Annotated in this window: 48 protein-coding genes; 27 read left to right on the plus strand and 21 right to left on the minus strand. The window is 66.1% G+C overall.

All coding sequences use genetic code 11. The annotated features are described in order from the left end of the window. Positions 1-39 precede the first annotated feature (39 nt). From QMB55_RS13545 to lysS, 3 genes are all read left to right on the plus strand, one after another. Positions 40-936, plus strand: coding sequence for a recombination-associated protein RdgC (locus QMB55_RS13545; RefSeq protein ID WP_497589249.1), 897 nt, complete (start codon positions 40-42; stop codon positions 934-936). A 56-nt stretch (positions 937-992) separates the two neighbouring features. After that, positions 993-2,097 (plus strand): peptide chain release factor 2 gene (gene prfB / locus QMB55_RS13550; RefSeq protein WP_497589250.1). Its coding sequence is split into 2 segments (ribosomal slippage): positions 993-1,073 and positions 1,075-2,097, totalling 1,104 coding nucleotides; the frame shifts between segments, so codons are not numbered across the junction. Between the two features lie 46 nt (positions 2,098-2,143). After that, positions 2,144-3,655, plus strand: coding sequence for a lysine--tRNA ligase (gene lysS, locus QMB55_RS13555; protein ID WP_497589251.1), 1,512 nt, complete (start codon positions 2,144-2,146; stop codon positions 3,653-3,655). 106 nt (positions 3,656-3,761) lie between these two features. On the opposite strand, the gene QMB55_RS13560 is transcribed toward lysS, so the two are convergent. Continuing rightward, positions 3,762-5,018: a YjbE family putative metal transport protein gene (locus tag QMB55_RS13560; RefSeq protein WP_497589252.1), complete on the minus strand. Its 1,257-nt coding sequence runs from the start codon at positions 5,016-5,018 to the stop codon at positions 3,762-3,764. A gap of 481 nt (positions 5,019-5,499) precedes the next feature. Here QMB55_RS13560 and QMB55_RS13565 point away from each other — a divergent pair, with 481 nt between their 5' ends. The 5 genes from QMB55_RS13565 to QMB55_RS13585 all read left to right on the plus strand — a co-directional run bounded on the left by QMB55_RS13565 (position 5,500) and on the right by QMB55_RS13585 (position 12,221). Next, positions 5,500-6,477 (plus strand): LysR family transcriptional regulator, encoded by a 978-nt coding sequence (locus QMB55_RS13565; RefSeq protein WP_497589253.1) that lies wholly within the window; start codon positions 5,500-5,502, stop codon positions 6,475-6,477. A gap of 152 nt (positions 6,478-6,629) precedes the next feature. Then, a complete protein-coding gene (locus tag QMB55_RS13570; protein WP_497589254.1) occupies positions 6,630-7,901 on the plus strand; it encodes an O-acetylhomoserine aminocarboxypropyltransferase/cysteine synthase family protein in 1,272 nt (423 codons plus the stop codon). 79 nt (positions 7,902-7,980) lie between these two features. After that, a complete protein-coding gene (locus QMB55_RS13575; RefSeq protein ID WP_497589255.1) occupies positions 7,981-8,844 on the plus strand; it encodes a GGDEF domain-containing protein in 864 nt (287 codons plus the stop codon). Between the two features lie 211 nt (positions 8,845-9,055). After that, positions 9,056-10,048, plus strand: coding sequence for an EAL and HDOD domain-containing protein (locus QMB55_RS13580; protein WP_497589256.1), 993 nt, complete (start codon positions 9,056-9,058; stop codon positions 10,046-10,048). Next, entirely contained in the window at positions 10,041-12,221 is a 2,181-nt protein-coding gene (locus QMB55_RS13585) for a putative bifunctional diguanylate cyclase/phosphodiesterase (protein WP_497589257.1), read from the plus strand. The genes QMB55_RS13580 and QMB55_RS13585 overlap by 8 nt, the downstream gene beginning before the upstream one ends. A gap of 25 nt (positions 12,222-12,246) precedes the next feature. Here QMB55_RS13585 and selD read toward each other — a convergent pair whose 3' ends face one another. The 9 genes from selD to QMB55_RS13630 all read right to left on the minus strand — a co-directional run bounded on the left by selD (position 12,247) and on the right by QMB55_RS13630 (position 23,899). Next, on the minus strand, positions 12,247-13,377 hold the full coding sequence (selD, locus tag QMB55_RS13590; protein WP_497589258.1) for a selenide, water dikinase SelD: 1,131 nt from the start codon (positions 13,375-13,377) through the stop codon (positions 12,247-12,249). Between the two features lie 173 nt (positions 13,378-13,550). Further along, positions 13,551-16,415, minus strand: coding sequence for a sensor domain-containing protein (locus tag QMB55_RS13595; RefSeq protein ID WP_497589259.1), 2,865 nt, complete (start codon positions 16,413-16,415; stop codon positions 13,551-13,553). 61 nt (positions 16,416-16,476) lie between these two features. Further along, positions 16,477-18,936 (minus strand): heavy metal translocating P-type ATPase, encoded by a 2,460-nt coding sequence (locus QMB55_RS13600; protein ID WP_497589260.1) that lies wholly within the window; start codon positions 18,934-18,936, stop codon positions 16,477-16,479. A gap of 85 nt (positions 18,937-19,021) precedes the next feature. Beyond that, positions 19,022-19,702 (minus strand): sulfite exporter TauE/SafE family protein, encoded by a 681-nt coding sequence (locus QMB55_RS13605; RefSeq protein ID WP_497589261.1) that lies wholly within the window; start codon positions 19,700-19,702, stop codon positions 19,022-19,024. Between the two features lie 4 nt (positions 19,703-19,706). After that, positions 19,707-21,134 carry an oxygen-independent coproporphyrinogen III oxidase gene (gene hemN / locus QMB55_RS13610; RefSeq protein ID WP_497589262.1) on the minus strand — a complete coding sequence of 476 codons (1,428 nt, stop codon included), beginning with the start codon at positions 21,132-21,134 and terminating at the stop codon, positions 19,707-19,709. 97 nt (positions 21,135-21,231) lie between these two features. After that, a complete protein-coding gene (locus tag QMB55_RS13615; RefSeq protein WP_497589263.1) occupies positions 21,232-21,642 on the minus strand; it encodes a SirB2 family protein in 411 nt (136 codons plus the stop codon). Next, on the minus strand, positions 21,639-22,973 hold the full coding sequence (locus QMB55_RS13620; protein ID WP_497589264.1) for a hypothetical protein: 1,335 nt from the start codon (positions 22,971-22,973) through the stop codon (positions 21,639-21,641). The genes QMB55_RS13615 and QMB55_RS13620 overlap by 4 nt, the downstream gene beginning before the upstream one ends. Before the next feature lie 103 nt (positions 22,974-23,076). Further along, positions 23,077-23,427, minus strand: coding sequence for a DUF2249 domain-containing protein (locus tag QMB55_RS13625; RefSeq protein WP_497589265.1), 351 nt, complete (start codon positions 23,425-23,427; stop codon positions 23,077-23,079). Positions 23,428-23,449: 22 nt separating this feature from the next. Continuing rightward, entirely contained in the window at positions 23,450-23,899 is a 450-nt protein-coding gene (locus QMB55_RS13630; RefSeq protein ID WP_497589266.1) for a hemerythrin domain-containing protein, read from the minus strand. A 171-nt stretch (positions 23,900-24,070) separates the two neighbouring features. On the opposite strand from QMB55_RS13630, the gene QMB55_RS13635 reads away from it, so the two are divergent. Next, on the plus strand, positions 24,071-24,514 hold the full coding sequence (locus QMB55_RS13635; RefSeq protein WP_497589267.1) for a universal stress protein: 444 nt from the start codon (positions 24,071-24,073) through the stop codon (positions 24,512-24,514). Between the two features lie 77 nt (positions 24,515-24,591). On the opposite strand, the gene QMB55_RS13640 is transcribed toward QMB55_RS13635, so the two are convergent. After that, on the minus strand, positions 24,592-25,593 hold the full coding sequence (locus QMB55_RS13640; protein WP_497589268.1) for an ATP-dependent Clp protease ATP-binding subunit ClpX: 1,002 nt from the start codon (positions 25,591-25,593) through the stop codon (positions 24,592-24,594). A gap of 241 nt (positions 25,594-25,834) precedes the next feature. Between QMB55_RS13640 and QMB55_RS13645 the strand changes: the two genes are divergently transcribed. From QMB55_RS13645 to QMB55_RS13665, 5 genes are all read left to right on the plus strand, one after another. Beyond that, positions 25,835-26,275: an NfeD family protein gene (locus QMB55_RS13645; protein ID WP_497589269.1), complete on the plus strand. Its 441-nt coding sequence runs from the start codon at positions 25,835-25,837 to the stop codon at positions 26,273-26,275. Positions 26,276-26,280: 5 nt separating this feature from the next. Continuing rightward, a complete protein-coding gene (locus tag QMB55_RS13650; protein WP_497589316.1) occupies positions 26,281-27,141 on the plus strand; it encodes an SPFH domain-containing protein in 861 nt (286 codons plus the stop codon). 51 nt (positions 27,142-27,192) lie between these two features. Beyond that, positions 27,193-28,086 (plus strand): DMT family transporter, encoded by an 894-nt coding sequence (locus tag QMB55_RS13655; protein ID WP_497589270.1) that lies wholly within the window; start codon positions 27,193-27,195, stop codon positions 28,084-28,086. Positions 28,087-28,133: 47 nt separating this feature from the next. Beyond that, positions 28,134-29,288 carry an iron-containing alcohol dehydrogenase gene (locus QMB55_RS13660; protein ID WP_497589271.1) on the plus strand — a complete coding sequence of 385 codons (1,155 nt, stop codon included), beginning with the start codon at positions 28,134-28,136 and terminating at the stop codon, positions 29,286-29,288. A 172-nt stretch (positions 29,289-29,460) separates the two neighbouring features. After that, positions 29,461-32,214 (plus strand): MGH1-like glycoside hydrolase domain-containing protein, encoded by a 2,754-nt coding sequence (locus QMB55_RS13665; protein WP_497589272.1) that lies wholly within the window; start codon positions 29,461-29,463, stop codon positions 32,212-32,214. 82 nt (positions 32,215-32,296) lie between these two features. On the opposite strand, the gene QMB55_RS13670 is transcribed toward QMB55_RS13665, so the two are convergent. Beyond that, positions 32,297-32,716: a hypothetical protein gene (locus QMB55_RS13670; RefSeq protein WP_497589273.1), complete on the minus strand. Its 420-nt coding sequence runs from the start codon at positions 32,714-32,716 to the stop codon at positions 32,297-32,299. 75 nt (positions 32,717-32,791) lie between these two features. Here QMB55_RS13670 and QMB55_RS13675 point away from each other — a divergent pair, with 75 nt between their 5' ends. Next, positions 32,792-33,931, plus strand: a complete 1,140-nt coding sequence (locus QMB55_RS13675) for an ABC transporter substrate-binding protein (RefSeq protein WP_497589274.1) — start codon at positions 32,792-32,794, stop codon at positions 33,929-33,931. After that, positions 33,928-35,163: a sensor domain-containing diguanylate cyclase gene (locus QMB55_RS13680; protein WP_497589275.1), complete on the plus strand. Its 1,236-nt coding sequence runs from the start codon at positions 33,928-33,930 to the stop codon at positions 35,161-35,163. Before QMB55_RS13675 ends, QMB55_RS13680 begins: the two co-directional genes overlap by 4 nt. Before the next feature lie 44 nt (positions 35,164-35,207). Here the strand turns inward: QMB55_RS13680 and QMB55_RS13685 are convergent, their stop codons facing one another. Together QMB55_RS13685 and QMB55_RS13690 are read right to left on the minus strand one after the other, a co-directional pair. Next, positions 35,208-38,123 (minus strand): HD domain-containing phosphohydrolase, encoded by a 2,916-nt coding sequence (locus tag QMB55_RS13685; RefSeq protein WP_497589276.1) that lies wholly within the window; start codon positions 38,121-38,123, stop codon positions 35,208-35,210. A 219-nt stretch (positions 38,124-38,342) separates the two neighbouring features. Then, on the minus strand, positions 38,343-41,249 hold the full coding sequence (locus tag QMB55_RS13690; RefSeq protein ID WP_497589277.1) for an HD domain-containing phosphohydrolase: 2,907 nt from the start codon (positions 41,247-41,249) through the stop codon (positions 38,343-38,345). Between the two features lie 167 nt (positions 41,250-41,416). Between QMB55_RS13690 and QMB55_RS13695 the strand changes: the two genes are divergently transcribed. Then, positions 41,417-42,325, plus strand: coding sequence for a hypothetical protein (locus tag QMB55_RS13695; protein ID WP_497589278.1), 909 nt, complete (start codon positions 41,417-41,419; stop codon positions 42,323-42,325). A 27-nt stretch (positions 42,326-42,352) separates the two neighbouring features. Here the strand turns inward: QMB55_RS13695 and QMB55_RS13700 are convergent, their stop codons facing one another. Beyond that, complete coding sequence (locus QMB55_RS13700) at positions 42,353-43,201, minus strand: MBL fold metallo-hydrolase (RefSeq protein WP_497589279.1); 849 nt, start codon at positions 43,199-43,201, stop codon at positions 42,353-42,355. Between the two features lie 298 nt (positions 43,202-43,499). Between QMB55_RS13700 and QMB55_RS13705 the strand changes: the two genes are divergently transcribed. From QMB55_RS13705 to QMB55_RS13725, 5 genes are all read left to right on the plus strand, one after another. After that, a complete protein-coding gene (locus QMB55_RS13705) occupies positions 43,500-43,868 on the plus strand; it encodes a hypothetical protein (protein ID WP_497589280.1) in 369 nt (122 codons plus the stop codon). Positions 43,869-44,394: 526 nt separating this feature from the next. Further along, on the plus strand, positions 44,395-44,859 hold the full coding sequence (locus QMB55_RS13710) for a hypothetical protein (RefSeq protein ID WP_497589281.1): 465 nt from the start codon (positions 44,395-44,397) through the stop codon (positions 44,857-44,859). Between the two features lie 151 nt (positions 44,860-45,010). Then, positions 45,011-45,568, plus strand: coding sequence for a methyltransferase family protein (locus tag QMB55_RS13715; protein WP_497589282.1), 558 nt, complete (start codon positions 45,011-45,013; stop codon positions 45,566-45,568). A 186-nt stretch (positions 45,569-45,754) separates the two neighbouring features. After that, positions 45,755-47,497 (plus strand): 30S ribosomal protein S12 methylthiotransferase accessory factor YcaO, encoded by a 1,743-nt coding sequence (ycaO, locus tag QMB55_RS13720; protein ID WP_497589283.1) that lies wholly within the window; start codon positions 45,755-45,757, stop codon positions 47,495-47,497. Further along, positions 47,494-47,775, plus strand: coding sequence for a hypothetical protein (locus QMB55_RS13725; RefSeq protein ID WP_497589284.1), 282 nt, complete (start codon positions 47,494-47,496; stop codon positions 47,773-47,775). Before ycaO ends, QMB55_RS13725 begins: the two co-directional genes overlap by 4 nt. Here the strand turns inward: QMB55_RS13725 and QMB55_RS13730 are convergent. Next, positions 47,772-48,230, minus strand: coding sequence for a GNAT family N-acetyltransferase (locus QMB55_RS13730; protein ID WP_497589285.1), 459 nt, complete (start codon positions 48,228-48,230; stop codon positions 47,772-47,774). The two genes, QMB55_RS13725 and QMB55_RS13730, sit on opposite strands and share 4 nt — an antisense overlap. Before the next feature lie 162 nt (positions 48,231-48,392). On the opposite strand from QMB55_RS13730, the gene QMB55_RS13735 reads away from it, so the two are divergent. Then, complete coding sequence (locus tag QMB55_RS13735; RefSeq protein WP_497589286.1) at positions 48,393-50,048, plus strand: phosphoethanolamine transferase; 1,656 nt, start codon at positions 48,393-48,395, stop codon at positions 50,046-50,048. A 25-nt stretch (positions 50,049-50,073) separates the two neighbouring features. On the opposite strand, the gene QMB55_RS13740 is transcribed toward QMB55_RS13735, so the two are convergent. Beyond that, positions 50,074-50,685: a LysE family translocator gene (locus tag QMB55_RS13740; protein ID WP_497589287.1), complete on the minus strand. Its 612-nt coding sequence runs from the start codon at positions 50,683-50,685 to the stop codon at positions 50,074-50,076. A gap of 184 nt (positions 50,686-50,869) precedes the next feature. On the opposite strand from QMB55_RS13740, the gene QMB55_RS13745 reads away from it, so the two are divergent. Both QMB55_RS13745 and QMB55_RS13750 read left to right on the plus strand, forming a co-directional pair. Then, on the plus strand, positions 50,870-51,589 hold the full coding sequence (locus tag QMB55_RS13745) for a pseudouridine synthase (protein ID WP_497589288.1): 720 nt from the start codon (positions 50,870-50,872) through the stop codon (positions 51,587-51,589). Between the two features lie 142 nt (positions 51,590-51,731). Next, the gene (locus QMB55_RS13750) at positions 51,732-52,094 is read left to right on the plus strand and encodes a hypothetical protein (protein WP_497589289.1); all 363 of its coding nucleotides are present in this window, start codon (positions 51,732-51,734) and stop codon (positions 52,092-52,094) included. A gap of 4 nt (positions 52,095-52,098) precedes the next feature. Here the strand turns inward: QMB55_RS13750 and QMB55_RS13755 are convergent, their stop codons facing one another. Next, complete coding sequence (locus QMB55_RS13755) at positions 52,099-53,058, minus strand: GGDEF domain-containing protein (RefSeq protein WP_497589290.1); 960 nt, start codon at positions 53,056-53,058, stop codon at positions 52,099-52,101. Between the two features lie 160 nt (positions 53,059-53,218). Between QMB55_RS13755 and QMB55_RS13760 the strand changes: the two genes are divergently transcribed. After that, complete coding sequence (locus tag QMB55_RS13760) at positions 53,219-53,689, plus strand: GNAT family N-acetyltransferase (protein WP_497589291.1); 471 nt, start codon at positions 53,219-53,221, stop codon at positions 53,687-53,689. Between the two features lie 18 nt (positions 53,690-53,707). Here QMB55_RS13760 and QMB55_RS13765 read toward each other — a convergent pair whose 3' ends face one another. Next, positions 53,708-54,517, minus strand: a complete 810-nt coding sequence (locus QMB55_RS13765) for a class I SAM-dependent methyltransferase (protein ID WP_497589292.1) — start codon at positions 54,515-54,517, stop codon at positions 53,708-53,710. A 350-nt stretch (positions 54,518-54,867) separates the two neighbouring features. On the opposite strand from QMB55_RS13765, the gene QMB55_RS13770 reads away from it, so the two are divergent. Beyond that, a complete protein-coding gene (locus QMB55_RS13770; protein ID WP_497589293.1) occupies positions 54,868-55,080 on the plus strand; it encodes a hypothetical protein in 213 nt (70 codons plus the stop codon). Positions 55,081-55,111: 31 nt separating this feature from the next. Here the strand turns inward: QMB55_RS13770 and QMB55_RS13775 are convergent, their stop codons facing one another. Next, the gene (locus QMB55_RS13775) at positions 55,112-56,782 is read right to left on the minus strand and encodes a heparinase II/III domain-containing protein (RefSeq protein ID WP_497589317.1); all 1,671 of its coding nucleotides are present in this window, start codon (positions 56,780-56,782) and stop codon (positions 55,112-55,114) included. Positions 56,783-56,933: 151 nt separating this feature from the next. Further along, a complete protein-coding gene (locus QMB55_RS13780) occupies positions 56,934-57,605 on the minus strand; it encodes a hypothetical protein (RefSeq protein ID WP_497589294.1) in 672 nt (223 codons plus the stop codon). Positions 57,606-57,671 lie beyond the last annotated feature (66 nt).

The following is a 57,671-nucleotide window of genomic DNA, read 5'->3' on the forward strand; positions in this document are numbered from 1 at the left end:
GCGCCCGATATAATTTCGCCTTTTTTCGGAAGAACGCGCATGTGGTTCAAGAATCTGCAACTGTACCGTCTGGCCAAGGACAAACCACTCGCTGACAGCGCCGCTTTTGAATCGGCCTTGACCGGATTCGTTCTCTCGCCATGCAGCGCCTGTGACCCGCAAAGCCTGGGCTGGGTCGCACCGACCGAAACTGGCGCCCTGCTGCACAGCGTCAATCGGCAATGGCTGCTGGCCCTTGGCGTCGAAAAACGCCTGCTTCCCGCTTCGGTCGTCAAACAGTTCGCCAACGACCGCGCCAAGCAAATCGAGGAAGCCGAAGGCCGGCGCGTCGGACGCAAGGAAATGCGCGACCTGCGCGAGGCCCTGCAGGTTGAACTGATGCCGCGCGCCTTCGTGCAGCGCCGCAGCACCTTCGCCTGGATCGACCCGGTTAACGGCTGGCTGGCCGTCGATGCCGCCGCGCCCGCCAAGGCCGACGAGCTTCTTGAGCATCTGCACAAAAGCATCGATGGCTTCGGCGCCCGTCTGCCGGCGACGCAGGTCTCCGCGCTCTCGGCGATGACCGCCTGGGTCGCGGCCGGAGAGGCACCGCATGGATTTACCATCGATCAGGATCTCGAGCTGCGCTCACCTGACAATGCCGTGGTGCGTTACGCCAAGCACACCCTGGAAGGCGACGAGGTTCGTCAGCATATCGCCCAAGGTAAGGTGGTCACGCGCCTGGCGCTGACCTGGCGCGACAAGATTTCCTTCGTGCTCAATGACAAGCTGCAAATCAAGCGCCTCGTTTTCCTCGACATCCTCAAGGAACAATCGGATGGACAATCGGAGAACGAGGCCGAACGCTTCGACCTCGACTTCACGCTGATGACCGGTGAACTCGCCGAATTGGTGGCCGACCTCATGCTCGCTCTCGGTGGCGAAGCGGCGGCTTAAGACTCGCCCCGGAAGCATATATAATTGATTGTTTGACTCTTCAGGCCGGAAAACACATGGAAGCAGAACAGCTCAACGCCATCGCCAACCGCCTTGCCGACCTCGCCCAGCGCGGGGCCGAGCTTCGGAGGTATCTTTGACTACGATCAGAAATCTGATCAGCTGAAAGCCGTCTCGCGCGAACTCGAAGACCCGTCCGTCTGGGACAACGCCGAACGCGCGCAAGAACTCGCCAAGGAAAAGAAATCCCTGGAGAACGTCGTTCTGACGCTCGACCGCGTCGCTGACGGGCTCAAGGATGCCGACGAGCTGTTCGCCATGGCACGCGAAGAGAACGACGACGATACGCTGCATGCCGTGAATGCCGACCTCGACGGCATCGAGAAGGAAGTCTCGGGGCTCGAATTCCGCCGCATGTTCAATAATCCGGCCGACCCGCTCAACTGCTTCATCGACATCCAGGCCGGCGCCGGCGGCACCGAAGCCCAGGACTGGGCGTCGATGCTGCTGCGCATGTATGTCAAATACGGCGAGCGCAAGGGCTACGGCGTCGAAGTGCTGGAAGAGTCGGAAGGCGACGTCGCCGGCATCAAGACCGCGACGATCAAGCTCACCGGCGAATATTGCTTCGGCATGCTGCGCTCCGAAACCGGCATCCACCGTCTGGTGCGCAAGTCGCCCTTCGACTCCAACGCCCGCCGCCACACCAGCTTCTGCTCGATCTTCGTCTATCCCGAAATCGACGATTCCTTCGAGATCGAGGTCAACCCTGCCGACCTGCGCGTCGACACCTACCGCGCCTCGGGTGCCGGTGGTCAGCACATCAACAAGACCGACTCGGCGGTGCGCCTCACGCACATCCCGTCGGGCATCGTCGTGCAGTGCCAGAACGATCGCTCGCAGCACCGTAACCGAGCCGAGGCCATGGCCATGCTCAAATCGCGGCTGTACGAAGCCGAGATGCGCAAACGTCAGGCCGAACAACAGAAACTCGAGGACGCCAAGACCGACATCGGCTGGGGCCACCAGATTCGTTCCTACGTACTCGACCAGTCGCGCATCAAGGATTTGCGCACCAACGTCGAAATCGGCAACACGCAGAGCGTGCTCGACGGCGATCTCGACCAGTTCATCGAAGCGAGCCTGAAACAGGGCGTCTGACCCCAAAACCAAACGATCGCCTGTCACCTTACCGAACGAGACACCCATGTCCGAAAACACTACCCCCACCCCGGCCGTCGAACAGGACGAAAACCACATCATCGCCGAGCGTCGCGCCAAGCTCGCCGAATGGCGCGCCAGCGGGACCGCTTACCCGAACGACTTCTCGCGCGAAAACTACGCCGCCAAGATCACCGAGGCCTACGCCGAAAAAACCGGCGAGGAACTCGAAGCTGCGCCGGTTGAGGTCAAGGTCGCCGGCCGCGTTATGCTCAAGCGCGTGATGGGCAAAGCGTCCTTCATCACCATCTCCGACATGTCGGGCCGTATCCAGGTTTACGTCGCCAAGGACAAGGTCGGTGAGGACGTCTATACCGCCTTCAAGCGCTGGGACATCGGCGACATCGTCGGTGTCGTCGGCCCGATCTTCCGCACCAAGACGGGCGAACTGACCGTTCAGGCCAATGAGATCCGACTGCTCTCCAAGTCGCTGCGCCCGCTGCCGGAAAAATTCCACGGCCTGACCGACCAGGAACAGAAATACCGGATGCGCCACCTCGACCTGATCATGAACGAGCAGTCGCGCTTCACTTTCATGGCGCGCAGCCGGATGATCCAGTCGATCCGCAACTACATGTGCAGCCACGGCTTCCTGGAAGTCGAAACGCCGATGATGCACCCGATCCCCGGTGGCGCTTCGGCGCGTCCGTTCAAGACGCATCACAACGCGCTCGACATGGAGCTCTACCTGCGCATCGCGCCCGAGCTCTACCTCAAGAAGCTGGTCGTCGGCGGCTTCGAGAAGGTCTTCGAGATGAACCGCAACTTCCGCAACGAGGGGATGAGCCCGCGCCACAACCCCGAGTTCACGATGATGGAGTTCTACGAGGCCTACTCGGAATACCACAAGCTGATGGACTTCACCGAAGGCTTGCTGCGCCAGGCGGCGCGCGAAGCGCTGGGCACCGAGGTCTTCGAGTACCAGGGCCGCGCGCTCGACCTCTCCAAACCCTTCGACCGTCTGACGATGGTCGAAGCGATCATCAAGTACCACCCGAAGTACACCCGCGAGCAACTGAACGACGCCGACTGGCTGCGCCAGAAGCTCAAGTCGATGCACGTCGAACTCAAGCCCGGCATGGGCCTCGGCACCTTGCAGCTCCTGATGTTCGAGGAAACCGCCGAAGCCGATCTGTGGGACCCGACCTTCATCGTCGACTATCCGGCAGAAATCAGCCCGCTCGCCCGCAGCAGCAACCACGACCCGGAAATCACCGAGCGCTTTGAACTGTTCATCGTCGGCCGTGAGATCGCCAACGGCTTCTCCGAGCTCAACGACCCGGAAGTCCAGGCCGAACGCTTCATGGCCCAGGCCAAGGCCAAGGATGCTGGTGACGAAGAGGCGATGTACTACGATGCCGACTTCATCCGCGCTCTCGAATATGGCCTGCCGCCGACCGGCGGTTGCGGCATCGGCATCGACCGCTTGGTCATGTTGCTCACCGATTCGGCCAACATCCGCGACGTCATTCTCTTCCCGCAGATGCGTCCGGAGTAAGTTTGCAGCCTGCGGCGCCAAGATAACGAAGCGCCAAAGAAAAACCGCGCCGTCCAGACGGCGCGGTTTTTTTCATCCGTAGTGTCGGCGAGAGGACAGGCTGGCGCTAGACAAACAGGTCGTAGACGATCGTCGCCACAACGGCCAGCAGGGCGAGCGCACCGGCCGACAAGCCCAGTTGCTCGAGACGGGGCAAGGTACGGCCGACGACGACCTCGACCGGAACTGACGTCTGTTCAAGCACTTCGTTGGTCACCGAAGACTCGAGCATGCGGGTCAGTGAATTCTTCCGCGCCGTCCCCATTACGATCAGGTCGCACTTGAGTCGTTTCGCCGTCGCAACGATCACCTCGGCGCTCGGCCCGTGCTCGACATGCTCGACAAAGGCAATGCCGTGCTGCGTCAGCAAGGAACGGCTTGCGCGCAAGGCTTTCCTGGCCTGCTCCCGATGCCAGCTTTCAAGCGCCTGCGGACTGACGAAACGCGTCATGTACTGCGACATGATCGGCCTGACAGTCAGCAGATGAAGATCGAGCGGCCCTTCGTTCGGATAGTCGCGCACGATTCGGCGCACGGCCTGGAGCGAACTGGGCGAACCGTCGACCGGCACCAGCACGGCTTGCCGCTCCTTATCTGCCACCCCGCCCTTCGTCCGGCACAGGCTCGAGAACTCGGCGAGACGGGCGCTGATTCTCGCCTCAAGATGCAGATGATTCTTCCAGAAGCCGGCCAGCAGGACGCCAACGACGATCACCCCATAGATCAGCGGCACGATCAGCGCGTGGCGGTGGACCGCTGCCGAAATCAGGGGCTCGCTGACGATCATTTTGGCTGCGGTCCAGGCCAGCACTGCCGCACCAAAATAAATGATGGCGGGGTAACGCTCGACGTAACGCAGGATCAGCCCGCTCCCCCAGATGACGATCGGAACGCTGATCAACAGTCCGATCACCACCAACAAAGCGCTTCCGTGCGCCGCACCGGCGACTGCGAGGACATTGTCGAGCCCCATGATGGCGTCGGCGACGACGATGGTCCGCATCGCCCCCCAGAAACTGCTCGCGGCATCGACCTGAGCATGACCGTGCCCGGGCTCCTCGGGCAGCAAAAGTTTATAGGCAATCCAAATGAGCAAGGCTCCGCCCACGCCAAGCAGTCCGGGCACTTTAAGCAGCCAGACGACGATCAGGGTCATCGCGATACGCACCGCGATTGCCCCGGCCATCCCCCAGAGAATCGCCCGCCGTTGCAGATGCTTGGGCACGTTGCGTGCGGCCAAGGCAATCACAATGGCGTTATCCCCGGCAAGCATCAGGTCGATCACGATGATCGCAAACAGAGCAGACAGGAAATCTGTACTCAAAAAATCCATATGCAATCCACCAATAGTACAAATCCCATTCGAGTATGAACAATCATCCCGACAAACGAAAATTGAATCTCGGCATGATTTTTATCGTTGCACCCAGCGTAAACGACAAATCCTCGACCAATCCATTATGTTTTCGAATGGAACTTTTCCTGATATGATTGACGTGTTCGTTTAAATGATCGCCACCAAAAGTGTGCAATCCTCTTCAGCGGACGCTTTGCCGGTTACGACCGGCAGCCCTCCAAAGGGGAGTAGCCTCGACAGAGCAGTCTGTTGCAACGCGGTCGTCATGACGAGCATCGCTCCGGACGCGTTGGCACACAAATGTGCTGGCAAGACCTTTGCCCCAGTATTCGGCCTAACGTTTAAGGCCTGCTACCCGGGGATGCGCGCCGTACGCGGCGCGTAACGGAAGCCAGATCCGCCAGGATTTTCCGGGCGGAGCAGACGGACTCTTTTGGAGAAACTTGGTATGCCTTTGAACCGCGTCCAGCGCTACCTCAAGCACGGCTCACTCCCGCAACTCGCCGTCTTTGAGGCCTGCGCCCGCCTCGGAAGTTTCACCCGCGCCGCCGAAGAACTGCACATGGCGCAACCGACCGTTTCGACTCAAATTCGCAAGCTCAGCGAAACCATCGGCCTCCCGCTTTTCGAACAGATCGGCAAACGCATTCACCGCACAGAAGCCGGCCACCTTCTCTACGAAGCCTGCCTGACGATTTTCCGCACGGTCGAGGACATGGAAAACAGCCTCGAGGATCTGCGCGGACTGAACACCGGTCGCCTGCGCCTGTGCGTCGGAACCACTGGCAAGTATTTCGCGCCTCACCTGCTCGCGGCCTTCGTGCAGCGCCACAAGGGCATCGAAGTCTCGCTCGAAGTCTGCAACCGGCGCGGCATGCTTGACCGCCTGGCGGCCAATCTCGACGACCTCTACATCTTTGCCCACCCGCCCACGGATCAAAACCTCGTCCGTCAGCCCATCCTGCCCAACCCCATGGTGTTCTTCGCCCACGCCGACCATCCGCTGGCCAAGGAAAAGAACATCCCGTTCGCCCGCATCGCCGAAGAGCCCTTCCTGATGCGCGAACAGGGTTCGGGATCGCGCATGGTGATTAACGACCTCTTCGCCCGCGCCGGCCTCGCTCCCAAGATTCGCATGGAGTTGTCCGCCAATGAATCGATCAAGGAAGCGATCATGGCCGGACTGGGCGTCGCCTTGCTGTCACGCCGCACGCTCGGACACGAGGCCGACGAGTCCGAACTGAGCATCCTTGACGTCCAGGGCTTCCCGCTTGAACTCAGCTGGCACATCGTCTACCCGGTGGGTAAGCAGATTTCCGCCGTCGCGCGAACCTTCATGGATTTCGTGCGCGCTGAAGCCAATACCCTGATCGACCTGCAGAACCAGCGCCAGACGGGCTCGATCGCGGAGCGTCTGGCCGCCTGACCGCGCAACCGCACAATCCGCGTCCGCAACGCCCCGCTCGCGCGGGGCGTTTTCTTTTTTAATTGGCATATGACCGAGGGTTCTTGCGGGTTGCCGGCCAGGTGTTACCATCGCATTTTTGTTGGCACGCACCCCGCCCCGGGAGACTCCGCATGAAACTCGAAACCCTCGCCCTGCACGCCGGCTACAGCCCGGAAGCAACCACCAAGGCCGTCGCCGTACCGATTTACCAGACGACCTCGTACTCCTTCGACAACACCCAGCACGGCGCCGACCTCTTCGACCTCAAGGTCGCGGGCAACATCTACACCCGGATCATGAACCCGACCCAAGATGTGCTCGAGAAGCGCATCGCGGCGATCGAGGGCGGCGTCGGCGCGCTGGCGCTGGCCTCCGGCATGGCCGCAATCACCAACGCCATCCTCACCATCGCCGAGGCCGGCGACAACATCGTCTCGGCCTCGACGCTCTACGGCGGCACCTACAACCTGTTTGCCCACACCCTGCCGCAATACGGCATCAACGTGCGCTTTGCCGATTACCGCGACCCGGCCAGTTTCGCCGCCCTGATCGACGAGAAGACCAAGGCCGTCTTCTGCGAATCGGTCGGCAACCCGCTCGGCAACGTCACCGACTTCGAAAAGCTGGCCGAGATCGCACACCAGCACGGGGTACCGCTGATCGTCGACAACACCGTCCCCTCGCCCTACCTCTGTCGCCCCTTCGAACACGGTGCCGACATCGTCGTGCATGCCCTGACCAAGTACATCGGCGGCCACGGCAACTCGATCGGCGGCATCATCGTCGACAGCGGAAAATTCCCTTGGGCTGAGCACAAGACCCGCTTCAAGCGCCTCAATGAACCCGACGTGTCCTACCACGGCGTCGTCTACACCGAGGCTCTCGGCTCGGCGGCGTACATCGGCCGGGCGCGTGTCGTGCCGCTGCGCAACATGGGCGCGGCAATCTCGCCGTTCAACGTCTTTCTCTTCCTGCAAGGGCTGGAAACGCTGGCCCTGCGCATGGATCGCATCTGCGAGAACACTCTGGCCATCGCCCGCCACCTGCAGGCGCACGCCAAGGTTTCCTGGGTCAATTACGCTGGTCTGCCCGAGCACCCCGATCACGCCCTGGTGCAGAAATACATGGGTGGCAAGGCCTCGGGCATCCTCACCTTCGGCGTCAAGGGCGGACTCGAAGCCGGCGGCCGCTTCCAGGACGCGCTCCAGTTGTTCACCCGCCTGGTCAACATCGGCGACGCGAAGTCGCTCGCCTGCCACCCCGCCTCGACCACGCACCGCCAACTCTCCCCGGCGGAACTGGCCAAAGCTGGCGTCTCCGAAGACATGATCCGTCTGTCGATCGGTATCGAACACATCGACGACCTCATCGCCGATCTCGACCAGGCGCTTTCCGCCGTATAGAAAGAAGGAGGACCGGCGCATCTCGGCAGGTGCCGGTCCTTGATTCAGCTTCCGCAACACCCGTTCTCGAGAGGCTGGCATGCACGGTACAAAATCCAACGGCAACGGCGATTTCAAGGCTGACCGTTTCGACTTCGACGCTTACGGCGCCTTGCTCGATCGCATCGGCATCGCTCTTTTCGTCTTCTCCCCGGATGTCCCGCAACCGGAATGCAATCGCCGCGCAGCCAAACTCTGCACCCACGGCTCGTTTTCGCGACCGCAGGACAATCAGGCCGTCGATTACACCGACGTTCGCACCTGGGAAACCGCGGCCGACGAGACGCAGCCCCTGCAACTCTGTTTCTCCGATGAAAATGCGCGTCGCCGGCTCATGCTTTGCCACGTCGTCCGTTTCGCAGGGCAACTGATCGTCGCCCTGCGCGAAAGCGACGAAGGCGACCTCGACCCCCTGCTGGCGGTCGATCCGCTCACCTGTGCCTGCCCGCACCTGCATTTCGCCACCCGCCTCGAAAACGAAATCCAGCGCCACCGCCGCTACGGCACGACCTTCTCCGTCGCCGCCATCGAAATCGACGACTTCGAACGCCTCGCCCTGCGCACTGGCGTCAGCGGCGGCATTCCGCTCCTCGCCCGAGTCGGCCGCCTCCTCGTCGCCACCCTGCGCGAAATCGACATCGTCACTCATCATCGAGAGGGCGAATTTCACGTCGTTCTGCCCAACGTCGGCCTCGGCGAGGCGCACGCCGGACTCGAGCGCCTGCGCGCGATCGTCGAAAGCCAGTCGTTCAGCGATCTCGACCAGCACATGACGCTTTGCGGCGGCATCGTCGAATACGCCGGAGAAACGGCGGCCGCCCTGTTCGAACGCTGCCGCCTGCAGCTTGCGCAAGCCCGGACGACGTCGTTGCGCGGTTTTAGCGTCGACCGCGAACTGCTCTGAGCCGACGCGCCACCCGATCTTCGCGCAGACTCAAGACAGCATCGATTTCATGCCAAAGGCAAGGCTTGCCTTACCCCCGGATTGAGCCGGGTTGGCAAGATTCGCCGCCCTCTCCTATATTGCATAGAGTCTCGCCGCCGACAGGCGGCCGGCAGCCCCGTCGCAAAATCAACACAACCGTTCGACGTCAATCGCCGCACGAGGATACGCGATGCCCCTCCATGCACCGCTCTTTATCGAACTCCTGGCGGATCGCCAACTCAATCCGGCCGCGCTGCTGCTGCGCCCGTCGCCAGGAATGCCAAACGCGCTTCTCGAAGAAGCCCCGCTCACATCGGCGCTCGCCGAAATGGCGCACCGCTGGCCGTGCTTCCTGCCCGTGGAAGACGCACCTGCCCCCGAACAGCAGGCGACCTTGCTCGCCGCCGGTTGCCGCGAACCGCCCGGTGCCAGGCAACTCGTCTTCGCCGACGCGCCATGCCCGCCCCCGCTGCGCGAGAACACCGAATGGATCGGCGGACGCTGGTTCCTCGCTCCGCAGCCCGTGTCAAAGGGGCAACACCCGCCGTCGCGCGCACTGGCTCTGCGCCTCTTGCACCTGGTCACCAGCGACGCCGACACCTGCGACATCGAAGCCGTCTTCCGGCAGGACCCGGTTCTGGCCTACCACCTGCTTCGGCTCGTCAATTCACTCGGTGTTGGCGTCGGGCGACCCATCTCCAGCTTCGCCCAGGCCATCCTCATCCTCGGCCGCCAGCAACTCAAGCGCTGGATCAACCTCATGCTGTTCGCGGCCAACCGGGACGACCCACGCGCGCCGATGCTGCTCGCCTTCGCCTCGGTCCGCGCGCGAACGGTCGAACTGCTTGCCCAGGCCAGCGGACTCGAACGCTCGGTGCAGGAGCAGGCCTTCATGGTCGGCCTGTTTTCCCTGCTTGGCACCCTCTTCGGCGAACCGCTCGAGACGCTGCTGGCACGCCTGAGCCTGCCGCCGGCCACGGTCGGCGCCGTCCTGCGCCGCGAGCGCGCCCTGGGCGGAATGCTCAACGCCGTCGAGTTCGGCGAACAACACAAGGCCGAGGCCTTGCGCCAGCAGCTGGATGCCCTCGGGCTCGACCTCATGACCTACACTCAGGCGCAACTCGAAGCGCACGCCTGGATGGCGTGCGTGGTTCATGACGCGCAGGAAAAACGGCATGGATGAGTTCACCCGCCAGCACTGCCTCACGCTCTGCAAGCGTGCGCAGGAAGCGCAAGGCGAGGAACAGTTGCGCCTGCTCCTCGAATTGCGCCAGCAACTGAACATCGCCCACGCCCTCGCGACGACGCCGGAGCCGGACTCTGACGCGACCGACGACCACGGTCCGGACGGCTTACAAGCGCCGGTCATCGGAATGGACAGCGCAGGCTACGTCACGGCCTGGAACCGCGGCGCCCAGCGCCTGTTCGGCTACAGTCCCGAAGAAGCGATCGGCCAGCACATCCTTTTCCTTTATGCCGACGAAGACGGCGATGCCGGGATCCATGAACTTTTCCTCGACCACGGCAGCCCGTTGATCGAGGTCAAGCGGCGCAAGAAATCGGGGGAAGTGTTCCGCGCCAAGCTGGCCCTTACCCACCAGTACAACGACCAGGGCGAGTCTATCGGCCTGTACGCCCGATTTTCGCAGGTTGCCGACAATCTCTCGCCCGAAGAACGGCGTCGCCTGCATTCGAGCATCATCGACGACAGCGACGAAGGCATCCTGATTATCGACCGGCATGAACAGATCGTCTCGGTCAACGCCGCCTTCTCGCGCATCACCGGTTTCACGTCCGGCGAAGTCGTCGGCCAGTCTTGCGCGCTGCTGCTCTCGGGCATGCACGGCAACAACCTGCACGAACTGCTCCACCAAGCCATCCATGCAGGCTGTGCCTGGCACGGCGAGATTGTCGGCAAGCGCAAGAACGGCGAACTGTTTCCCCAATCGGTCTCGATCGGCACGGTGCGCGACAACGCCAATGCCGTCAGCCACGCCTTCGTCATTTTCTCCGACATCAGCGTGCTGCGCGCCACCGAAGAACGCATGAAGCACCTGGTCAACTACGACAGCCTGACCGGCCTGCCCAACCGTTCGCTGTTCGGGCAACTGTTCGCCCAAGCGCTGTCGAGCGCACGACGCGAACAGGAATACGGCGCCCTGCTGGTCATCGACCTCAACCGCTTCGCCTCGGTCAACGACACCCTCGGACACGAGGTGGGCGACGAGTTGCTGCGCCAGGTCGGACAGCGTCTTCGCACCACACTGCGCGAAGAGGACATCCTGGCGCGCATCGGTGGCGACGAATTCGTCGTCGCCCTGGTGCACATCCAGAAACGCGAGCACGGCGGCCTGGTTGCCGAAAAACTCCTGGCCTCGCTCACCTCACCCTTCGTGATCGATTCGCACGCCCTGCACATCGATGCCGCGGTCGGCATCTCCGTCTACCCGGAAGACGGGCACGACGTCACCACCCTGCATCGCAACGCCGACGTAGCGATGAAGCGGGCGCAGAAGAACCGCGACTCGGGCTACCTCTTCTACAGCCCGGAAATGAACCGGCGCGCCAAGGAGCAATGGCAACTCGAAGGCGAGCTGCGCCAGGCGCTCGGCCAGCGACAGCTCGTCCTCCACTTCCAGCCCAAGGCCAGCTTGCGCAGCGGCCGCATGGTCGGCGCCGAAGCGCTGGTGCGTTGGTCGCACCCGACGCGCGGCATGGTCCCGCCGAGCAAGTTCATCGCTCTGGCCGAGGAAACCGGTCTGATCCTGGACGTCGGCCACTGGATTCTCGAAGAAGCCTGCCGGCAGATTCGCGACTGGCTCGACCAGGGCATCAAGCTCGTCCCCATCGCCGTCAACCTTTCGCCGCGCCAGTTCGACCCGCAGCTTCCCGAACGCCTGGCCGGATTGATCGCCCGCCACGCCGTTCCGGTCGAGCTGCTGCGCCTCGAGATCACCGAGAACATGCTCATGCAGGACCCGGAAAAAGTGATCGAAATCATGAACCGTCTCGCCGCGCAGGGGTTCGGCCTGGCGCTCGACGACTTCGGGACCGGCTATTCCAGCCTCGCCTACCTCAAGAAGTTCCCGATCAGTACGCTCAAGATCGACCGTTCCTTCGTCATCGGCGTGCCGCAGGACGAGAACGACTGTGCCATCGCCCAGGCCATCGTCACCATGGGCAAGCAACTGCGTCAGGAGATCGTCGCCGAGGGCGTCGAGACGCGCGAACAGATGAATTACCTGCGCCAGCTCGGCTGCGACCAATTGCAGGGCTACCTCTACAGTCCCCCGTTGGCGACCGCCGAATTCCTCCGCCTGCTCACCGAGGACCGACGCCTGCAGCTCGACGCCTGAGCCTTGCGCCCGCCGTGTCGGGAATTTAAGCCCGGCGTGCTTTCTTCGCCCCCGCTTTGGCGAACTTGATCTTCGGCCGCCCCTTGACCACCTCGCCGATCACCGCTGCGCGTTCGAACCCTTGCTGCAGGAAGAGCGAGAGCACCTCGGTGACGACTTCGGGTGCACAGGCGACGAGCAGGCCGCCGCTGGTCTGCGGATCGGTGAGCAACGCCCGTTCGGCGTCGCCGAAGCGTTCGGGATCGAGCTGCACGGATTTACCATAGGCCGCCCAGTTGCGAGCGGAGGCCCCGGTGACACAGCCGCGTGCCGCGTAATCGAGCGCATTCGGCAGGATGGGAAGCGCCGCATAATCGAGCTGCGCAGCGACGTCGGACGCCTTGCACACCTCAAGCAGGTGGCCGAGCAGGCCGAAACCGGTAACGTCGGTCATCGCATGCACGCCGGCCAGACAGCCGAGCGTCGAGCCCGGGGTGTTGAGCTGCGTCGTCGAAGCGATCATCGTCGCGTAATCATGCGCCGAGAGCTGGCCTTTCTTGTAGGCCGCGCTGTAGAGCCCGACGCCCAGCCCCTTGCCCAGGATCAGCGCGTCGCCCGGCTTCGCGCCGCCGTTGCGGCGCAGGTTGCGCGGGTGTACAAGGCCGATGGCAACCAACCCGTAAATCGGCTCGACCGAATCGATCGTGTGCCCGCCGGCGATCGGAATGCCGGCTGCCGCACACACCGACTCGCCGCCCTCGAGAATGCGCCGGATCGTCTCCATCGGCAGCGTGTTCACCGGCATGCCGACGATGGCCAGCGCAAACAGCGGCGTTCCGCCCATGGCATAGATGTCGGAGATCGCATTGGTCGCCGCGATGCGCCCGAAGTCGTAGGGATCGTCGACGATGGGCATGAAGAAATCGGTGGTGGCGACGATGGCCTGGCTGTCGTTGAGCTGGTAGACGGCCGCATCGTCGCTGGTTTCGATGCCCACCAGCAGTTGCGGCGGAACCAGCTGCGGCGCGGTCTTGGCCAGAATCTGTTCAAGCACGCCGGGCGCGATTTTGCAGCCGCAACCGCCGCCGTGCGAGAGCTGAGTCAGGCGCGGCGTGGCCGCGCTGGCGGCGTTTGTCTTGGCCGGCGAAGCGCCCGTGGCCGATTCGGAATTGCTCATTTTCGTTTTCATGATCGAGAAGTCCATCCTGGTTTACGGCACGCGCCGCAAGCCTCGCGCAAGCCCCGCGAACGACTCGATCCGCGGGAAAAAAAGTAGAGCCATCCTACGTCGAAACCCGCTTTTCCGATAGCCGTCCGCGCCCGCCCGGAACATGTCATCAACATCATTCTTCATTGAACGAAGCTCGGGTGCTCACTCTGCTCGCGTTGCTGCCACAGCAGGGAGGCAAAATCGGCCGGCGGCAGCGGCCGGCTGAAATGAAATCCCTGGATCTCGTCGCAACCGTGCCGGCGCAAGGCTTCGAGCTGCTCGGGCGCCTCCACCCCCTCGGCGACGACGCGCATCTTGAGGCTGTGGCCGAGCCGGATCACCGCCTTGGCGATCGCCCGGTCGTCGCGGTCGTGGGCGATATCACGCACGAAGGACTTGTCGATCTTGAGCCGATCGATCGGGAAGCGCTTGAGGTAGGAAAGGCTCGAATAGCCGGTGCCGAAATCGTCGATGGCGATCTGGATGCCCATCGTCGACAGCCGTTCCAGGGCCTCGACGGCGCCAGCCGCCTCACTCATCACCACGCCTTCGGTCAGTTCGAGCTCGAGATTTTCCGGCGCCACCCCGGTCGCTTCGAGGATGTCACGGATGTGCCGGTCGAGGCGCCCGCTGCGGAACTGGACCGAAGAGATATTGACCGCCACGCGCACCGCAGGCAGCCCGGAGTCCAGCCAGGCACGGCTTTGCCGGCAGGCTTCGTGCAAGACCCAATCGCCGACCGATTCGATCAGGCCGCAGTTTTCGGCCAGCGGAATGAAGCGTCCGGGGGCGAGCAGGCCGAGCCGCGGATGTTGCCAGCGGATCAGCGCCTCGGCACCGACGATGGCGCCGCTTTCCAGGCACAGCTTCGGCTGGTAATGCAGGACGAACTGGCGCAGCTTGATTGCCTGGCGAAGATCGTTCTCGAGCAGGAAGTTCTCGAGCGCGCCCCGGTTGATGTCGCTGGTGTAGAACTCGAACGCGTTTCGCCCCTTGTCCTTGGCGCGGTACATCGCGGCGTCGGCGTGCTTGAGCAGGGTCTCGCCGTCGTTTCCGTCCTGCGGGTAGAGGCTGATCCCGAGCGACGGCGTCACGCCGAGCTCGTGTTCACCAAGCCAACACGACTGGGCAAGCACGTCGAGGACCTTGCGCGCCACCTCGCCGGCGCCCTCGCGCGTGGTGTCGGCGAGCAGGACGACGAACTCGTCCCCCCCCAGGCGCGCCACGGTGTCCATGCGGCGGACGCAGCCCTGAAGGCGTTGCGCCACATCGACCAGCAGGCGGTCGCCGATCGAATGACCGAGCGTGTCATTGACCTTCTTGAAGTGGTCGAGGTCGATGAAGAGCAGCGCCACCTGCGTCTGCTCGCGCTCCGCCGCGACGATCAACTGGCCCAGACGGTCGTGCAGAAGTCGCCGGTTGGGCAAGCCGGTCAGCGAATCGTAGAAAGCCAAGCGGCGGATCGACTCCTGGCTCGCCAGACGCTCGGAAATGTCGGTAGACACCCCGACATAGTTGCAGACCCGGCCGCTCTCATCACGATGCACGCTGATCCGCAGCCAGACGGGGAAAATCTCGCCATCGCGACGCCGGTTCCAGACTTCACCCTGCCAGCGACCGCTCGCCTCGAGCTCGCGCCACATGTTCTGGTAGAACTCGCGCGTATGCCGCCCCGAACGCAAGACCTCCGGCCGGCGCCCGACCACCTCGTCGGCGGCGTAACCGGTCATCGCCAGGAAAGCGCCGTTGGTGGTCACGATGCGCTGCGCCGCGTCGGTCAGAATGATCGCCTCCTGGCTGGCCTCGAAGACGCAGGCGTCGCGCTTGAGCGCCAGCTCGTCGGCCCGGCGCTGGCGGATGTCGCGCAGGATGAGCTGCACATGCACGTCGACGAAGCCGGTCTCGATCGGGCAGGCCCGGACTTCGACAGGCACGGTCTCTCCGGTCGATGCCACCACTTCGGCTTCGAAAGCGCGCACTTCCGCGCCCTCGCCTTCGGCGCCGAGCACCGCCATCGCCTGCACATGCAGCTGCGGACACAGTTGGCACAGATCGGCGCCGCGCAAGGCTTCTCCGGCGCAGGCGAAAAGCTGCTGTGCCGCAAGGTTGGCGGCCACCACCCGACCGCTGCGGCCATCGACCACCAGAATGGCGTCGGGCGCGCCCTCGAAGAGCGACTCGTAACGGCGCACGGCCGCCTTGAGCGCGTGTTCGGTCCGTCTTTCGCGGGTCATGTCGATCGCCGTGCAAACGACCGCCGGCCGCCCTTCGAACACACTGCGTTCGGCGTGCATCTGCAACGGGAAACGCGAGCCATCGCACCGCAGGCCTTCCAACTCGTAAGCCCCGACGTGCTCGCCCTGCGCGCACGCGCGCAGCTTTTCGGCAAAGAAATCACGCTGCTCGGGGACGACCAGATCGAGGCCGCCGCGTACCAAGGCGGCGGAGGCGTCAAGCTCGCCGAACAGGGTATGGAAGGTTCGATTGGCGTTGCGGATCACTTCGTCCTGGAGGACAAAAACACCGACCTGCAGGGCGTCCATCGTCGCCCGGTACATGCCTTCGCGCTCGCGCAGCGCGACTTCGCCGCGCAGCCGGGCGGTGACGTCTAACGCCCACCCGACGATGCGGGCGGGACGGCCGGCGGCATCGGCCTCGACTTGCAGGGCGCACTCGAACCACAGGTCGTCGCCGCCTTTCCGGCGCAGCGGATAATCGACCGTCGTCCGCCGGGACGCGCCGGGATGGCGGCGGCACAACGTCAGGATGTGACGACGCAGGTGGCGGGCGCTGCCGCGGTCGAGACGTTCGTCGAGCACCACGCGCAGGCCTTGCGCGGTCAGCCGCTCGGGCGTGGTCTGATGCAGTTCGGACAAACGCGGGCTGGCAAAGTCGAACCCGCCGCGCCGGCAATCGATGACAAACGCGATGTGCTCGCCGGACACCTCAAGCAGGGCCGCGAGCAAATCTCCATCGCCTTCGCCGGCTTTTCGCCGGGAAGGCATCGCTTCTTCCAACGCCACTCCCCCTCCAGTGCTTTCTTGTTTTTGTATCCCGCCGCGCGTCTTAGTCGGCGTTCTGCCCCGGACGCCAGCGACGCAGGAGCAGAGAATTCGAGACCACCGACACCGAGCTCATCGCCATCGCGGCGCCGGCCACCACCGGATTGAGCCAACCGAAGGCCGCCAGCGGAATTCCGATGACATTATAAATAAAGGCGAAGAAAAGATTCTGCCGAATCTTGCGCACCGTTGCCCGCGACAGGAGGATGGCATCGGCCACGGCGTTGGGGTCGGCACGCACCAGGGTGATGTCGGCCGCCGCGATCGCGGCATCGGTGCCGGCGCCCATCGCCAAGCCGATGTCGGCCGCCGCAAGGGCCGGCGCGTCATTGACGCCGTCGCCGACCATCCCGACGACCAGACCGTCGGCACGCAAGGCCTCGACGACCGCGGATTTGCCGGCCGGCAGGATGCCGGCATGGACTTCGTCTGCGTCGATCCCGGCCTCGTGCGCGATCGCGGCCGCGGTTTGCGGATTGTCGCCGGTCAGCATCACCACCCGCAGCCCCATCGCCTTGAGGCGCGCGACTGCGGCACGCGAGGTGTTGCGCAGCGGATCGGCAATGGCCAGCAAGGCCAGCGGCACTTCGGCCTCCCCCAGCGCGACGACCGTCTTGCCGTCCGCCTGCCAGGTTTTGAGCGCTTCTTGCGCGGCCACGAAATCGCTGCCCTCACCCCCTGCGCCTGCACCGCGCTCCCAATCCCCTTGCCATTCGGGCGCGCCCAACCACAGGGAACGCCCGTCGACGCGCCCCTCAATGCCTTTCCCGGGATGGGCGACAAAGGCATCGACCGGCGGCAAGGCCACGCCGCTCTCGCGCGCGGCACGCAGCAGCGCCAGCGCCAGCGGATGTTCCGAGCCTTGTTCGAGTGCCGCCGCCAGGCGCAGCGCGGCGTGACGGTCGCCGGAGAGGGTTGAAAGAGGCAGGATGTCGGTGACAAAAGGTTCGCCGCGGGTCAGCGTTCCGGTTTTGTCGATCGCCAGTACCGAGAGCCGTTCGGCGCGTTCGAGCGCCTCGGCGTTACGGATCAGGATGCCGGCGTGCGCCCCGAGGCCGCTGCCGACCATGATCGCGGTCGGCGTTGCCAGCCCGAGCGCGCAGGGACAGGCGATCACCAGCACAGCCACGGCATTGATCAGGGCATGGTCGAAGTTGCCGCCGAAGTACCAGCCGGCGACGAAAGTCAGTGCGGCGATGGCACACACCGCCGGCACGAACACCGCCGAGATGCGGTCAGCGAGCCGTTGCACCGGCGCCTTGGACCCTTGCGCTTCGCCCACCAGGCGGATGATTCCGGCGAGCAGGGTTTGCGCCCCCACACCGGTCGCACGGCAGCGCAGCATGCCCTGGCCGTTCTGGGTCGCGGCATAGACCCGCGCGCCGGCGCGCTTGCCCACCGGCATGCTCTCGCCGGTCAGCATCGCCTCATTCACGCTCGAATCGCCGTCAAGCACCTCGCCGTCGACCGGCACCCGCTCACCGGGCCGGACGATGAACTCGTCGCCAGGCACCAGGAGGCCGGCGTCGATCTCGAGCAGCTGGCCGTCGCGCTCGATGCGCGCCGTCTTCGGCTGCAGGCGCACCAGCGCCTCGATCGCTTCGCCGGTGCGCGCCTTGGCGCGCGCTTCGAGCAGCTTGCCGAGCAAGACCAAGGTGATGATGGTCGCCGAAGCCTCGAAATAGACGGGCAGTTCGTGCAACCCCAACAAGGTCACCGCCAGGCTGAAGAAATACGCCGCACTCGTCCCGAGCGCGACCAGCACGTCCATGTTCGCCCCGCCGCCGGCCAGCGCCGCCCAGCCGCCGCGGTAGAAGCGCGCCCCGATCCAGAACTGGACCGGCGTCGCCAAAGCCAGCTGCACGCCGCGCGGCAGCTCAGCGTGAGCGGCACTGAACATGGTCAGCATCTGCGCCAGCAGCGGCAGGGTCAGCGCCGCCGCCACCGCGAAACGGCGCAGGTCGGCGCGAAACGCGGCCGCACGACGGGCGCGCGCCTCGGCCAGCGACAGGTCCTCGGCCAGACGGGCACCAAATCCCGCCGCCTCGATCGCGGCCACCGCGCGCGTGGGGTCGGCAAGGCCGGGAACGTAGCGCACGCGCGCCCGTTCGCTGCCGAAGTTAACTTCGGCCTGCAGGCCGGGAATGGCGTTCAGCGTCTTCTCGATGCGCGCCGCGCAGGCGGCGCAGGACATGCCCTCGATCGCCAGATCGACGGCCTGCTCCGGCACTGAAAAGCCCGCGCCGACGATCGCCTCGACCACGTGCGCGGGCGCCGTCGCTGGATCGTTCAACGTCACCCGTGCCCGCTCGCTCGCCAGATTGACGCTCGCCTCGACGCCTGCCAGCCGGCCCAGCACCTTCTCCAGGCGGGCCGCACAGGAAGCGCAATGCATGCCGGCGACCGGCAGGTCGAGGTGCCGCGTTGGGGCGGGCGGAGGTTCAGCGTGCAGGTTCATGCGCATGGGGTTCCGGAAAAGTTCTGGATGCGTTCATGTTTCGAGTCCATCCACAGCAACAGGTTCGCGCTCATGCGACGCTTTATCCCGCTCACGCCCACTGCCGCAGGACGGCCAGCACGCCCCAAGCGCCAAAGGCCAGGACGATCCCGCCCGCCAGGCGGCGAACCCACGGGCGATGCGTCCAGGCGCGCAGGCGCGCGGCAAGCAGGCCGGCGGCAAGCAGGTTGGGCAGCGTGCCGAGGCCGAAGGCCAGCATCAGGCCCGCGCCTTGCGCCGCCGAACCGCTGCCCAGGGCCGAGAACAGCGCGCCATAGACGAGGCCGCAAGGCAACCAGCCCCACACCAGCCCGAGCGGAAAGGCCTGCCCGACCCGGGTGGCCGGCAGGAAGCGCTGACCGAAGGGCTGCACGCGCCGCCAGACGCCCTGCCCGAGGCGCTCCAGCGCCGTCAGTACGGGCGTGGCGCCCATCAGGTACAAGCCCAGCGCGACAAGCATCAGGTTGGCGAGCAGGAAGAGCACCAGACGCGCCGACCACGCGGTGCCGGCATCGGCCGCCCCGAGCGCCAGACCGGCCTGTCCGAAGGCCCCGGCGAGCGCCCCGGCGACGACATAACTGACGATGCGGCCCGCGTTGTAGGCGAGGTGCAGCGACAGGCGCGGCGCGCCGCCCAGGCTGAGCGCGCCGACGATGCCGCCGCACATGCCGATGCAGTGCGTCCCGCCGAGCAGACCGACGAGGAAGAGCGCCCAAGGACCGATTTCGGACATGGCGCTAGATCACTTTCGAATAGCGCCCGCCTTGCCGGCCCGCGTCCTGTCGTCCCTTTCTCAGCCAGGCGTCGAACACCATCGAGATGGCGCGCACCAGCATCCGCCCCGGGGAGAGCACGACGAGACGACGCGGCTCGAGGCGCACGAGGCCGGCATCGGCCATCTCGCGCAGATCGGCCAGTTCGGTGGCGAAGTATTGCGCCGAATCGATGCCGTAGGCCGCATCGAGCGCGTCGAGCGAGAGTTCAAAGTGGCACATCAGCTGCTGGATCACCGCCCGGCGTAGCTGGTCGTCCGGGGTCAGCTCGATGCCGCGCAGCACCGGCAGTTCGCCCGCGTCGAGCGCGGCGTAGTACTCATCGAGCGTCTTGGCGTTCTGCCAATACGCCGTGCCGACCTTGCTGATCGAGGAAATGCCGAAGGACAGCATGTCGCAGTCGGCGTGCGTCGAGTAGCCCTGGAAATTGCGGTGCAGGCGCCCGGCGCGCTGTGCCACGGCCAGCTCGTCATCGGGCTTGGCGAAGTGATCCATGCCGATGAACACGTAGCCGGCGTCGGTCAGGCGGCGGATCGCCAGATCAAGGATGTGCAGGCGGGTGTCGGGCGACGGCAGGTCGGCGTCGAGGATGCGCCGCTGCGGTTTGAACAGTGTCGGCAGGTGCGCGTAGTTGTAGATCGACAGGCGGTCGGGGCTCGCCTCAAGGACCCGGTCGAGGGTGCGATCGAAGCCGGCGACGCTCTGCCGCGGCAAGCCGTAGATGAGGTCGATCGAGATCGAGCCAAAGCCCGTGGCGCGCGCCGCGTCGATCACTGCGCGCGTTTCGGCCTCGCTCTGCACGCGGTTCACGGCCTGCTGCACATCGGGGTCGAAGTCCTGCACGCCGACGCTCATGCGGTTGAAGCCCAGTTCGGCAAGCAGTTCAACCGTCGCCCGATCGACCTTGCGCGGATCGACCTCGATCGAATACTCGCCATCCTCGCGCAGTGTGAAGTGACGCCGCGTCGCGGCCATCAGGTCGCGCATCTCGGCGTGCGAAAGAAAGGTCGGCGTACCACCGCCCCAGTGCAGTTGCTCGACCACGTTATCGCCCGCCGGCAGGCAGGCCGACTGCAAAGCGAGTTCGCGCGCCAGGTAGCGCAGGTATTTGGCCGAGCGTCCGTGGTCCTTGGTGATGATCTTGTTGCACGCGCAGTAATAGCAGATGGTGTTGCAGAACGGCACGTGGAAATACAGCGAGAGCGGCCGCCCCTGCCCCTGACCTAGTTCCTGCGTCGCGCGTGCGCCGAGGTGATGCCGGGCGCGCTCGGCGCCGAGCGGCGCAAAGCGGTCCGCCGTCGGGTAGGACGTGTAGCGCGGGCCGTTGACGTCGAAACGGCGGATGATGGCGGGATCGAAAACCACTGAATCGACTGAATCGACGGCGCTCATGGCGTGACGGAGGAAATACGGGCAAAGCGCGAGTATGCATCAAAGCGCCGCCGCCCGCAGCCCGCCCGCGGGCCTTGGGGACCGCGCCCGGTCGCGTTCACAGCCCGAGCAAAGCCAACAGCCCCTGCGGGTCGCGGGTTCGCGCCGTGGTCACGATGTAGGCGTAACAGGCCAGCGCCAGGACGAAGCACAGCACACGCACCGCCTTGCGCCCGCGGCGCAGGGCGAACAGGCCGCAGCCGATGTAGGCCAGCAGCGCCACGATCTTGGCGTTCAGCCAGGGCAGCGCGCCTGGAGACTGGCCGCTGGCGAACACCAGCGCCAGCGCCGAGGCGAGGAGCAGCGTATCGACGACGTGCGGCACGACGCGCACCCAGCGCGCACCCAGACGCGGCGAATCGACGAGCATCCACGCCCCGCGCAGCGCGAAGCCGGCACCGCTCGCCAGCGCGGCGGCGATGTGCAGAAAACGCAGTTCGCCGTAATGCGACAGCAGGAATTCCGTCATCGCGCCTCCTGTGCCGGCGGAAGGGCAGCAAGTTTGGCCTCGTGCTCGCGACAGGTGGCGAGCGCGTGGCGCAACACCAGCAGCAGCGCGCCTTGCGCCAGCACGATCAGCACGCCGGCCGGCCGCGCCAGCGCCTCGGGCCAGAACACCGCCGCGGCGAGCAGCGCCATGCTCGCCAGATGCAGGCGCATCTGGCGCTGCATCGTCGCCTCGGGGACGATCTTGCGCATGTTCGGCGCCATCCGTCGCCCCTGCCCGGCGTTCTGCAAATGCAGCCAGACGAGGAAAGGCACGATCTTGTAGAGCATGCCGGCAATCACCGAAACGAACCCACCGCCCAGCAGCAGCACGGCAAAGAGCACCGGCCAGGCAGGCCATTCGGCGAAACCGGGAACACACTGAGCGGCGCCCCACACGGCGACGGCGGCGAGCGCCGAGGCCATCGCCGCGCGCCACAAAATCTGCGTCGCATCGAGCGTTGCGCGTTGACTGCGACGCATCACGGCAAGCGAAACCGCCGCGAACCCCGCGCCGCATGCAGCCACGCCGGCCAACGCGAGCGTCGGCAGCACCTCGAAAGGCGAGCCGGGTTCGCCCCAGGCCCGCCCGGCATAATCGAGCGCCGTCCACAGCGCCACGGCCAGTAACGCCGCCGCGACGTAATGCCGCTCGAAGCGCGCCGGATACGCCGGCGTGAGCTGAAACATCGGCACCACCACGTAAGCCACCGCCGCCAGCAGTGCGCCGCCCCAGGCGACGAAGCCCCACACGGCGTGGGTATCGGTCAGCTCGACGAGCGGCAGCGCGACCAGTTCGCCCAGGCCGGCGGCGAGCAGCACGCCCAACGCGCCGGTAATCGCCAGTCCGAAAGCCGCCAGACGCAGGCCTGCAAAGGTCGCCCCAACGCCGCGCGCGCCGGCGAAGGCACGCGCCACGGCCCAAAGGAAATCGCCCAACGCCAGCGCGAACAGCGCCGCCGCAAGGCGGAAGGCCCAGGGCTCGAAACTGAGGAAAGCCAGCGTCAGCGCCGCCAGACCGAGGATGCTCAGCGCATGCACACGGCGCGCCAGCGCCCCCGGCGCCGCGAGGTTCACCCCGACAACGACGGGCAGGATCTGGATCAGCGCGCCCAGCATCGCCTGCAGCATGAAGCCGGCGGTAACGGCATGGGTGAGCGCCAGGGCGGCCGGCGTCCAGCGCATCACGAGCGCGTCCTCGCCATAGACGATCAGCAGCAGCCCGGCCAGCACGCCGCAGCACGGCGCGGTGAGGAAGAACCGGAACGGCGCCGCCAGCGGCGGCGACTGCTCATAAGACAACAGGGCCTGCATCGTTCAGCATTCGCATGAAAAAAGCGCGTCCGACCGGAAGGCCGGACCGCGCGCGGGAGGAATCGGAGACGCGACTTCGCCGGAAGCGCGGCGGTTTAGCGGTTTAGCCCTTGGGCCACATCAGGATCTCGTACGTCCCGTCGGCGAGCGCGGTGGTGTGCCAGACGTAGCCGTTGAGTTCGAGCGCGCGGTAGAGCGGGAACGGCTCGCGGCGCAAGACCAGCAACACCTTCTTGCCCGGTTCAATCTCGTCGAGCGCATCCATCGTGCGCTCGAAAGGCTCGGGCGGCTGCATGCCACGCGCATCGACGACGATGCCCACCTCGGCCGGGTCGGTCGAACGCACGACATAGCCTTCGGCGGCCCAGGCCGCGCGCATCTCGGGTGTCACGCCGTCGTCGCAATGGCAGGCGGTGCAGGTCGGTTCCACGGGGGCACTCTTCTTATCGTTCATCTTCGTTCTCCTTCGCTCCGGATCACTTCGCCGAATGCAACGCGGCCGCAAGCCGCTTGACGAGGCCGGAGGCCTCGATCGCGAGGTGCTGGTCGCACATCGGATAAAGCACGTTCTCTTCCTTCATGTTGTGCTGCTGGGTCAGGATCAGCAAGGTCTCGGCGTTGCCGGCGTAATCCTCGGCGTCCTGCGCCGCCAGCGCCTCGCCCGCCGCTTCGAGCAGCTCACGCATCTGCGCGTGTTCGCCGCGCATCACCTGCGTCGGCCCCATGCTCATTCCGGTACGCGCCTCGAAGGCCGGGAAGAGGATTTCCTCCTCAGCAGCTAAGTGCGCGAGCATCGCTTCGCGCAACGTCTCGAAGGCCGCCCGAGCCGCATCCCACTTGCCGGCGGCCACGGCCTGCTCGGTCGCCGCGAAGGCCGCATCGCACGCCCGGTGGTCGCTGCTCAGGCAATCTCTGATCGTTTCCATGATCTCCAACTCCTCCGCAAAAAAGCTGGCCGCCATTCTCACCCCGCCAGTCACCGGGCGCTTTGAGCCAGATCAAACCGCAAAACTCTGCCGGGCCGCGCTTTGTCTTCCAATGTCATTTCCGGCTATAGTTGAAGGGCCTCCCATCATCCGCTGAAGAAAGGAGTCGAGATGTTCAAACATATCCTGGTCCCCACGGATGGCTCAGAGCTGTCGCAAAGCACCGTCCAGCGCGCGGTGGTCTTCGCCAAGGAAACCGGCGCCCGTCTGACCGCCTTCTACGCCAAGCCCGGCTACCCGGTCATCTACTACGGCGAAGGCGCGTTGATCGACACCACCTCGCCCGAACAGTTCGCTGCCCTCGCCGAAGAGCAGGCCGCCAAAATCCTCACCTTCGCCGAAGACGAGTGCCGCAAGGCCGGCGTACCCTACTCGGGACTCACCCTCACCTGCGACGTCCCCTACGAAGGCATCATCCAGGCCGCGACCGAAGCCGGCTGCGACCTGATCTTCATGGCCTCGCACGGCCGCCGCGGCTTCAGCGACATCCTGCTTGGCAGCGAGACGCACAAGGTGCTCACCCACTCCAAGATCCCGGTGCTGGTTTACCGCTAAGCCAAGACGCGGAACAAAAAAGCCCGGCGCAACGTGCGTCGGGCTTTTTTTGTCTGCCTGCCGTCACCCCGCCAGAATCACGCCTTGCGCACCAGCCGCGCCTCCTCGAAGAGCGAAACGAGTTCGACGCGAGCGATGCCCGGGTCGTCAGGCACCACGTAGAGGATGGGGGTCATCAGTTCCTCGAAGATGCCGCGCAGGCTGCGCGCGCCGGTCTTGTACTCGATGGCCAGTTCGGCGATCTGCTCGAAGACGCGCGGCGCGACCGAAAGCTCGACGCCTTCGGCGCGCAGGATCTCGACGTACTGGCGGTAGATCGAGTTCTTCGGCACGGCGAGGATGCGCACCAGCATCTCCTTGGTGAGGTCCTGAAAGCCGGCGATCACCGGCAGGCGGCCGGTGAATTCGGGGATCAGGCCGAACTCGAAGAGGTCGGTGGGTTTGACCCGGCGGTTCAGGCGTTCGAGGATGCGCTCGTCGTCGCCGGCCGAGGTGGCGATGAAGCCGAAGCCGTGCGTGCGGGCCATGATCTTGTCGAGCCCGACGAAAGCGCCACCGCAGATGAAGAGGATGTGGGTGGTGTCGAGGTAGCGCCCGTCACCTAAGCGCACCGGCGCGCCTTCCATGATCTTGAGCAGGGCGTGCTGCACGCTCTCGCCGGAGAGCGCCCGCGTCTCGCCCTCGCGGGCGCGCAGCTTGTCGATCTCGTCGATGAAGACAATGCCGCGCTGGGCCAGCGAGAGGTCGCCGCCGGCCTTGTCGATCAGGCGCAAGAGGATCGCTTCGATCTCCTCGTTGACGAACTTGCTCTGCGCGAGCGAGGTCGCGTCGGCGGTGACGAAGGGCACGCCGAGCAGGCCGGAGAGCGTCTCGCAGGTGAGCGTCTTGCCGGTGCCCGAGGGGCCGACGAGCAGCACGTTGCTCTTGGCGAGCGCGACGTCGCCAGCGGACTGTGCGGCGACGCGCCGGTAATGGGCATAGACGGCGACGGCGAGCACTTTCTTGGCCTCGTCCTGGCCGATCACGTACTGGTCGAGGTGGCGCACGATGGCGCTCGGGGTCATGCCGGTCTTGAGCACTGCGGTCTCCCGGGTCGGCAACAGCGAGGCGGCGTCCTGCACCGCACCCCGCCCTTGTCCGTAAGTCGATGGGTTGATTGCGACCGCTATGGTAGAGCAATCGCCGGGTCGCCGCACGCCGCGCCATGCCGCCGGTCTGAGACCTCAATGGCCGCCGCCATAGGCAGGCACCGCCGCCTGCGTTATGCTGTCGCTATTCGTCCGGCGCATTGGCGCCGACGCAGCACGAACGGGAACCCTCATGCTCGAATGGTGGCACTGGATCGTCCTCGGCCTCGTCCTCACCCTCGCCGAACTCGCCGTCCCGGCCTTCTTCATCGTCTGGTTCGGCTTGGGCGCCCTGGGCGTCGGCCTGGTCTTGCTGGCCTGGCCGGGCCTTAGCCTCGCGGCCCAGCTCGTCCTCTGGGCCGCGCTCGCGGCGGCACTCACCGCCTTCTGGTTCCGCTACCTCAAACCGCGCACGGTGAGCCAGGTCGGCTCTTCGTCGGCCGCGCTGATCGGCGAAATCGGCGTGCTGGTCGGTGAGCTCACGCCGCAAAGCCGCGGCCAGGTGCGCTTCCAGAAACCCCTGCTCGGCGCCGACCTGTGGGCCTGCTACGCCGAATCCCCGCTCGCCGCCGGCACGCGCGTGCGCGTCGTCGCCGTCGAAGGCAGTTTCCTCAAAGTGGAGTCCGCACAATGATCGACATGCTCGGTGCCACCGTCACCTCCTTCTTCTTCCTCGTCTTCGTCCTCATCACCGTCGCCAAGGGCGTGCGCATCGTCCCGCAGGGCGAGGAATGGATCGTGCAGCGCCTGGGCAAGTACCGCGTCACCTTGCTTCCCGGCCTGCGCTTTCTCATTCCCTACCTCGACACGGTGGCTTACAAGGTCACGACCAAGGACATCATCCTCGACGTGCAGGAGCAGGAAGTCATCACCCGCGACAACGCGGTGATCGTGGTCAACGCCATCGCTTTCATCAAGGTCACCGACCCGGTGAAGGCCGTCTACGGCGTCGAGGATTACGCGGAAGCCATCCGCAACATGATCATGACCACCCTGCGCTCGATCGTCGGCGAAATGGAACTCGACCACGCGCTCTCGCAGCGCGACACGATCAAGGCCCGCCTCAAGGCCGGCGTCGCCGACGAAGCGCTCGACTGGGGCCTGACCGTCAAATCGGTCGAAATCCAGGACATCAAACCCTCCGAATCGATGCAGCGCGCGATGGAACTGCAGGCCGCCGCGGAGCGCGAACGCAAGGCCATGGTCACCAAGGCCGAAGGCGAAAAGCAGTCGATGATCCTCGCCGCCGAAGCGCGCCTCGAGTCGGCCAAACGCGACGCCGAGGCGCAGGTCACGCTCGCCGACGCGTCCTCGCAGGCCATCGCCAAGGTCGCCGTGGCGCTCGGGGAGAACCAGACGCCGATGCTCTACCTGCTCGGCGAGAAATACGTCGCCAGTGTCGGCAAGCTCGCCGAATCGCCCAACGCCAAGACCGTCCTGCTGCCCGCCGACCTTCAGGCCACCCTGCGCGGCCTGTTGCAGAACTTTTCCAAGAACTGACCGCGGCGCGCGCGGCCAGGCCGCGCCGCGCCCTTTTATCTCATTTTGCCCATGCAGGACAGATCGCTGCTGCTGCGCGGCTACCTCGCCGCTGCCGCCACCCTCGTGATGTGGACGGGCTTCTCGCTCTTCTCGCGCTACGCCGGAAAAAGCGTGCTCACGCCTTACGACGTCTTCGCTCTGCGCCTCTCCGTCGCGGCCCTCGTGCTTCTCCCTTTTGCGCCGCGCTTTCTCGGCCAGGGCGCCTGGCGCGACCAACGCCTGTGGCTGCTGGCCTCGCTCGGCAGCCTGCTCTACTGCCTGGTCGTCTACACCGGCTTCCGTTATGCGCCGGCGGCGCACGGCGCCATCCTGCTCTCGGGCATGCAGCCCTTCCTGATCAGCGCCATCGTCCTCGCCGTCGACGGCATCCGTCCCAACCGCATGCGCACCCTGGGCCTCATCGGCATCGCCACCGGCATTGCCTGCGCCGCGGTGCCCTACTTCAACGTCTGGTCGCCCGAAGTCGTTTTCGGCGACCTGCTGATCTTCTCCGGCTCGGTGCTGTGGGCGATCTACAGCGTGCTCGCCAAACGCTGGGGTTATTCGCCGTGGACGCTGACCAGCGCCGTGGCGCTGATCCCGGCGGTGCTCTACCTGCCCATTTACGCACTCTTCCTGCCCAAGGCACTGGCCGAGGCGCCGCTTGCGCTGATCGTGACCCAGGGCTTGTATCAAGGCATCGTCGCGACCATCCTCGCCATGCTCGCCTACCTCAAGGCGATTTCCATCCTCGGCACCGAGCGCGCCGCCGTCTTCCTCGCCCTGGTGCCCATCACCACCGGCCTTGCCGCCGTGCCGCTGCTCGGTGAAGCGCTCACCGGCTGGTTGCTGAGCGGCCTGGTTTTTGTTTCACTGGGATCCTTCGTCGCCTCGCGCTACGGCGGCTCCGTCAGCCGCAACTGACCCGCCCGCCATTTTCCCCGAACGTTCACCCTTCACAGGAGGCTGCCATGCTGAACTTCACCTTCTACAACCCGACCCGCGTCCTCTTCGGCCCCGGCCGCATCGCCGACCTCGCGCGCGAAATCGCTCCGGGCGCCCGCGTGCTCATCACCTACGGCGGCGGCAGCATCGTCAAGAACGGCACCCTGGACGAAGTGAAGGCGGCGCTCAAGGCCTGCACGTTGTTCGAGTTCGGCGGCATCGAGCCGAACCCGACCTACGAAACCCTGATGCAGGCGGTCGAGCTCGCCCGGCGCGAAAAGATCGACCTCTTGCTCGCCGTCGGCGGCGGCTCGGTGATCGACGGCACCAAGTTCATCGCCGCGGCCATCCCCTTCAAGGGCGAGCCCTGGGACATCCTCGCCCAGCGCGCCAAGATCGAGAGCGCGGTGCCGCTCGGCTGCGTCCTCACCCTGCCGGCCACCGGCTCGGAGACCAACAGCGGCGCGGTGATCACCAAAAAGGCGACGCAGGACAAGCTGGTCTTCGGCCACCCGCTCGTTTTCCCGCGCTTCGCCGTGCTCGATCCGACCAAGGCATTGACCCTGCCCCCGCGCCAGGTCGCCAACGGCGTCGTCGACGCCTTCGTGCATGTGGTCGAGCAGTACCTCACTTACCCGGTCGACGCCAAGGTGCAGGACCGCTTCGCCGAAGGGTTGCTGCTGACGCTGATCGAAGACGGCCCGCGCGCCCTCGCCGAGCCCGACAACCTCGACGTCCGCGCCAACCTGATGTGGACCGCGACGCTGGCACTCAACGGTCTGATCGGCGCCGGCGTGCCCAACGACTGGGCGACGCACATGCTCGGCCACGAAATCACCGCCCTGCACGGTGTCGACCACGCGCGCACGCTCGCCGTCGTCCTGCCCGCGATGTTGCAGGAGCGGCGCGCTGCCAAGCGCGAGAAGCTGCTGCAATACGCCGAGCGCGTCTGGAATCTGCGCGACGGCGACCCTGATGCACGCATCGATGCAGCCATCGAGCGCACGCGCGCTTTCTTTGAACGGATGGAGATCAAGACCCGGCTGGCCGACTACGGCATCGGCCGCGACGCCATCCCGGCACTGGTCGCTCAGCTCGAACGGCACGGGCTGACCGCGCTCGGCGAACGCCGCGACCTCAGTCCGGAAGACGCGCGCAAGGTCTACGAGCGCGCGGCCTGACCGCGCCGGCGAACCCGCCGCCCGGCGTGGCGGGTTCGTCGCCTTCGGGCGATGACGACATCCTCAAGGAGCCTGGCGCACGTGAGGCGAACCCGCCCCAGGATCGCGCCCGGAGTAGAGAAACGATCCGGCAGCAACTATGGTGTAAGACACCCCCTGCCCGGAGAACGTCATGAGCGCCGAAGCCAAGCGTCTCGCAGCCGCCGACACCCCCGCGACCCCATGGAAGAAATGGGGGCCTTATCTGAGCGAACGGCAATGGGGCACGGTACGCGAGGACTACAGCGAAAACGGCAACGCCTGGGACTACTTCTCCCATGACCAAGCCCGGTCGCGCGCCTACCACTGGGGCGAAGACGGCCTCGCCGGCATCTCCGACGACCAGCAGCGGCTGTGCTTCGCCCTGGCGCTCTGGAACGGCAAGGACAGCATCCTCAAGGAACGCCTGTTCGGCCTGACCAACAGCGAAGGCAACCACGGCGAAGACGTCAAGGAGTATTACTTCTACCTCGACAGCACGCCGACCCATTCCTACCTCAATTACCTCTACAAATACCCTCAGGCCGCCTATCCCTACGAACGGCTCGTGCGCGGTAACCGCGAACGCGGCCGTCACGACTACGAATACGAGCTCATCGACACCGGCGTCTTTGCCGACAACCGTTATTTCGACGTCTTCGTCGAGTACGCCAAGGAAGGCCCGGAGGACATCCTGATCCGCATCACCGTGCACAATCGCGGCCCGGAACGCGCCGACGTGCAGGTCCTGCCCACCCTCTGGTTCCGCAACACCTGGTCGTGGGGCGATGCCCCGACGGGCGAACGCCCCTGGCTGGCCCGCAGCAAGACGCCAGACCGCGTGGTCGAAGCCCATGAAGCCGAACTCGGCACCCGCTACCTGTATTGCGACGGCGCGCCCGAACTCCTCTTCACCGAGAACGAGAGCAACGCCCGGCGCCTCTTCGGCGTGCCCAATGCCACGCCCTACGTCAAGGACGGCATTCATGCCCGCGTCGTGCGCGGCGAACTCGACGCCGTGAATCCGGCACAGCGCGGTACCAAGGTCGCCGCACAGTACACGCTCGACATTCCGGCCGGCGGCCATCAGAGCCTCCGCCTGCGGCTCTCGCCACACGCACCGGACACGCTCGGCAACGTCTACGCGGTGCGGGATGGCGCTTTCGGCCGCCATTTCGACGCCGTTTTCCAGAAGCGCCGCGACGAAGCCGACGCCTTCTACGCGACGCTGATCCCGGCGCACCTGAGCACGGATGCGGCTCGGGTCATGCGTCAGGCGCTGGCCGGGATGCTCTGGAGCAAGCAGTTCTTCAATTTCGACATCTCCCGCTGGCTCGAAGAGCGCGGCCATGCGCCCTATCGCGTCACCAACGCCAAGCCGCCGCGTAACGCCCTGTGGCACCACATGCACAACGCCGACGTGATCTCGATGCCCGACAAATGGGAATACCCCTGGTACGCGGCCTGGGACCTTGCCTTCCATGTCCTGGCCCTGACCCTCGTCGATCCTGATTTCGGCAAGAAACAGCTCAGCCTCATGCTGCGCGAGAACTACCTGCATCCGAACGGCCAGATTCCGGCCTACGAATGGAATTTCGGCGACGTCAATCCGCCGGTGCATGCCTGGTCCACCATCTTCACCTACCGGCTCGACAAGCTGCGTTCCGGCAAGGGCGACACGCGCTGGCTGGAAAGCAGCTTCCAGAAATTGCTGCTCAACTTCACCTGGTGGATCAACCGCAAGGACCGGACCGGCAAGAACACCTTCGAAGGCGGTTTCCTCGGGCTCGACAACATCGGTGTCTTCGACCGCAGCTCGCCCCTGCCGACTGGCGGCTACCTCGAACAGGCCGACGGCACGGCCTGGATGGCGCTCTTCAGCCTCAACATGCTGGAAATCGCCGTCGAACTGGCCCTGCACGACGACACCTACACCGACATGGCGTTCAAGTTCATCGCCCATTTCGTTTCAATTGCCTCGGCCGCAATCCACGCCGGGGGCGACACCGGCATGTGGGACGAGGAAGATGGCTTTTTCTACGACGTCCTGCGTCTTCCCGACGGCAGCGCGCAAAGGCTCAAAGTCCGTTCCATGGTCGGCCTTCTCCCCTTCTGCGCCGTCGCCGTCTTCGATGGCGAGCTGCAACGGCAGCGCCCCGAGCTGGGCCAACGCCTGCATGCCTACCTCAGCAGCCGCAAGGAGCTCGTCGACTTCATCCACGACCCGGCCGCGGCGGGCGTGGCCGGACGACGCATGGGCGCCATCCTCAACGAGACGCGCCTGCGCCGCGTCCTCGCCCGCCTGCTCGACGAAAACGAATTCCTCAGCCCCTACGGCATCCGCTCGCTGTCGCGCCACCACGCCGAACAGCCCTACACTTTCGAAGCTGGTGGGCAAACGTTCAGCGTCCCGTACTTGCCGGCCGAATCGGACAGCGGCATGTTCGGCGGCAACTCCAACTGGCGCGGCCCGATCTGGATGCCGGTCAACGCCCTGATCGTGCGCGCCCTGCTGCAGTACTACAGCTACTACGGCGACGACTTCAAGGTCGAATGTCCGACGGGCTCGGGGCACCTGCACACGCTCTACGAAATCGCCGAGGACATCTCACGGCGCCTGCAAGCCATCTTCCTCGCCGACTCGGCCGGGCGTCGGCCGGTCAACGGCGGCACGCGGGTGTTCCAGGACGATCCTCACTGGCGCGACCTCGTCCTCTTTTATGAGTATTTTCACGGCGACAACGGGGCCGGCCTCGGGGCCAGCCACCAGACGGGCTGGACGGGCTTGGTCGCGCGCCTGATGCATCTGTTCGCGACTTCATCGGCGGAGCAAGTTCTCGCTCAGGGCGGAAAAGCAGTGTTCATCGAAGAACCTGTCCCCGGCGGGCCGGATCGACTCAAGGACTAAGGAAGGCTCACCGCCCTCGAAGTGGCCGCAACATCCGCTGCCGATGCCATTGCCTCTTGCGCGCCGCGCCGATCCGACGGCTTCAGGTACACCAGGACAGCATCAGCGCATAACCGGAAACGCCCAGCATCAGGGTGCCGGCGACGTGCAGCACGGGGCGCCAGAAATTGACTTCGTAGTTGCGCCGGCCGGGGGCCCGCGAGGCCCGGGTTTCCTCGATCCAATGCACCACTTCGCCTAAGGTGAACAACGCCGCCAGGCCGAAAACGAAGCCGCCGACGATGATCGTCGCCAGCTGCCCCTCGCCCGTCTTGCAGGTAAAGCCGAGGCCGACCAGCCCGCGCGTGAGGGGGTCGAAGCCGAGCGCCATGCGCACGCAGATCGCCCCGAGGAAAAACAGCGCCGCGATGATCACGACATACATCCAGAACTCGCGCGTGCGCATGATCTCGCGCACGCTGCGGAACTGCCGCGCCACTTCCCGGACAAACACATTAAGCATGAGGTTTTCCCCGATCAACCCGAGCCGCATTGAAGCACAAAAAATACCACAACGACATCCCGCTCCAAGCACCCCATGCCATTCCTCGCCTTCCTGCGCCGGTTGAGTTCTCGCCTGCTCCTCCTGAGTCTTCTGGCCGGCAACATGGCCATGGCGCAGAGCGTGGTGTTCATCAATCCCGGGCACGCCGGCGAAGTTTACTGGCGCAGCGTTTCCAGCCTCATGCAGGCAGCCGCCGACAGCCTCGGCATGCAGCTCGAGATCGTCTATATGGACCGCGACCACACCCGCACCAACGCGGTCGTACACGCCTTGCTCGCCCGGCCAGCCAAGCAGCGTCCCGACTACGTGGTCATGACCAACGACTATTCGATCGCCGTCGCCCTGCTGCCTCAGCTCGACCAGGCCGGCATCAAGACCTTCCTCGCCTTCAGCAGCATCTATGATCCGGAGCACCAGCGGCAACTGGGCGAGCCGCGCACGCGACTGCGCCACTGGCTCGGCTCGCTCGAACCGATGGCCGAGGAAATCGGCTACGGCACGGCGCAGGAACTCATCGAACAAGGGCGCCGGAACGGGCTCGTCGCCCCCGACGGCAAGCTGCACCTGATCGCCATCGCCGGCGACCGCTCGACCCCGAGTTCGATCCTGCGCACCCAGGGCATGCGGCAGGCAATCGAAGCGGCCGGAGACGTCGTGCTCGACCAGCTCGTGGTGGCCGGCTGGAGCCGCGAGCGGGCGCGCATGAAAAGCGCCTGGCTCTTTGACCGTTACCCCGACGCCCGACTGGTCTGGGCCGGCAATGACCTGATGGCCTTCGGCGCCATGGACACGCTCGAGGAACGCGGGCGCCGCCCCGGAAAAGACATGCTGTTCAGCGCCATCAACACCTCGCGCGAGGCTTTCGACGCCTTGCGCACGGGGCGGCTCGCCGCCTTGTGCGGCGGGCACTTCACGCCCGGCGCCTGGGCGCTGGTCATGCTCCACGACTACCACCACGGCCACGATTTCGCCGACGAAGGGCTGGCGTTGCGCCGCCGCGTTTCGATGCTCTTCACTCCGGACGAGGCGCGACGCTTCACCGAGCGCTTCGGCGACGACCGCTTCGACGTCGACTTCAAGCGATTCAGCAAGGTCCACAACCCCAAGCTGCGCCGCTACGATTTCTCGCTGCGTACCTTGCTCAACGCGCCTTCAAGCCACCGCCTGCCATGACCCGACCCACCTTCGCGCCGCTCGCCCGGCAACTCCTCCGCAAGGCGGCCTGGCTGGCACTGCTCGGCGCCCTGCTCATCGCCATCACCCAGGGCTTCAGCCAGTACAACGCCAAGCGAGGCGAACTCAGGCGCTCGCTCGACGACATCGCCCACGCCTACGCCGCGCTGTTGTCGACCGCCGTCTGGGACATCGAACCGGAAACGATCGAGCGCCTGCTCAAAGCCATCGTCGAGCACCGGGAAATCGGTTTCGTGCGCCTCGATGTGCATACCGGGCAACGCTTCGACGAAGGCGACAAAACACTCGCCCCGAACGAACCGCCGCTGCGCGTTCCCATCCCTTACCCGAACGCGACCCAAGGCAGCATCGGCACCCTTGAGCTCTACCCCAACGCCACCCACCTGCGGGCGCTGGCCCAGGACCACGCGCTCAAGGCCCTGTTCGGGCACCTGTTGCTGCTCGCCGTGATGTTCGTGCTGATCTACCTGATCATCCGCCGCGACCTGCAGCATCCGCTCGAACGCGTCGCCGACTTCGCCCGCCGTCTCGGGCCGGACAACCTGACCGTGCCGCTCGACCTGAAACGCTCGCCGCGCCCGACGCACGACGAACTCGACGAAGTCGCCGACGGTTTCCGTACCTTGCAGGAAAGCCTGCGCCAGCACATCGGCAACCTCGACGCCCAGGTTGAGGAGCGCACCCGTCAGCTCGCCGACGCTCTGGCCGAAGTTCGCGCCCTGTCGGTCACCGACCCGCTCACCGGCTGCTACAACCGACGCCACATCGACGAACGCCTGCCGCCGGAAGTGGTGCGCGCCGAACGCTACCAGCGTCCGCTGACCGTCGTTTTCCTCGACATCGACCACTTCAAGCAGGTCAACGACACGCACGGCCACGCCGCCGGCGACGCCGTGCTGCGCACCCTGGGTGGCTTGTTGCGCGGCGGTTTGCGCGATCAGCTCGACTGGGCCGGACGCTACGGCGGCGAGGAGTTCCTGATCGTCCTGCCCGAAACCGGCATTGACGCCGCGCTGCTCTTTGCCGAGCGCCTGCGCCAGAAGATCGAGCGGACGCCGATCGAGCACGCCGGAAACACGTTCTTCGTCAGCTCAAGCTTCGGCGTCGCCCAGTTGGGCGAAGACGAAGACGCCGCCGACCTGCTCGCCCGCGCCGACGCCCTGCTCTATCGCGCCAAGGAACGCGGACGCAACTGCGTCTGCACCGGCTGAACGCGCACCAGCCTGCCTGCCACCTTTCGACGCGACCCGATCCTTCAGGCCAGCACGGCCTCGACATCGACCGCGTCGATCTGCTCCGGGCGCATGAACTGGCGCGCGTAATCGAGATACACCCCGGAACGCACGAAGAGCGCAAACAGGTCAGCGTCGATGTGCTGCTGGTTGCGCAGCATGGCCATGATGCGCAGCGCCTCGGAGAGCGTCTTTCCCTTCTTGTACGGCCGGTCAACGGCGGTCAGCGCCTCGAACACGTCGGCAATCGCCATGATCCGCGCCAGCAGGCACAGCTGCTCGCCGCTCAGCCGGCGCGGATAGCCCGTCCCATCGAGCTTCTCGTGGTGATTGGCAGCGATCTCGGGCACCTGGCGCAGATGGCGCGGGAATGGCAGGCGCTCGAGCATGAAGATGGTCTGGATGCTGTGCTCGTTGATCTTGTAGCGCTCCTCGGCGGTGAGCGTGCCGCGCGCCACGCTCAGGTTGTACAGCTCGCCAAGGTTGTAGCTCAGCTCGGGCACGTCCATGCGGATGCCGTGGGCGCCGGGGTTGCGCGCCGGGTCCTTGGTTTCACGCAGGATGCGGTGCTCGGGCTTGTCGGCCAGCAGCGTCTCGGTCGCCGGCAAGGCCGGCGCGGGCTGGCGCGCCTTGCGCGCGCGCTCCTCGTGCCCCAGACCGATGCGGTCGTCGAGCGTGCGCTGCCAGGTCCGCGCGCCGATGCGCTGCAGCCGTTCAAGCTTCTCCGGCGCCATGAACTCTCCGCCTTCGTTGCACCCGGCGACGAAAGCAAAATCCTCGTCAAGCTGCGCCCACGCCGACGCCAGCGCAGCCTCCGCCTCGGCGGCGGGCGTCCCGGCGGCGATGGCTTTAAGGCAGACAATTTCGGCATCGCGCTTCAACACCTCAAAGCGCATCCGGATCTCGTGCAGCCGGTCGTAGATCGTCTCCAGCTTCGTCGCCTTGTCCACCACGTATTCCGGCGTCGTCAGCTTGCCGCAATCATGCATCCAGGCCGCAATGTGCAGGGCTTCGCGTTCGGCGGCGTTGAGCGAAAAGTCGGCGAAGGCACCCTCCTGGCTCGCGCACGCCGCCTTGGCCAGACGCTCGGCGATCTCAGGCACGCGGGCACAATGCCCGGCGGTGTACGGGCTCTTGGCGTCGATGGCGCCGGCGATCATCAGGATCATCGATTCAAAGAGGCGTTTTTGCGCCTGGAGCAGCTCTTTGGCTTCAAGGCTCAGCGACGACGAGGTGGACAAAGCGCCGATGAAACCCAGCCGGTTGCGGTTGGTCTCGCCCTCGCGCAGCAGGAGTACGCCCCCGACGCAGTGCTGTTCGCGGTTGCGCAAGGGAACGACGATGACGTGGTTGAGGCGCTCCAGGCCGGGCAGCGCGCTCAGCCCCAGCGCCGCGACCAGCTCGGAATTGAGGCGCAGCGAGGTCGGCTCGTTGGCGGCAAAGGCGGCGCGCCATTCGTCACGGGCCAGGCGCGCCGGAAGCAGCGTCTTTTCGGGCAACGGCAGTTCGCCGTCGGCGCCGAGCGCCGCGGCCGCTTTCAACGCCTCTTCGTTGGCCAGATAAAGGACGCCCAAGGAGGCTTTCGCGGCGGCCATCGTCTCCTCAAGCAGGCGCGGCAGCAGGCGGTCGAAATCGTTTTCCGCCGCGACACGCTGGCTGACGTCGAGGAAATGCCGGATGGTGCCCTTCATCTCGTCCATCGTATGCGCCAGCTCGCTCACTTCGACGATGAAGGAGTCGGCCCGCACCCGTCGCTCAAACTCGAAACGGCGGATTGATTCCGCCTCGCGGTTGAGCTGGCGCAAGGAGTTGGACACCGAACGCGCCAGCGCCAGGGTCACGGGGATCGACAGGCCGAGGATGAACAGCACGGCCCAGCCCGTGTTGCGCAGCATGCTCCGCGCCGAAGCCAGCAGTTCGCTGTCCGGGATGGCGGTGACGAGGAAGAGGGGCGGCTGCGTGCCTTCGATGATGAAAGGCTCGGCATAGACGCGCCAATCCTCGCGCCCGACCCTGAACTTCCAGCTTCTGGACTGGCTGGGGTCGAGCCAGTCCGGCTGCTTGGCCACCAGGGAAAACACCGGATCGTCCAGATCACCGAGCAGGGTCAGCGAAATGCGCCCCTTTTCCTGGTTGGATCGCTCGAAGTGCGCACCGTCGTGAAAGGCGATCACCTCGCCCTTGAAGTTGGTCAACGCCGACAGCGCGCCGGGGGTCACCCGCTGCTGTTCAAGCCGCTGGTTGAGCACGTCGACCCGCACATCGGCGGCGATCACCGCGTGGCCGCCGGGGGCGCGGTTGGCCAGCGTGATTCCGGGGCGGCGGGTCGTGTAGAAAACGTAGGGCTGGGTTTTCACCTGCCCGTCCTGGCTCAGTGCCGCCTCATACCAGGCGCGCTGGCGCGGATCGTACGTGGCGGCATAGTCGGGATGGTGCTCTTCGCGCAGAAGCTGCAAACGCGCGTCGAGGAACAGATAGCGCCCTTGCCGCGTCCCGTTTTCCTCGGCGATGCTCTGCACGAGGTAAGCCGCCCCCTCGGGAGCCGAGAAAAACGCCCGATCTTGCGCATCGGCCAAGCGCCGCAGGAGGAAGAAATCCCCGTTGGAAAAACCGGCATAGACCGCCGCCAGTTCATGGGAAACGTTCAACGCCGTCTGCATCGCTCCGAGGAACGGCAGGCGCTCGCCATGCGTCCGCGTCTTGCTGATCATGCCTTGGCTGAACATCTGCACCGCCAGTTCCGCCGGCGTCACCAGCGCCGAGAAATCACGCACCGTGCCGCGTCCGATGCGCGTCACGAGGTCCTGCGCATCGCGCTCGAGCATCCGGCAATGGGCAACGTAGGCGATGCCCCCGAGCAAACCGCCGACCGTCAGCACCAGCGCGCCGAACAAGGAGGCAATCAGAACATGCAGGGGATAACGACGTTGTTTTTCCATTCCAGTGCCTTTCGGGGCATGACCCGATCATTGTCTGTGGGGGACGTCGCGTCAGAGCCAACGGCACGCGGAATGAAAAGCGAACCGCACGGACGGCGGTTTTCATCTCCGGATCAGTGTCGAATTGAGCCCAACGGCATAGGACGACATCCTACCATCACCCGAACGGCATGAAATGGCGCAATGGCGCTGGTTTTACGGCGGAAGAGGTTTTCCGGATCAGCCGAGCAGGGCCTCGGCGTCGACCGCGTCGATCTGCTCCGGGCGCATGAACTGGCGCGCGTAGTCCAGATACACCCCGGAACGCACGAAGAGCGCGAACAGGTCAGCGTCGATGTGCCGTTGATCGCGCAGCATGGCCATGATGCGCAGCGCCTCGGAGAGCGTCTTTCCCTTCTTGTACGGCCGGTCGATGGCGGTCAGCGCCTCGAACACGTCGGCAATCGCCATGATCCGCGCCAGCAGGCTCATCTGCTCGCCGCGCAACTGGCGCGGATAGCCGGTGCCGTCCATTTTTTCATGGTGCCCGCCGGCAATTTCCGGCACCTGGCGCAAGTGACTCGGGAAAGGCAAGCGCCCGAGCATGAAAATGCCGTGAACGATGTGCTCGTTGATCTTGTAGCGTTCCTCGGCGGTGAGCGTGCCGCGCGCCACGCTCAGGTTGTACAGCTCACCAAGGTTGTAGCGCAATTCCGGCGCCGTCATCCGGATGCCGTAGCGGTCGGTATCCTGTAACTGCTCGTGGGGCTCGCGTGCGATGCGGTGTTCCGGCTTGTCGGCCAGCAGCGTCTCGGTCACCGGCAAGGCCGGCGCGGGCTGGCGCGCCTTGCGCGCGCGCTCCTCGTGCCCCAGACCGATGCGGTCGTCGAGCGTGCGCTGCCAGGTCCGCGCGCCGATGCGCTGCAGCCGTTCAAGCTTCTCCGGCGCCATGAACTCTCCGCCTTCGTTGCACCCGGCGACGAAAGCAAAATCCTCGTCAAGCTGCGCCCACGCCGACGCCAGCGCAGCCTCCGCCTCGGCGGCGGGCGTCCCGGCGGCGATGGCTTTAAGGCAGACAATTTCGGCATCGCGCTTCAACACCTCAAAGCGCATCCGGATCTCGTGCAGCCGGTCGTAGATCGTCTCCAGCTTCGTCGCCTTGTCCACCACGTATTCCGGCGTCGTCAGCTTGCCGCAATCATGCATCCAGGCCGCAATGTGCAACGCTTCCCAATCCTCATCCCGCATCTGGAAGCCGGCCAGCGGCCCGTCCTCGGCTGCGCACGCGGCCTGCGTCAGGCGCTGTGCGATCTCGGGCACGCGCGTGCAATGCCCGCCGGTGTACGGGCTCTTGGCGTCGATGGCACCGGCGATGAGCTGGATCAAGGCGTCGAACAGGCGCTTCTGCGCCTGGAGCAATTCACGCGCTTCCAGAGACACCGCCGCCGATCCCGCCAGGGCACCGATGAAACTCAGACGATTGGCGTCGGTTTCGTCCGGGCGCAGAAGCAGCATGACGCCCACCAGCGTCTGCGTCCGGTTGAGCAGCGGCACCACAATGAGGTGGCCGAACGGCCCGTCGGCAACGACGCCGCCGATGCCCAGCGCCTCGATCTCGGCTGCGTCCAGCGGCTGGGCGATCGGAATACCCTGCGCCAGAGCCGCCTGCAAGGCCGTACTGGCCGGCGCGGCGAGCGGCAGCGGCGCCGCCTCGGGAAGTTCGCCCCCGTCGGCGCGCCGGCCTGCCACCGGACGCAGGATTTCGGCATCGTTGAGGTACAGGACGCCGCTGCTGGCCCGCGCCGCAGACAAGGTTTCCTGCAGCAATTTCGGCAGCAGGCGGTCGAAATTGTGCTCAGAAGCGACAGACAGGCTGATGTCGATGAAGCGATGGATCGTTTCCTTCATCTCGCTCAGCGTCGTCGCCAGCGCATCCACTTCGTAGATCGCGGAATCGACCTGGACCGGAGCACCGAAATCGAAGCGCCGCACGGCCTCTGCGGCCTCGTCCAGACGGCGCAAGGGATACGCGACCATGCGCGCCAGAACGATGACCAGCGGAATCGACAGCACAATGACGGCCAGCACAGCGCCCAGCGCAGTCCAGAGCTGACGATGCGCCTCGGCGAACAGCTCATCTTCTGGAATGGCCGTCACCACAGCCAGCCGAGGCAGCCCGTCGAGGCTCACCGGTTCGACATGCACCTGCCAGCGCAGGCCATCGGCCTCGAGGTCGAGCGCCGAGCGCGTGGCGGCCTCCAGGCGCTGCCGCTCGGCCAGAAGCCGCTCGAAGACAGGAACCCCGGCCCGATCCAGGCCCGGCAACACGGCATCGACCTGCGCATCGGACGTGCGAAGGCGCTGCGCCGGTTCGGCCTGAGCGACGATGCGCCAGTGCGAATCGAGCAGGACGATCTGCGTCCCCGGGGTCGTTTTCTGCGCCGCGAGCAGATGGTTCAGTGCCGCCATGCGGATGTCCGCCCCCATCACCGCCCGCCCATCGGGCATGCGGTTGGCGAAAGTTGCGCCAACCAACCCGCTGGAATAGAAAACGTAAGGCGCCGTGGCAATGCGCCCCGCGCCTTTCTGCGCGGTCAGATACCACGGACGCTGGCGCGGGTCGAACGCGGCCGCGTAATCCGGGCGCTCGACTTCGCCCAGCGGGTTCAACGCCGCATCGAGAAACACGTAACGGCCGCGCCGTTCGCCAGCTTCAAGCGCAATGCTCTGGACCAGGAAGCTGGCGGATGCCGGCGCTCCGTAACGCTCGCGTTCGACGTTGTCGTGCATCCGGCGCATGAGGAAGAAATCGCCGTTTTCAAACCCCGCATACACCGAAACCAGCTCTTCGTTGTTGAGCAGGGCTTCGTGCAGCAGCGGGAGCAAGTGCATCCGTTCGGCATGGGTGCTGCTGCGCCCCAGGGCGGTCCGGCTCAGCAGGCGCGACGCGTCTTCCGCCGAATCGACGACATGCGCGAAGGTTCGCCCGGCTTCGCGCCCGATGCGTTCGCTCAAGGCCTGGGCGCCCTGCTCCAATATGCTGCGGCTGTTCTGGAAACCGATCCAGGCCAGCAGCCCGCCGACGACCAGGATCAGGACCACGAACAAGACCGCGATATGCACGTGCAGGGGGTAGCGTCGCTTCATGGGGACCTCGGTCGGCGGACACGAAAACGGGATCGGAATGACGACGCAACCCCGCTTAAACCATGCTAGCACAGGGCTCCGCCGCAGACGGCTTGCCTCGCGGCGAGGGACGCGTTAGCGTAAGCCCGGCCCTCGCCTTTCCAACACTGCCTCAACGCCGCCCGCCCATGCCCCGTTTTTTTCCTGCCTGGTTTTTCCGCCCCCTCTCGACGACGCTGTTCGCCCTGCTGCTCTGCGCCCTGCTCGTCGCGGCGCCCGCCTCCGCCCAGCAGGAGATGGAGGTCATCCCCCTGCGCCACAGCACCATCGACAAGGTGCTCCCCACCTTGCGTCCGCTGGTCGAGCCGGGCGGCGCGATTTCGGGGATGAACGACCAGCTGATCCTGCGCGCCTCGCGCAAGAACCGCGAGGAGATCAAACGCGCGCTTGAAGTGCTCGACCGGCCGGCGCGCAGCCTCGTCATCCACGTCGCGCAAAGCCGCGAGGCGACGCAGACCCAGCAGGGCGGCGCGCTGTACGGTACAGTCGGCAACGACAACGTGCGCATCGTGCAGCCGCCCGGCAGCACCGTCACCCACAGCACGAGCACGCCCAGCGGTACGGTGGTCATCCGTCAGGGCAGCTCGGTCGTCGGCGCGCAGGTCGTCGATACCCGCAGCGCGCGCAGTTCGAGCGGCGCGCAATCGGTACGCGTCATCGAAGGCGGGCGCGCCTTCATCCAGGTCGGCCGCGCCATCCCGCTGCCGCTGCGCCAGGTCGTCGTCGGCCCGGGCGGCGTCATCGTCAGCGACAGCGTCGTCTACCGCGACGTCGGCCAGGGCTTCTACGCCGAACCGCGCCTCGCCGGCGAGCGCGTCACCCTCGACATCCGCCCCTACAACGACGCCCCCGGCCCCGGCGGCAGCATCCAGACCCAGCGCCTGTCGACCACCGTCAGCGGCCGCTTGGGCGAATGGATCGAGCTCGGCGGCACCGGCCAGCAGGCGAACATGCAAGGCCAGGGCGGCCTCTCGATCGGCACGCGCGAGGTGCGCGAATCGGGCAGCGTCTGGCTGAAGGTCGAAGAAGTGCAGTAAGGCCGCCGCCGGGCGGCGGCGGCACGCTCAGAAGCTGAAGCGCGCCCCGACGCAGGCCGGCTTGAAGCGCTCGCCAAACGCCGCCTGCAAGCGCGCCAGCATGGCAAAGCCCGTGCAATGGCTGGCAGCCACGAAGTCCGGCTGCAAGGCCAGCAAAGCCTCGATGCTCGCCGCCTGCTGCTCGCCCGACACCGGCCCCAGATGCGTGCCGCCGACCCAGCCCGCGAGCCGCGTGCAGCCTGTCACCGCTAGCCCGTGCGCGATCATGTTCAGCATCCCGGCGTGCGCGCAGCCGGCCAGCACCACCAGCCCCGCGTCGGTGCGCAGGTAGAGCGCCATGTCATCGGCCAGGGCATCCTGGCAGGCGCAGCCCTCGCCCTCGGGCACGGTGACGAGGCGCGCATCGCCCGTCTCGAACGCCGTGCGCCGCGGCACGCTGCCGCTCACCCACACCCCGGGCCGGATTTCCTCAGGCACCGACGCCGTGCGCCAGTCGGCGCCGAGCGACGCCAGATACTCACGCCGGTGCGGAATGCCGACGAACTTGCGCGTCTCGCCGCTCAAGGAATAGCGCGGCGCGAAGGCCTCACCGTGCACATGCACCGGCAGGCGCTTGCCGGCGTGCGCCAGCAGCTGTGCCAAGCCACCGCAATGGTCGTAATGACCGTGGCTGAGGACGACGCCCGAGAGCGACGCCGGCGGCGCCCCGAGCAAGGAAAGGTTGTTCACCACCGCCGTCCCGCTCTGCCCGGCATCGAGCAGCAGGCGCGTGCCTTCGGTTTCCAGCAACATCGACAAACCGTGCTCGCCCAGAAAAGGCTGCCCGCCGCCGATCGGAACGATGTTGTCGACGACGATGCTCAAGCTGAAACGCATGGAATTCTCCTTATCAATGCCATTGTCAACGACATAAACAGGGATGCTAGCACGCTTCCACGAAGCGTCGACTCTAGCGCGACAAGTTAGACATAACACATTGTCGGCAAAGCATTTACAACGCAAAACAAGCGCTTGATAATGCCATAAGCAAGATACAGGAGGGGGCAGATAGGGGATAGAGAAATGACTCTGACCCTTTTGGTTAAGCGGGATGCTCCGCCGGCAGGCCGGCTCCGCGCCCTTTACCTCCAACGTTAGGTTTTTCGTTCCGCGTTTCAATCTCAAGGAGACACAAATGGCCGCAAAACCGAAATCGCCAATGACGCCCGCTGCTGCATCCAGAATTCAAGGTGCCACTGCTCGTGCAAACAATGGTGTTGTTGAGAAAAGTACTTTTGCGGCCCGCGCTCAATCGGCTGCGGCAAAAACCACTTCGGCACCAGCAGCGAAAGCAGCCTCAAAAACTATTTCCAGTCCAAGCACTGCTAAAGCATCAAGAACTGCTGCAGGCAGCGCACTCTCTCAGGTAGCACCCAAAAAAGTCACATCTCCCGCCGCCGCTTCGGCCGCATCCAAAACGCTTCGCGACGGAAGAACCAGCGCATCGTCCAAATCAGCGGCTGGCTCCGCGCTTTCCCAAAAGCCGCCGGCAAAGAAACGTTGAAAACAAACCTAACATCCCGCTCCAGCCGACCGTCAAAAAGCTACGCTTTTTGCCGTCGGCTGAGCTAGCACGTTATACGTCATGAATCCATTTGCGCTTGCCGCTATCTCTGGAACCATCTGCCTCCCGGCAACCTACAGCCTTGCGCGCGAAGGGAGTATCTCTCTTGCCGTGTTGGTTGTAGCTCTGCTCGGGGCAATTGGCGGAGCCATGGCGCAGCGGAGCGAGAAGAATGGGGTTCGCCCTTGGACGCTATCTCTGGCGTTTGTTGTGGGTGCAATGTTCAGTGAGGTAGTCGCAGTCGCGCACTACTACATCTCGTACGGGCACCAAGACCCAAAGCTTGCGGTCGGGGTCAGCGTTTCAATCATCGAATTTCTGGTTATTTCTGTTGTTGGAGGCTTCGCATTGCTTGCCTCTGCACAAATAACCCATAGCCGTATAACCCGTCGATCCAAGGGACGCGCCGCAAGCGGCGCCCCCTGAGCTAGCGCGTTAGGCACCATCAATTCACAGGGAGAAAGTTATGCCAAAGGGAAAGATTGCTTTCGTCGTAGGTCACGCTAATTGGGGTAAATCGAAAACACTAAGTGCGCTTACGAGTGGAAATTACCGGCAGAGAAGAACGACGATTGCCGAAGATGAGTTTTTCATTCGGCGCATGTCAAATGATGACCAGCCAAAAGGATATATTAAGTTCATGCTGTCCCTCGACCCTGCGCTTCGCCCTTACCTCATTGCGGCACTTTGCCCGCAGTTTGACAACCCAGCCGCCGCAACAGACTCCATTCTTACGAACCTACGTGCCAAAGGTTACCGGCTCTTCTTCTGGGTCATCGAACATCAGTTCGGAACTGAGGAGGCCGTAACGGCGACGGAGATTAAGCGTCTGCGCGGGTTCGGAAAAGTCGAATTATTCTCCACAACAGCCGAGGCTGGTACTCGTGCCAAGAGCTTCAAGAGTTTCGTCAAAAATGTGGTCTGTGCCTAACCCGGCGCTCAACCTCGCTCCTTTCAGTCGCTGGACGCTGCGCGATAAAGCCGCGCAGCGTCGGTGACTTCTACGTTAAACCTCCCCCCACTTCCGGACCCTACACGCCAACCGCGCCGGAAGCCTCCACCCCTCGACCAAGCCCCTCCCCATGTCCACGGCCGAAACCCTCCTCCTGCTCGGCGCCCTCTTCCTCGCCTTCGCCGCCTTCACCCTCTTCTGGCTGCGCCGTGAGTACGCGCAGCGCGGGCGGCTCTCCGCGTTCGGCTCGGCGCTGCATCTGGCGGTGTATTGCGTCAATGGCGCTTTTGTCGGCATTTCGATCTGGGGGCCGGTGGGTGTGCCGCCGATGCGCGGCGCGGCGTGGCTTGGGGTGCCGTTGATGGTCGGCGGTCTGGCGCTCACTGTGCTGGCGATGGACTGCTTCCGCCAGTTTTCGCGCTGGCTGGGCAGCGCGACGCCGGGGCTCAAAACCGGCGGCCTGTACCGCTACAGCCGCAATCCGCAGTTCGTCGCCTACGGGGCGCTGATCCTCGGCGCGGTGATCGCCTGGGGCAATCCGATCGGCGTGCTGGGCCTCGCCTCCTACCTCGCGCTGGCGTATGCCGTGGCGCGCATCGAGGAGGAACACCTCACCCGGATTTACGGGCAGGACTACCTCGACTACTGCGCACGCGTGCCGCGCTTCGTCGGCTGGCCGGGCCGCTGAACGGGCCTTGGCGCCGGCCTGGAGGGCGCATCCAGCGGTCGTTTCAGCGTTGCACCTTTGAAAGGCGCATCCAGATGCGCCTTCCCGGACACCCAGACACGGCACGCCCGAGTCGACAAGCCGGCCGTCCGGCACTATCCTGCGCGCCATTCTTCTCTGTGCGGCCACTCCGCACGCCCTCTGCCCATGACCACCGAACACTTCATCCCCGGCAAGGACGCTTCGCTCGAAGCCGCCATCGCCCGCATGCAAGGCCAGCTGGCCGCCCTCGGCTTCACCGTCGAGGAAAAATCCTGGCTCAACCCGATCGAGGGCATCTGGTCGGTGCACGTCGCTGACCGCGACTGCCCGCTGCTCTACACCAACGGCAAGGGCGCGTCCGAACTCGCGGCGCGCGCCAGCGCGCTGGGCGAGTTCTTCGAGCGCCTCGCCTGCCACTATTTCTGGACGCACTACCACCTCGGCCCGCACTACGCGACGCACGCCTTCACGCACTTCCCGCAGGAACGCTGGTTCGCGCCGGGCAAGGGCGGGCGCTGGCCGGCGGAAATCCTCTCCAAGAAGCTGCACGCCTTCTACAACCCGGACGCGGCGCTCGACGCCGAGGTGCTGGTCGACCACAACTCGGGCAACGTCGCGCGCGGCATCTGCGCCCTGCCCTTCGTTCGCCAGGCCGACGGCGAGACGGTCTACTTTCCGGTCAACATCCTCGGCAACCTCTATTTGAGCAACGGCATGGCCGCCGGCAACAGCGCGCCGGAAGCCCGCGCCCAGGCGCTGGCCGAGATCGTCGAGCGCGCGGTCAAGTTCCGCGTCATCCGCGAGGGGCTGTGCCTGCCCGACGTGCCGGAAGCCGTGCTGGCCCGTTACCCGGCGCTCGCCGCCGAAGTCGCCGCGCTGCGCGCCGCCGGTTTCGGCCTGCTGGTCAAGGATGCCTCGCTCGGCGGCGCCTTCCCGGTGCTCTGCGTCGCGCTGCTCAACCCGCGCGATCAAGGCTGCTTCCTCAGCTTCGGTGCCCACCCCACCTTCGGCATCGCCCTCGAACGCGCGCTCACCGAGCTTTTGCAAGGCCGCGCGCTCGACGCGCTCGATGGCTTCCCCGAACCCGACTTCGACCTCGAAGAAGTCGCCAGCGCGCCCAACCTCGAAATCCACTTCGTCGATTCCAGCGGCCAGGTCGGCTGGGCCTTCTTCGGCGCCGAGGCGGACTATGAATTTGCCGACTGGAACCACCCCGGAACGACGCAGGACGACGTCGCCCACCTCACCCGCGCCATCGCCGCCGAGGGCCACGACATCTACATCGCCGACTTCCCGCAGCTCGGCATGTATGCCTGCCGCATCGTCGTCCCCGGCTTCTCCGAGATCTACCCGGTCGACGACCTCGAATACGAGAACAGCAGCTTCGGCAACCGCGTGCGCGACGCCATCCTCCACCTCGACACGCTCTCCGACGAGGACTGCGGCGAGCTGCTCGACACGCTCAATGCCTCCGGCATCGCCGACCCGCGCCCGGTGGCCGCACTGATCGGCCTCGCGCCCGATCCCGGCAGCTTCTGGGAAGACCTGCGCGTCGGCGAACTGAAAGCCTTGCTGGCGCTCGCCTGCGGCGATGCCGAGGCGATCCGCGAAGGCTGCGACTGGGTGCGCCACTTCGCCCAGCTCGACCCGGCGCGCCGCCTCGTCTATCGTTGCATCGAGGTGCTGGTGCGTTTCGACGAAGGCGACGCGCCGCTGCCCGAGCGCAGCACGCTCGAAGCCCTCTACGGCACGGCCACGCTCGAACGCGCGATGGCCCTGCTCGAAGGCAGCGAACGCTTCTTCGGCCAAACCGGCCTCGGCGCCGACCTTTCCGGCAGCGCGCTGCACCAACGCCTGCTCGCGGCTTACGCCAAGGTCCGCGCCGCGCACTCGGGAGAATCGGCATGAGCACCCCAGGAAAACCCGGCAAGGCCGGAAAAGCCAAGCCCGCGCACATGAGCTACGAGCAGCACCTCGACGAAGTCGCGACGTTGCTCACCGAGATCTACACGCTGGAAGACGAGGCGGCCATCGCCATCGTCATGCGCGCGCAGGAGGCCGAGTACTTCAGCGGCCACGACGACGATCCGACGATCTGCACGCAGGAGCGCGCCGAGGCCGACGCGCGTTACGTGTTCAAGAATTTCCGCCCGCAGAAAGCGCAAAAACCCGGCCCGCGCGGCTAAGCCTTCGCCGCGCGCGGCGGCGTCCAGCGCAGGGTGTAGGCCCGCGCCTCCTCGCCGACCGGGCGAAACCCGAGGCGGGCGTAAAGCCGCTGCGCCGGGTTGGCTTTGAGCACCGAGAGTTCGACGGCGACGCCGGCTGCGGCCGCGGCGGCGTCGGCCAGCAGATCGCGGATCAGCGCCGCGCCGAGGCCGCGCCCCTGAGCGGCCGGCAGGAGCTGGATCTGGATCAGTTCCCACGGCGAGCCCTCGCGACAAACCTTGAACAGCCCGACATCGGCGCCGTCGCAGACGACGATCCGCGCACAGTCGAAACGGTCAGGGATGCGCGCCGCCTGCGCCGCCTCGTCGTAGGCCACCCCTGAGTTTTCCAGATGTTCGCGCATGCTCTGCACGCGCAAGGCGCGCAGGAAAGGCAAATCGGCCTCGCGTGCCGGCCGCAGCGTATAAAGGTGCATCGACGCTCCCAAGCCCATGCGGCAGCCCGCCGCAACGATGACATTGTATTCTAGCGGCGAACTTGGCGCTGCAAGAGCGGTCAATGCAGGCGAGCCGCTCCGCCGTCGAGCACGCCCCCTTCATCCGCCACCGGCCAATCCGCCCTCATCGCCTTGACCGCCTTGCCTTCCGAATCCGCCGCGCCCCCAGCCGTTCCCCCAACCGCGCCCTCCCGATCGTTCTACCTCTGGGCGCTCGCGCTCTGCGCCCTCGCCGTGGCCGCGCCGGTGGTCGCCGGCTTCGACGGCAAACGCGTCCTGCAACTGCTCATCCTCGCCCTGCCCGCCCTGCTGGTGCTGCTCTACCCCGCGCCCTCAGCGCGGGGGCGACGCCTGCAGGCGCTGGCCGCCGGCGCCTACGCCCTGCTCTTCATCACCGACGGCACCACCCGCGCCTACCTGCTCGAACTCTATGACGCGGCGCCGAACAGCGCCCTGGTGCTTGCCGCCATCGCCAACGCCAACGCCGGCGAAACGCTCGAATACGCGCGCACCCAGGCGTGGCCGCTGGCGCGGGTGGCGTCCGAGGCGCTGGCCTGCGTCATCACCCTGGGCCTCGGCCTGCGCCTGTGGTGCCGGCACGCGCGGCCGCAGCCGCAGGGCAACCGCCTGCGCCTGGCGGTGCTGCTGCTGTGCCTGCTGCTCGTCGCCGCCGCCGTCGCCAGCAAGCCCTGGCGCCGACATCACCCGCTGCCCTTCTGGGTCAAATGGTGGCAGGACGTCGGCCGCCTGCGCTCGCACTGGGCGTTGCTCAACGACCAGCGCGAACGCCTCCTCGCCATCGCCCGCGCCCGCGCGCCGCGTTTGGCTGCCGATGCGCCGTCGACCGCCGTGCTGGTCATCACCGACAGCGTCAACCGCGACAACCTCGCGCTCTACGGCTACCCGCGCGCCACCACGCCGGCCCTGACGGCCGCGCTGGCCGGCGCCGACGGCCGCCTGGGCGTCTTCCGCCACGCCTGGTCGCTCGATGCGGCGACGATCCCGGCGCTGCGCCGGCTGTTCTACTTCGGCGCGCCCGACACCGCCGATCCGCAGCACCTGCTCGCCCTCGCCCGCGCCGCCGGCTACCGCATCACCTGGATCGGCAACCACGCCGACTTGGCCGTCGAACAGGAACACGCCCAACTCGCCGACACGGTGCGCATGCTCAACCAGACGCCCGGCCGCTCGACGAGCCAGCCCGACGGGGTGATCCTCGACAGCCTGCGCACCGCGTTGGCCGAGCCGGGAAAACGCAAACTGATCGTCCTCCACCTGCTCGGCGCGCACCCGCACTATCGCCTGCGCTACCCCGAGGGCACGCCGCGCTTTGGCGACGACGCCAATGATGGTGATGCGGTGGAGCGCGAACTGCGCGCCGCCGACCGGCCGTTCTGGCTGCGCGCGCTGCGCAACGACTACGACACCGCCTTGCGTTATCACGACGGCATCGTCGCCGAAACGCTCCGCCTGACCCGCGCCGCGAGCCCAGACGCCGTCTGGCTCTACCTTTCCGACCACGGGCAGGAGGTCGGCCACAGCCGCAACCAGGCCGGGCACAGCCCCAACACCGCCGCCGGCTACCGGATTCCGCTGCTCGCCTGGCGCCCGGTGCCGTTTAGCGCCGCGCAGCTCGCCGACCCGGTGCGCGCCGACTGGCTCGGCTACAGCCTCGGCAGCCTGCTCGGGCTGGCCTGGCCCGGCTACGACGCCCAGCGCGATGCGCTCTCGCCCGACTACCGCTGGCAGGCGCCGCCGCACCCCGTCATCAAGGACGCCAGCGACTTCACCCGCTGAAACGCGCGTTCGCTTTAAGACGTTCTCAGCGTAGCGCCGTACTCGCCACCTTGGCCGCCAGGCCCAGCAGCACGACGCCGATCGCGCGCTCAAACCACTGGAGGCGCAGACGCAACCAGGCGAGCACCCGCGGCGAGGAAAACAGCGCCGCGACGAGCGCGAACCAGAGGAAGGATTCGCCGACCAGCAGCGCCCAGACGAGCGCCCGGGCCGCGAGGTCGAGCTCGGGCGTGAGCACCTGCGAGAGGATGGAGCCGAAGTAGAGCATCGCCTTCGGATTGAGCAGGTTGGTGAAGAAACCGGTGACGAACGCCCGCCCGCCGCGCCCCTCGGCGCGCGCCTCGGGCAGCGCGCCCTTCGAACGCAGGCACTGCAGGCCCAGCCAGGCGAGGTAGGCCGCGCCGACCACCGAGAGGCCGAGCGACAAACCCGGCAAGGCGGCCAGCACCAGCGTCAGGCCGAAGGCGCAGAGCAGCACATAGACGCCGATCGCCGCCGCGACGCCCGCCGCCGCCCACAGCCCGGTCGCCCGCCCGGAAACGATGGACAGGCGCGTCACCACCGCGAAGTCGGGGCCGGGCGAGATCAGCGCCACGGCATGGATTGAGAGGACGAGCAGCAAGGCTTCGAGCGACATCAGGCGTCTTTCGGCAAAGGAATCACGGCGGCCATCATACGCCCCGCCCTGAACGCAAGGAACGACGCGCCCTGCAGCCGGGCTGGAGGGCGCATGGAATGGCGTTCCCAGGGCCATGCCCGCAACGACCGCTCGGCCGTGCCGACGTGTGCCACAATCGCGCCTCGAACCCCAAGGCGACCCCATGCCCACCCTGCTCCTGCTCAACAAGCCCTACGGCGTCATCTGTCAGTTCACCCCCTCGCCGCCGCACCAGTGTTTGGCGGACTATGTGGACGTCCCGGCCGTCTACCCGGCCGGCCGGCTCGACACCGACTCCGAAGGCCTGCTGCTGCTGACCGACCACGGCCCGCTGCAAGCGCGCATCGCCGACCCCAAGCACAAGCTGCCCAAAACCTACTGGGCGCAAGTCGAAGGCGAACCCGACGACGCCGCGCTGGCGGCCTTGCGTAACGGGGTCGACCTCGGCGATTTCGTCACCCGCCCGGCCGAAGTGCGACGCATCGACGAGCCCGCCGGCCTCTGGCCGCGCACGCCCCCGATCCGCCACCGCGCCCACATCCCGACCGCCTGGATCGAACTCACCATCCGCGAAGGCAAGAACCGCCAGGTGCGGCGCATGACCGCCAAGGTCGGCCACCCGACGCTGCGTCTCATCCGCGCCCGCGTCGGCGATTTCAGCCTCGACGGCCTCGCGCCGGGAAGCTGGCGGCGCGCCACGGAGGAAGAAATGCGCGCCGTGCTGCCCGCGCAAACCCCACCGGCTCGCCCGGGACACACGCCGCGCTCGCCGCGCCAAGCGTTTCACGCCCAAGGGCCGAAAAAGCGGGCCGCAGCGCCCCTCACGCGTCTGGCACATTCCGAACAACCGGTGCCCACGACACGCACAACGAAAAAGCGCTGAGCCCTCAGCCTCCCCGGCCGCAGCGATGGACGGCGCCGGGCTAGCGCCGTAAGCTGCCGCCGTCGCAGACGCCCGCCGAGGGCCCGCGCTCCGGCTAATCGGCTATTCGGCTAATCGTTTCGCCATCCAAGGAGAACGCCCGATGCTGGAACTTGCCGCGGTCTTGATCGCCCTACTCGGCCTCGCCCACTCCGTGCTCGGCGAACGTTACCTGCTCACCCGCCTGTTCAAGCGCGACAACCTGCCGCCACTGTTCGGCGGTACCGCCTTCACCATCGGCACCCTGCGCTTTGCCTGGCATCTGACCACGCTCGCCTGGTGGGGCTTGGCCGCTTTGGTGCTGCTCGCCGCGCACGGGGAAATCACTGCCGCGGGCACGCTGCGCGTGGTCGCTCTGGTGGCACTCATCTCAGCGGTACTGCCTTTGGTATTCACCCGCGGCCGACACCTGTCCTGGATCGTCTTTCTCGCCATCGCCGGATTGATCTTCGCCGCACAGCCTTGAGCCCTCAGGCCGTCTCGACGCGGTTGCGCCCGCCGGCCTTGGCCCGGTACAAGGCCTGATCGGCGGCCTTGAACAGGGCCGGCGCCTCCAGGCCGGGCGCGGCCATGGCCACCCCGACGCTCAGCGTGCCGTACGTGCCGGCGCGGCGCCCGAATTCGAGCGCGGGGTGCTCGAGCGCGGCGAAGTTGGCCCGTAAACGCTCGGCGATTTCGCGCGCCTGCTGCACTTCGGCAGTGTTGATGACGAGCGCGAATTCTTCGCCGCCGTAGCGGTACGCGAAGTCCCCTTCGCGCAGCGAATCGCGCAACAAACCGCCCGTCAGGCGAAGGATGTCGTCGCCCACGGCGTGACCGTTCTCGTCATTGACCCGCTTGAAACCGTCGATGTCGAGCAGCAACAGGGCGAAACCGCCTTGCGGGGCCCGCGAGGCGAACTGCCACTCGAACGCGTGGCGACTGCCAACGCCCGTCAGCGCATCACGCAGGGCCATCGACTCGAAATGCTGCGCCTGCCGCTGCAGTCGAGAGGACTCATGGCCGCGAATCTGCTCCTCGGCAAACAGGGCATAGAGGACGCAGGGCCCACCAATGACAAAACCGAAGTTCTCGAGCAGGTTGAGAAAAGGCATCGCGAGCAGGAATTCGTCGGCCCAATCGGCGGAGGCGGCGGCGATCATCAGCAGCAACCCCGTCATCAACGGCATGCGCACGGCCGAAACCAAGGCCGTACGGGCGACGCGCGCATAAACGACGAGCAGGATGGCCAGGACCGAGCCCTCCCCGAAAATGTCGACCCAGTCCCAATCCGTGTTCGCCTTGCCATAGAACGCTGCGACCACGATAACCAGCACCGCGACCAGGCCGCCGAACCACGCCGGCAGGACGCTCGGCGCAGGCGTCAACGGCAATCGTTCCGCGCCAAAACCGCGGCCGCCTTGGAAATCCTGCTGTTCAAGTCGAGGCATGGCATCCCGATGTCGGTGGGGTGGGCGTGCCGGGGACACACCTGCCATGCAGCATAGTCCAATTCGGCCTGGCTTTCGCCGCCCGCATCGCGGCAACGCCCGGCTTCGGGCACAATCACAACATTGCCGCGCGTCAGGCCCGCACTGGGAGTTTCATGTCATGAGCATCCGTATCGCTTACTTGGCTGAGCATCGCGAACAGATCCCGCAGCTTGCGCGCTGGTTCCATGACGAATGGGCCGACCTCAACCCGGGCTGCGACCTCGCCGAAGTCGAACGCCGGATCGCCGAGCGAGCGCGCAAGGGCGCCATCCCGCTGGCCTTGCTCGCTTTTTCCGGGGACGAGTTGATCGGCACCGTCTGCCTCAAGATCAACGACCTGGACACGCGCCCCGATCTCACCCCGTGGCTCGCCGGCCTCTACGTCAAGGCCGAACGGCGCGGCCAAGGCGTCGGCCGCATCCTGGTCGACGCCATCGAGCACGAAGCGCGGGCGCTGGGCGTCGCCGAACTCCACCTCTACACGCCGAAATCGGAAACCTTCTACCAGGGACTCGGCTGGCACACGCAGGAACACCTCGTTTACCACGGCCATCCGGTCGCTTTGATGCGCAAAACGCTCGCCGCCTGAGCGACGGCGCACTGTGCCTTAACGCCCCGCGCCGCGCCGTGCGCGGACAAAGAGTACGTCGTCCGAGGTGAAGGTGTTTTCGCCGGCGATGCCGGTGACGATCTCCAGCAACTCGAACCCGGCCTCGGCGAGCAGGGTTTCGATGCCCTCGGGCGTGAAGTAATGGTCCCAGAGCACGAAGCGGCGCGGCGCGACACCGTGCTCTTCGAGGTCGATCGACTGCCCCCAGGCCTGCGCCGAAGGGAAATGCCGGGTCTCGATGCGGGCGTGTCCGCCGGCCTGGCACCAGAACCCTGCCGCCGCCTGCTCGCTGTGCACCTCGCCTTCGCGCCGCGTCGAACAAAGACCCGGCCCGAAGACGTCGAAGACGAACTGCCCGCCCGGAAGCAGACGGGCCTGTAACTGCGTCAGCAAGGCGGTACGCTCGTCCGGGCGCAAGGCGCCGAAGTCGCAGTAGATGCAATAGGCGAGGTCGAAGCGCTGGGCGGAAAAGGGCACCAGGTAGCTGCCTTCGCGGTAATCGATCCTCAAGCCGGCCGCCGCCGCGCTGGCCCGGGCATGCGCCAGCGCGTCACCGTTCACGTCGAGGCCGGTGACACGCCAGCCGCGACGGGCCAGGCGTTCGGCATAAAGGCCGGGGCCGCAACCGAGGTCGAGCGCCGTTCCGGGGCCTTCGATGCCGCCAAGCAGCCAGTCGACGATCGCGGCGCGGGCCTGCGGGCGCCGGCTGGCGGCATCGGTCTCAGGGTCGAGTTGGGCAAGCAAAAGCTGTCGGCGGATGTACGGATCGGTCCAGATCGTGTGTTCGCCGTGTGCGTAGAGTTCCAAGCACTGCTCCGCATTCGTCGGGCGCCCTTGCGCCCGCATTAAAGGGGGCTTTGATCCTACGCCGGGGCGACAGCGCTGTCCATGCACACCGACCGCGAGCGCCTTCTGGCTAGCAAGCCCTGGTCCACTCGCTGTGCTGCGATACGGACGGTTACAGAGCGGGCACAGAGCGGGTACAGATTGCCGCCCGCGGCCCTCTTAGAATGCTCAGGAAGCTTCCCCGACCCCCGCCGCGCAGTCGGCAACGCAGTCGGTAATCGCCCCTCGCAAGAGGACACCGCCCCACCCCCCCAGCCGGTTTTCGCCCATCCAGGGCGTCACCGGGTCGCCAGAACATCTGAGGAGAAGGCATGAAGAAAGCCCATCTGCAACGTTACGTGGGACGCATCGTCCGGCTCAACAACGAGATCTTTCAGGAGATCAAGCGGCGCGCCCAACGGCACGGTCTGGCCCTCGAAAACAGTTTTCTGGTCGCCGAAGTCCGTCAGCAGTTCAAGCAACTCATCTGCTACGGCAGCAGCTATCGCGTGGTCGTCAACCTGGCCGACGTGGCCCTCGTCTGATCGCGCACAGCCGTCCTAAGCACGCCCCACCTCAGCCCTCCACTTCCGCACGCCGAAAGCGCACCGTCAGCCGAACGCGCCCGTCCGCCGGAGCCACCGCGGTCGCGATCAGCTGCCGTGTGCCCGGGTTGGGGTGGTCGTAGCTGCGCCGCGGAAGGCTGATGTCGAGGCTGGAGAGTGTCACCGGCGTTCCGGAAAAATCGAGCCGCAAGCGCTGCTGGCCGAACGCCAACTGCGCCGTAGTGGCGCTCAATCGAAGCTCGGCTTCCGTCGCCATGGCCCAGCGGACGCGCCGCCCCGGTGCGACGTCGATGTGGTCCTCGATATCTACGGCGGCATCGGAAAAACGCGCCACGCGCCGTGCCGGCACCCCGAGCACCGGGCCAAGATCGATCTCGACGCACCGCGCATCAAGCTGCGTCAGCGTGGCCATACCGGTGGCGCTGTGCGGTTGCCCGTCAAGCGTGAGCGTGTTGTGCGCCTCGCTGCCCAGGCGGAAGACCTGCCAGCGCGGCGAATCCGGCTTCATGCTCCACAGGTCGAGACCCAGCCGTTCCAGGCTGTCGTAATCCTGCGCACCGAGGTCCTTCGCCCAGCGCCCCCCACCCCATTCGAGCACGAAGCTGCCAGCGTCCATGTGGCCGTGGTTGGCATTTGCACCGCCGCCCTTGATGCCGAACCACAGCGCCAGCGGGTCGTCCCAGGCGGCGCGCCAGATGGCCAAGGGCTGCTTCCCCTGACCGATGAACTGGAGCGGCAGCTCACGCTCCGCATCAGACTCGGCGGGCCACCAAAGCGCGCAGAGTGGGGCGAAACGATCGGTCAGCCCCCGATTGCGGCGAATCCGCTCGCGCTGGGCCGCAAGCAGCTTGGGCTGGCCGCGTTCGCGCGCGAGATGGACGAGCGCCACGGGCAAGCCTCCCGTCTCGCCGCCATCGGCAAAGTTGAAATGCTGCCCGCTCGGCCCGATGCTTTGCGCATAGAATTCAGCGCTCTCCAGCAGGCCGGGGGCCGCCATCAGCCCCCAGTCCGTCCCCAAGCCGGTGCGCAACGCGGCGATCAGCAGCACCTCGTAAGCCGTGCCATACACCCAGTAGCTCGGGCCTTCCGGATAAACGCCGTCGGGGCCATAAGCCGCCAGGGCGATCGGCGCATCGCGCCGGGCGGCAGCCAGCACGTCGGCGGCAAGCTCGGGTTCATCCTCGGCGACGGCGAGCGCCCCGAGCACCATGCCGCCGATGCACACCTGCCCCCAGTTATGCGTCGCCTTGAAGGTCTTGTGTCCGTGCCGCGCCTGAGCGATGCCCTTGTCCACAAGTGCGCGGCGGAGCGTCGTGCGCGCGGCCGGAGACAACTCGGCGTAGAGCCAGTCGTAGCCGATCGCCAGGCCCGCGGTCATCTCGGCCACATCGAGAAAGTGCGCCGGGTTCCAGTCGGGAAAGGCAGCGACTGCCAGCATTTCCTTCTGCGCGCGTTCGAGATAGACGCGCTCGCCGGTGATCCGCCAGGCGAAGGACCAGAACAGGCTGCGGCGCAGGAATTCGCGCGACACCCCAAGTAGACGGCGGCCCTGAAGACGATGCTCGACCGGCGGTTTGGCGAGATCGCTGCGCGCCCGGGCCAGGATGGCAGCGGTCAGACGCGCCACGTCGGGGTCCCGCCGCTGACGCGCCGGCAAGGACGCCCACTCGGCCTCGGTCACCAGCAAGCGGGGGTGAGCCGGCGACGAAGCCGACCCAGCGACCACACGGTTCGGCGCGGCGCAAGCGGCGAGCAGCGGGCTCAGGGCGCACGCCGAGAGAAAACGGCGGCGAGCCGGTGCTAAAACGCCCCGCGCGCCCTCGGCGTGCCGCTCATTCTTCGCCGGAGGCATCGTCCTGCGCGTCGGGCAATGCCGGCAAGGCCGCCAGAGCGGCAACAAGCTCAGTCTGCGGCAACTGCGCCAGCACCTGCAGCCCCGCGCGCAGCAGCTGATTTTTCTTGGCCGGAACGCCGAGCCCTTCGAGCTTGCGCCGCAACTCCACGAACTGCGCGTATTCCTCGCCCGGCAGGGTGTAGCGCCCGCTGACCATGCCCTCGTCGGCCAGCGCCTGCAGCGCCTTGAGCACGCGCTTGAGTTCCTTCTTGCGCGCCTTTTTGCGGCTGTCTTCGAGCGGCAACGAGAACGCCTTGCTCAAGCGGCGGCGTTTCGCCTTCCCCTTGCTGGTGGTTTCGGGCGTCGCCGGCAGCAGCGCCGGTGCGCGTTTTCCGGCCTTCGGAACAGTTTTGGGCGCAAGCTTCGCGGGCGAGGCCGCGGCGGATTTAGCAGAGGCGTTTACGGCCTGAACCGCGGCCGGCGCCGGTCGGGCGGTCGCGGTTTTATTGGCCGTCGCCGTCGCCTTCGCCACCTTCTTCACCGTCGTAATCGTCGCTGGCGCGGCCGGGCGCGCTTTCACGGCCTTCGGCGCGGGCTTCGTCGCCGCGCCGGTGCCGGCGCGCGGGCTCGCAGCCTTCGCCGGGCGGCGGGTCGTCGGGGTGCGGATCATGGGACTCCTTTCAGCGTTTTCCGGACGCACGCCACGGCGGTCAAGCCGCCGCGCGCCGGTTCGAAT

Source organism: Propionivibrio sp. (assembly GCF_041441355.1).
Classification (GTDB): Bacteria; Pseudomonadota; Gammaproteobacteria; order Burkholderiales; family Rhodocyclaceae; genus Propionivibrio.

Coding starts and splice junctions, on each gene's coding strand:
- QMB55_RS13665 (WP_497589272.1), top strand. CDS start 29,461: ATGAGCGCCGAAGCCAAGCGTCTCGCAGCCGCCGACACCCCCGCGACC.
- QMB55_RS13755 (WP_497589290.1), bottom strand. CDS start 53,058: ATGCCTCGACTTGAACAGCAGGATTTCCAAGGCGGCCGCGGTTTTGGC.
- lysS (WP_497589251.1), top strand. CDS start 2,144: ATGTCCGAAAACACTACCCCCACCCCGGCCGTCGAACAGGACGAAAAC.
- QMB55_RS13690 (WP_497589277.1), bottom strand. CDS start 41,249: ATGAAGCGACGCTACCCCCTGCACGTGCATATCGCGGTCTTGTTCGTG.
- QMB55_RS13750 (WP_497589289.1), top strand. CDS start 51,732: ATGCTGGAACTTGCCGCGGTCTTGATCGCCCTACTCGGCCTCGCCCAC.
- QMB55_RS13760 (WP_497589291.1), top strand. CDS start 53,219: ATGAGCATCCGTATCGCTTACTTGGCTGAGCATCGCGAACAGATCCCG.
- QMB55_RS13725 (WP_497589284.1), top strand. CDS start 47,494: ATGAGCACCCCAGGAAAACCCGGCAAGGCCGGAAAAGCCAAGCCCGCG.
- QMB55_RS13575 (WP_497589255.1), top strand. CDS start 7,981: ATGCACGGTACAAAATCCAACGGCAACGGCGATTTCAAGGCTGACCGT.
- QMB55_RS13635 (WP_497589267.1), top strand. CDS start 24,071: ATGTTCAAACATATCCTGGTCCCCACGGATGGCTCAGAGCTGTCGCAA.
- QMB55_RS13565 (WP_497589253.1), top strand. CDS start 5,500: ATGCCTTTGAACCGCGTCCAGCGCTACCTCAAGCACGGCTCACTCCCG.
- ycaO (WP_497589283.1), top strand. CDS start 45,755: ATGACCACCGAACACTTCATCCCCGGCAAGGACGCTTCGCTCGAAGCC.
- QMB55_RS13695 (WP_497589278.1), top strand. CDS start 41,417: ATGCCCCGTTTTTTTCCTGCCTGGTTTTTCCGCCCCCTCTCGACGACG.
- QMB55_RS13620 (WP_497589264.1), bottom strand. CDS start 22,973: ATGCAGGCCCTGTTGTCTTATGAGCAGTCGCCGCCGCTGGCGGCGCCG.
- QMB55_RS13650 (WP_497589316.1), top strand. CDS start 26,281: ATGCTCGGTGCCACCGTCACCTCCTTCTTCTTCCTCGTCTTCGTCCTC.
- QMB55_RS13615 (WP_497589263.1), bottom strand. CDS start 21,642: ATGACGGAATTCCTGCTGTCGCATTACGGCGAACTGCGTTTTCTGCAC.
- QMB55_RS13655 (WP_497589270.1), top strand. CDS start 27,193: ATGCAGGACAGATCGCTGCTGCTGCGCGGCTACCTCGCCGCTGCCGCC.
- QMB55_RS13585 (WP_497589257.1), top strand. CDS start 10,041: ATGGATGAGTTCACCCGCCAGCACTGCCTCACGCTCTGCAAGCGTGCG.
- QMB55_RS13545 (WP_497589249.1), top strand. CDS start 40: ATGTGGTTCAAGAATCTGCAACTGTACCGTCTGGCCAAGGACAAACCA.
- QMB55_RS13680 (WP_497589275.1), top strand. CDS start 33,928: ATGACCCGACCCACCTTCGCGCCGCTCGCCCGGCAACTCCTCCGCAAG.
- QMB55_RS13625 (WP_497589265.1), bottom strand. CDS start 23,427: ATGAACGATAAGAAGAGTGCCCCCGTGGAACCGACCTGCACCGCCTGC.
- QMB55_RS13580 (WP_497589256.1), top strand. CDS start 9,056: ATGCCCCTCCATGCACCGCTCTTTATCGAACTCCTGGCGGATCGCCAA.
- QMB55_RS13660 (WP_497589271.1), top strand. CDS start 28,134: ATGCTGAACTTCACCTTCTACAACCCGACCCGCGTCCTCTTCGGCCCC.
- QMB55_RS13595 (WP_497589259.1), bottom strand. CDS start 16,415: ATGCCTTCCCGGCGAAAAGCCGGCGAAGGCGATGGAGATTTGCTCGCG.
- hemN (WP_497589262.1), bottom strand. CDS start 21,134: ATGAGCGCCGTCGATTCAGTCGATTCAGTGGTTTTCGATCCCGCCATC.
- QMB55_RS13770 (WP_497589293.1), top strand. CDS start 54,868: ATGAAGAAAGCCCATCTGCAACGTTACGTGGGACGCATCGTCCGGCTC.
- QMB55_RS13630 (WP_497589266.1), bottom strand. CDS start 23,899: ATGGAAACGATCAGAGATTGCCTGAGCAGCGACCACCGGGCGTGCGAT.
- QMB55_RS13605 (WP_497589261.1), bottom strand. CDS start 19,702: ATGTCCGAAATCGGTCCTTGGGCGCTCTTCCTCGTCGGTCTGCTCGGC.
- QMB55_RS13730 (WP_497589285.1), bottom strand. CDS start 48,230: ATGCACCTTTATACGCTGCGGCCGGCACGCGAGGCCGATTTGCCTTTC.
- QMB55_RS13740 (WP_497589287.1), bottom strand. CDS start 50,685: ATGTCGCTCGAAGCCTTGCTGCTCGTCCTCTCAATCCATGCCGTGGCG.
- QMB55_RS13570 (WP_497589254.1), top strand. CDS start 6,630: ATGAAACTCGAAACCCTCGCCCTGCACGCCGGCTACAGCCCGGAAGCA.
- selD (WP_497589258.1), bottom strand. CDS start 13,377: ATGAGCAATTCCGAATCGGCCACGGGCGCTTCGCCGGCCAAGACAAAC.
- QMB55_RS13715 (WP_497589282.1), top strand. CDS start 45,011: ATGTCCACGGCCGAAACCCTCCTCCTGCTCGGCGCCCTCTTCCTCGCC.
- QMB55_RS13705 (WP_497589280.1), top strand. CDS start 43,500: ATGGCCGCAAAACCGAAATCGCCAATGACGCCCGCTGCTGCATCCAGA.
- QMB55_RS13670 (WP_497589273.1), bottom strand. CDS start 32,716: ATGCTTAATGTGTTTGTCCGGGAAGTGGCGCGGCAGTTCCGCAGCGTG.
- QMB55_RS13685 (WP_497589276.1), bottom strand. CDS start 38,123: ATGGAAAAACAACGTCGTTATCCCCTGCATGTTCTGATTGCCTCCTTG.
- QMB55_RS13600 (WP_497589260.1), bottom strand. CDS start 18,936: ATGCGCATGAACCTGCACGCTGAACCTCCGCCCGCCCCAACGCGGCAC.
- QMB55_RS13745 (WP_497589288.1), top strand. CDS start 50,870: ATGCCCACCCTGCTCCTGCTCAACAAGCCCTACGGCGTCATCTGTCAG.
- QMB55_RS13710 (WP_497589281.1), top strand. CDS start 44,395: ATGCCAAAGGGAAAGATTGCTTTCGTCGTAGGTCACGCTAATTGGGGT.
- QMB55_RS13700 (WP_497589279.1), bottom strand. CDS start 43,201: ATGCGTTTCAGCTTGAGCATCGTCGTCGACAACATCGTTCCGATCGGC.
- QMB55_RS13780 (WP_497589294.1), bottom strand. CDS start 57,605: ATGATCCGCACCCCGACGACCCGCCGCCCGGCGAAGGCTGCGAGCCCG.
- QMB55_RS13645 (WP_497589269.1), top strand. CDS start 25,835: ATGCTCGAATGGTGGCACTGGATCGTCCTCGGCCTCGTCCTCACCCTC.
- QMB55_RS13675 (WP_497589274.1), top strand. CDS start 32,792: ATGCCATTCCTCGCCTTCCTGCGCCGGTTGAGTTCTCGCCTGCTCCTC.